This window comes from Dysgonomonas sp. Marseille-P4677 (assembly GCF_016652235.1).
Taxonomy (GTDB): domain Bacteria; phylum Bacteroidota; class Bacteroidia; order Bacteroidales; family Dysgonomonadaceae; genus Dysgonomonas.
Window position 1 is genome coordinate 1 of the sequence record NZ_JAEPKU010000023.1, and the last position, 40,877, is coordinate 40,877.

The following is a 40,877-nucleotide window of genomic DNA, read 5'->3' on the forward strand; positions in this document are numbered from 1 at the left end:
CATAAAATACTATGTCTTCTCTTTTTATGAAAATAAGACAGTTTTATTCTTATAGACTAACACTCTACGGGTAAGATGATATTCTATAGCATGAGATAATACGATCTTTTCCAAGTCCTGCCCTTTTCTCACTAAATTTTCTATACTATCACGATGCGTTATCCGGGTAATATCTTGCTCGATAATAGGCCCTGCATCAAGCTCTGCTGTTACGTAATGGCTGGTTGCTCCAATAATCTTCACCCCTCGTTCATAAGCGGCATGATATGGCTTCGCTCCCACAAAAGCGGGCAAAAACGAATGATGTATATTAATTATTCTATTGGGATATGATTCTATAAATTCATCTGTTAGAATTTGCATATAGCGGGCCAGAACTATAAAATCTATATTGTTTTCTTTCAGGAGAGCAATTTGTTTAGTTTCAATCTCTTCCTTATTATCCTTATTCAGTTTCAACACATGATAGTCAATTCCAAATTTTTCGGCAACCCACCTTAAATCTTCATGGTTACTAATAATCAGAGGAATCTCAACCTTCCATTCACCCGCTGTGTAACGCGCCAATATATCGAATAAACAATGTGACATTTTAGACACAAAAACGGCCATACGTGGTGTATAGTCGTTAAAATAAAGTCGAAAAGTCATCCCATATTTATTTGCATACATTGTCTGAAAGTAGTCTGCTATTTTTTCTCTTGGGATAATAAAATTAGTCAGATCCCACTCGACACGCATAAAAAAAGTATTCTCCTGCTTATCTACATGTTGCTCAAGATTAATTATATTACCACCATTCACATTTATAAAATCAGTAACAGCCGCCACCAAACCAGGGCGATCTGGAGACGATATGAGGATAATTGCGTGAGCGTTATTCATTGTTATATTTGTTAATCTCCCGGAGACTGTTCCGGAAATATCTTTACTTTGGTTATTTTATTTTCTTTAAAGAACACACCAATTCCAGCCCCATAATTGACTTTCGGGAAATCTGCATCAGCAAATCGAATTAACCATGTCTTATCGGGAAAGAAAATAATATTAGGAAATTCAACGGGAAAATCAGACAATGATAATTCCTGATATTTACCAATTTCATCATCAGTTATACCAAAACTAAAAGGATCAACCTCCAGTTCGGCTTTTATAGATGCAGTAGCTTCTAATAAGTATTTATCTATATTACTTATGATTGATTCTATAAATAGGAGGTCAAACTGATTCAGATCATCTTTTCGAATAGTATCTCGAGATACTAGTTCGACCCGAATAGGCTCCGCATATGTTATTGTAGTCTTTAGTTCATCTTCTCGAATCCAATACCAAACACCTGTAGGGATACCTTCTTTTACTTCTTTCCAACCCATTATAAACCTAATCCTCTTCAACTACAAGATTATCAATAATAAACTCTTGTCTTTCAGGTGTATTTTTCCCCATATAAAAATTGAGCATATTATTGACAAGGTCTTCTTTTTTCATCGTTACACGATCCAAGCGTATATCTTTACCAATAAAATGGACAAACTCATCCGGTGAAATTTCTCCCAACCCTTTAAATCGGGTTATCTCAGGATTTGCTCCCAGTTTACTAATCGCATCCAATCGCTCTTCTTCTGTATAACAATAAATAGTTTCTTTCTTATTACGAACACGGAAAAGTGGGGTTTGTAATATATATACATGATTCTTCTTTATCAGATCGGGAAAGAACTGAAGGAAGAAAGTAAGTATTAACAAACGAATGTGCATACCATCGGTATCGGCATCAGTTGCTACTATTATTTTATTATAACGTAGTCCATCTAATCCATCTTCTATATTCAATGCAGCCTGTAGAAGATTGAATTCTTCATTTTCGTATACAATTTTCTTGGTCAAACCAAAACTATTCAAAGGTTTACCCCGAAGACTAAACACTGCCTGTAAGTTAGGATTACGACTTTTTGTAATAGATCCACTAGCAGAATCCCCTTCTGTGATAAAAATACAGGTTTCATCCAGATTATCTCCTTTTGTATCATTGTAGTGAATCCGGCAATCACGTAATTTCTTATTATGCAGGTTCGCTTTTTTTGCACGCTCACGGGCTAATTTTGTCACTCCTGCAATAGCTTTACGTTCTTTCTCCGACTCTAAAATCTTTTTAAGTAAAGCTTCCGATGTCTCTGCATTTTTATGCAAAAAATTGTCCAGCTCTTTCTTAAGAAAATCTCCTATAAACTTTTGTACAGAAGGACCTTTTGGTCCCATATCTTTTGATCCCAGTTTTGTTTTTGTCTGGGATTCGAAAACAGGTTCTTCAACCTTTATACTTATAGCAGCTACTATTCCACTACGAATATCGGCATAGTCAAAATTCTTATTATAAAATTCCTTTACCACACGTGATAAAGATTCCCTGAAGGCAGATTGATGTGTTCCTCCCTGCGTTGTATGCTGTCCGTTGACGAAAGAATAATATTCTTCCCCATACTGATCGGTGTGAGTAATAACCACTTCGATATCTTCATCTTTCAGATGAATGATCGGATAAAGTGGTTCGGAAGTCATATTCTCATTTAAAAGGTCTACCAGACCATTTTTTGAATAAAACTTTTTACCATTATATATTATTGTCAAACCTGTATTGAGGAATACATAGTTCTTCAGGAGACTCTCTACATAATTATCTCTAAAGTTATAGTTAGTAAAGATTGTATTATCTGGTATAAATTCGATAAGAGTTCCGTTTTCTTCACCTGATGATTGAATCTTATCTTCTTTAGTTACGATAGCCTTGCTATATTCGACCGACATAGTTTGTCCTTCACGAAAACTTTGTATATGAAAGAACGATGAAAGCGCATTTACGGCTTTAATACCGACACCATTCAATCCTACTGATTTTTTAAATGCTTTAGAATCGTACTTTGCACCTGTGTTCATTTTTGAAGACACATCTTTCACTTTCCCTAGGGGGACTCCACGTCCGTGGTCACGTACTTTTACTACACCCTCTTCGATAGTAACATCTATCGTTTTACCAAACCCCATCATATATTCATCGATAGAGTTATCCAGTACCTCTTTCAAAAGTACATAAATACCATCATCGGCTGATGTTCCATCACCCAATTTACCGATATACATACCCGGACGGCGACGAATATGTTCCTGCCAATCGAGGGTTTTTATATCATCATCGGAATAATTTACTTCTGGTAGCTTGATCTCTTCTTCCATAAACGTCTAAAATCTCTTTTAATAAAAATGCATTGTAAAATTATAAAAAATTCTTCGGAAGAAAAAGTCCTCAACTTAGCGTGTCTTTTTATCGAAGCTGTTTTATATATGCTCTACGCTTCTTATGATTTTCGGCATTAAAACCATCCCATAATGAAGCGACTTTATTATTCATTTCCAATTCAGGGTTAGATTCTGCAAACTGAAATCCACATTTATAAGCCGATGGAATAAAATCATTAAATATGATTGCATTTACACCTTTCCCCTGATATTCAGGTGCTATACCTATCAGAAGAAGATCTATAACAGGATTTTTCTTGCTTTTCAAATCCTTAAGTAAAGGAAGCCATCCAAATGGGAACAATTTACCTCGCGATTTGATCAATCCACGTGATAAACTGGGCATTCCGATTCCAAAACCTATAACTTCATCTGTTTCTTCTTTTATAATGATGGATACAATATCCCAACGTAAAAGAGGAACATACATCTTGACATAATGATCGATTTGCCTTTGTGTCAAAGGCGCAAAGCCATAAAGTGGTTTATAAGCTTCATTCATCAGTTTGAATAAGCGAGCTACATACGGGCTGATTTGCTTCAAACTTTTGAATTTCAAAACCTTTAATCCATAACGTGTCGCTATCATGTTGGCAATACGCTGATGTCTTTCGGGCACTGCGCTAGGCACAGGAATCCTATATTCATTCCAATCAGCTTCTTTTTCAAAACCCAGGCGCTCAATTTGAGTTACGTAATATGGATAACTATATTTAGTCGCCATTGTACTTACCTGATCAAAACCATGTATAAGCAATCCTTCCGGGTCAAGATCGGTAAATCCCATAGGCCCTACTATGGCATCCATTCCTTTCTCTTTTACCCATTTTATAGCTGCAGCGAATAAAGAATCGACAACCTCATTGTCGTCTATAAAATCGACAAAGCTAAAACGAGCATGCTTCTCGTTCCAAACTTCATTAGCTTTACGATTTATTATAGCAGCTATTCGACCTACGATCTTATCATCTTTGTAGGCTAAAAACATTTGCATTTCACAAAAGTCAAATGCCGGATTCTTCTTTGTGTCCAATGTATCCATCTCATCCAGAATAAGGGATGGTACATAATAAGGACAATCTTGATATAACTTAATAGGGAATTTGACAAAAGCTTTTTTCAGAGCTTTATCATTTTCATCAACTTCTTTTATTAATACAGACATACTCTTATACAGGTGTTTCTATTTTGGGCGTAAAGATAATATTTTTAGTTATAACTTATAAGTTATTAAATACAGGCGGGATCTTGTTTTTATAAATTTTAGAACAATTTATTACCATATCAGTTCATTTTCCGACACAATATAATCCATCTTTACATCGTTAGCTTCTACCGGAATCTTATCTAATAATTGAAAATCGAAACATATCCCTAGCTTAGGTGCTTTCAGTTTTGTAAGAAAACGATCATAGTATCCTTTTCCTCTTCCTAAGCGATTCATATATCTATCGAAAGCAACACCGGGAATAATAATTAAGTCAACTAGCCTATAATCGGTAAAATTATCCCCTATCGGCTCCATAATCCCAAAAGATGATTGCAAAAAGCCTGTAGTCTCAGCATAAGGTCTAAAAACAAGATTATCAGACTCGACTACCGGAAGGTAAAAATTCTTCTCAGAAGACCATTTGCTGATAAATTCAAGAGTTTGCACCTCGTCATCAAAATTATTATAAATAAAAACATTCTTTGCATCCTGAAATACCCCAGTCAATTCTAATACTGACAAAACTTCATTCGATCGATTATATAACTCGTTCGAACTATAACCTTTTTTGATAGAAGATATTTCTTTCCGTAACTTACTCTTTTCCTGTTGTATGTTATTCATTATTTTTGATATTGAGGTTAAAAACACCCCTTTACTCATTTAAACGTAAATAGAAATAATTGACAAAAATACACTAGTTAGACAATATTATCCTATTTTTGAAGCTTAAAATAAAAAGGCTTAAAACAATTTTAAGAAAACTACCCCTATGACTACCTTTTCTAGATTCTTTCAGAAACCTATTTTTTACGACAAACGACTTATTTTTACTCTATGGATAGGAGCTGCACTATTTGCAGGAATAAGTCATATAAGCAAAGACAATAATTATCAAATATTCAAACATGTATTCTATAACACAATAGAACAGATAAATCTTTATGCCGAATACCCTGAAAAATATTGGGATACAAATCATTACGGGCCTTTCTTCAGTATCATCATAGCACCATTTGCCTTGCTACCTGATTATCTGGGCATTCCCTTATGGGAGATGTTTATAGCTGCGACCTTATTGTTAGCAATATATAAACTACCAATTCAGTGGAAAGGAAAAGTTATTATCTACTGGATAGTAATACATGAGTTATACGTAAATGCAACCAATAGCCAGACAAATACACTGATTGCAGCTCTAATTATAGGCACATTTATTTGTATCCGTTCAGAGAAAGACTTTTGGGCTGCATGTTTTATTATGCTAGGCCTATTTATAAAACTCTATGGTATAGTTGGTCTAGCCTTCTTTTTCTTTTCCAAAAAGAAAATAAAATTCATAGGCTATCTACTCCTGTGGGGTACTATATTTTTTATATTGCCTATGTTGCTATCTTCGCCTCAATTTATTATACAAAGCTACTTGGACTGGTACGAATCACTCGCCCTCAAGAATGTCTTAAATACAGCCTCTGCATACCAGGATATATCAGCTATGGGTATGATAAGGCGAATATCGGGCATATTAGAATTATCTAACATGATAATGCTCATACCGGCGATTATTCTTTTCGCACTACAATATATACAAATTAAAGCTTATAATAATCCGATCTATCAATTTGGGCTATTGGCGTCTACATTAATGTTTGTAGTTCTATTTAGCAGCGGATCTGAAAATAGCACTTATGTAATAGCCACATCAGGCCTAGCCTTTTGGTTCATTCTTCAAAATAAACCATATAGTAAATATATAATCATCCTTTTTATCATCACTTTATTTATCACAATTGGAGCAGGATCTGACATAATGCCGTCATATGTAAGAAAAGAAATAATAAGACCTTATGCACTGAAAGCATTACCATATCTTATAGTTTGGTTAACACTTGTATACCAACTTATAACATTTAAAAGAACAACTAAAGAAACTCTCTCTAACAAATATTTAATCGAAGAGTAAAATAAAAAAAGCCGCTTTTTTAGCGGCTTTTTGTTATTTAATAATTACAATAATTTATTTATACCTCTCTTCTTTAATAGCGTCAACTGTCGCTTTATTTGCCTTTATCAAATTAAGTGCCTCCTTTAGAATAGAATCGTCTTTTTGAAATATCGAATAAAATCCCTCTTCTCCATACAAATTCCGTATTATAAATGATGCTATCTGAGTTTGCAGAAGTTTTCTCGACTCTTGAATAAGATATGGTTGACGGCGTATTCCTTTGCCATAAGCATACTCTACTAAATTATCTACAAGTGGCTGGGTTGCTAAAAACCTTTCTGCTTCCTGCCATGTTTTATATTTTTTGAACAACTCTCTATTTTGTTCAGTATAAGAGAATGCATATTCGCGCAAAGCTCCACTATTAGCCACCCGAAGATAATAAGAGTTGATGCCTATGGTATCTCGAGGTACAAATACATCAGCAAGAATACCATCATCACCGTATACAGGGCGACCTGAAAGCGTTTGGAATTTAGGAAGATTATCTAATTTTATACTATCGCGATTATCAAATTCACCACGATTATATCTATTCACCAAATCCAAATCATAATCTGTGCGATCACCTTTTTTATAAGCTTTCTGTATACATCTTCCTGATGGTGTATGATAACGGGCTATTGTCAATTGCAGGGCCGATCCATCCCTGAATACATGTCTGCTTTGAACTAATCCTTTACCAAAAGAACGACGACCTACAATCAGTCCTCTATCATTGTCTTGCATAGCACCCGAAAATATCTCACTTGCAGAAGCACTTCCTTCATCAATTAATACCACCAATTGGTTTTCTTTGCAAGTTCCGGAACCGTCAGCAAAAACATTTTCCCTCGGATATGCACGACCTTCGGTATAAACAATCATATTTCCACTAGGTAAGAATTCATTAGTCATCATTATTGCTGCACCCATATAACCGCCTGTATTCCCCTGAAGGTCTACAATAAATGATTCACACCCCTGACTCTTCAATTTTGCAATTGCGGTAATAAATTCGTTATATGTAGTACTACCAAACTTGGTAACCTTTATATATCCTACTTTATCATCTATAATATAAGATACCGGTACTGTTTTTACAGGTACATCAGCACGTGTAACTTCAAATGAAATCAGATCTTTGCTTGTACCTCTTTTTATATCTAGTTTTACTTTTGTATCTTTTTTACCTCTTAGGTTGCGAAAGACTTTTTCTTCATTGAGACCTTTTCCGACAAAAAGACTGTCATTAACATATACCAATCTATCGCCAGGAATTATACCAACTGCCTCTGATGGGCCACCAGGCACAATGTTTACAATAACAACCGTATCGCTTTGAAGCATAAACTCGACCCCAATCCCGCTGAAATGACCTTCTAGCTCATCCCCTGTCAATTCCATATTTTCGGCCGAAATATAAGTTGAATGAGGATCTAGTCCCGCGATAATGGTAGGGATAGCACTTTCCATCAAATCATCTACATTTACGGTATCTACGTATGACTTATTAATATAATCAAATATGGTCTCCAATTTATTACTTCCCGAATTACCTATCCAACCTCGAATAGGACTGAATACAGAGAAAACATTTCCAATAAAAATACCAGCTGCGATACTCAATGCTATGCATAAAGGCAACCAAACATAAATTCCCTTATTACTTTTCATTTTATTTCCCGTCTCACTTATTATTCATTATATATTACATCAATATCTAAATACACAACCTCAATGCCAGCTCTTTCAAGTAAAGAAGCTCCATCACTCCGCCGATATTTCTGACAGTATACAACCCTCTTTATACCCGCTTGTATAATTAGCTTCGCACACTCGATACACGGAGAAGAAGTTACATACATTGTAGCTCCCATACTACTATTGTGCGAACAGGCAACCTTTGTAATGGCATTAGCCTCGGCATGTAAAACGTATGGCTTAGTTTCATTGTTTTCGTCTTCACAAATATTTTCAAAACCGGAAGGAGTTCCATTATATCCGTCAGATATAATCATTTTATCTTTAACAATAAGAGCTCCCACCTTCCGACGTACACAATAAGAATTTTCGGCCCAAATAACAGCCATTCTCATATAACGCTCATCCAAGAGTCGTTGTTTATCCTTTTCCATATGTAATTAAAAAACTAAACCTAATTTATAACCGATAACCCAAACCTAATTGAAACAGACATTTACAGATAAAAGGAGGAGACAAAAAATAGTCTTCTATCCGTTTCTTTTGGCAGGACAAAGATAATCAAAAGTTAATGATATGTTATTATAAGTCTGTTTTTTATCAAGAATACTCACACCCTTATTTAAGCCAAAATAATCTTTTCTACTCCGCTAGATTTGCGATTCAACGCAATTAGAGTAAATTTGCAGACAGAATCATTAATACAAACTGATAAAAAAGAATCGACATATGAAAGATCATAGATTTAAGGCACATCCTTGGCACGGAATCAGTATAGGCGAAAATGCACCTGAGGTTGTAACTTGCTTTATTGAAATAGTACCTACAGATACTGTAAAATATGAGGTGGACAAGGAAACAGGATATCTGAGTATAGACAGACCCCAGAAATATTCAAATATAATACCGGCTCTCTATGGATTTATACCTCAAACATATAGCGCAGACCGAGTAGCAGAGGTTACTAATATCCAACTAAAAAGAAATGATATAGAGGGCGATAACGACCCCGTTGACATATGCGTATTGACAGAAAAAGACATAACACACGGCGATATAATCGTTAAAGCACGTCCGATTGGAGGTTTTAGATTATTAGATCACAACAAGGCTGATGATAAACTCATAGCTGTATTGGAAAATGACGCAATATATGGTTCGTTCCGGGATATATCTGACGTGCCTACGATGGTAATAGACCGATTGAAACATTATTTTACAACCTATAAAGACCTACCTGGAGATAAATCTCCACGTTGTATATTAACTGACATATACGATGTAACAACCGCATACGATGTAATCCGTCGCTCGATAGAAGACTACAACAACGAATTCAGAAATGAAAAGTAAGAACGTCAGGAAAATAATTATACTAACTATTTTTATACTTACACCTTGTTTATGTGTATTGTATGGTTATTTTGAAGCTCGACATATCGTTATTAAAAAAATAACTTTTTCTCACAATGATATTCCTGAGTCCTTTAATGGGAAGAAAATCATTTTTATATCCGATATTCATTGTGACAACTATTTTCCTGTTAAAAAAGTGGCAGATCTTGTTGATATAATCAATGAGCGAAATCCTGATATAATTATCATAGGAGGTGACAATGTTCGTAAAGACACAACATACTTTACTCCCTTCTTTAAAGAAATCAGTAATTTGAAAAGTAAATATGGTGTATATACGGTCTTGGGTAATCACGATCATTGGGAAGACCCACAACTTATACAACAGGGCTTTAGAGATTGTAAATTTTATATTTGTGACAATCAAGGCTATTGGATAAAGGAAGACAATGACAGCATTCGAATTGGCGGAGTCGGAGATTTTTGGGAAGATAAACAGCTTTTAGAAAATACGACACAAGATGTCAAAAAATCAGATTTCTGCATTCTTCTATCTCACAACCCTGATTACATGGAAAATCTAAATAGCAATCTGGTCGACCTTGTTTTGTCTGGACACACACATGGAGGACAAATTACCCTTTTGGGGCTATGGGCTCCTATAATGCCAAGTTCGATGCATCCCGAATATCTTCAAACGGGTCAAAAGTATAGATATGGCTGGAAAGAGAAAGATAATATCAGGGTGTATATTACCTCTGGAATTGGAATGGGAGGTTTTCCTTTTCGTTTTTTTGCACCTCCGGAGATTGTAGAGTTTACATTGAGTAATAAATAAAATAAGAGACTAATAAACGGTCTCTTATTTTATTTATTTGTATAATTGATTATTTTCATCCATCCGTAAAAACGTCTTATTCTTACCGAAATAGCATTTTAATGTATCACTTATGTTGAAAATCCGATAACTATCTTGATATGCCCATGTCCCTTTTACATATACTTTGAACAGATAAACTTCATCCGGATTACTCCTTTCATTATCAGCTGTTTTTTCGTAGGAGATAGGTTCTATATATTCGATCTTAGTAATCGTGCTGTTTTCGGCATCTCTATATTTCAAATGACTTTTTACTGCTTCACCCATCTTATCCAAATCATACTGATAAGAACTGCAAGAAATTAATCCAAGGCCTATGACTATTAAAAATATATACTTCTTCATATCCGACAAAATATTAATGTTTTTCAAATTTAAATTAATAATTCGAGATAATCATTTAATAAAGTCACAAAGAACTTAATTATTCGCGTTTTCTTTTAATCCATTACTTTCTTTAATAAACACATTATAGTTATCAGATCCTGAAGACTCTTCATAGATTACCAAATCAAAAAATTTAACAACACTAATCAGATGACTCATAACTTCAGCTAAAATTATTTCATACTCTGCCCAAACTGTTGTATTTGTAAATGTGTATATTTCAATAGGTAAACCTTGTGTTGTAGGAGATAATTGACGTACCAACAATGTCATCTCATTACTTATATGAGGATGATTTTTAAGATATCCAATACCATATTGCATAAACAGTTCACAATTTGTAATTACATGCTTGTCTAAAGACAGATCGTTCTCAATCCCGTTATTTAATTTAGCAAATGCTTTTTGTTTTGTTTTTATATACCCAGCAAGACTCTCTACTCTTTTAAATTTTTCTAATTCTTCGTCGGTTAACGGACGAATACACTCATATTTAAGATTAATGGCCCGTTTAAATCTTCTACCCCCCGACTCTTGCATTCCCCTCCAATTTTGAAACGAATCAGAGATAAGGGCATAAGTTGGGATTGTAGTGATCGTTTTATCAAAATTTCGCACTTTAACGGTTGTCAAATTTATTTCCTCTATTGTACCATCAGCACCGTATTTGTTCATAGTAATCCAGTCCCCTATCTGCACCATATTATTTGTCGAAATCTGAATACTACCTACAAAACCCATAATAGAGTCCTTAAACATCAACATTAAGATAGCTGATGCAGCCCCCATCGCAGCAAAAAAGGCTGTTGCCGATTTCCCTGTCAGAATAGAATATATAACTACTGCTGCAAAGATGAAAAGCACAATTTGTATTACCTGAAAATAGCTTTTCATCGGTTTATTCTTGAATGCAGGTTTTTCCTGTAAAACATCACCACATGATTTCACTAAAGCCATTATTGTCCAGATAATCATAAATACCAAATAAATATCTGTAACCTTTATTAATGGAGAGATGAGACCTTTAAAATCATAGAAAACAATAGGAATAGTTCCTCTTACAAAGGAATAAGGTATAACTAAAGCCAGATAATGAGGAAGCTTATTATTAATTGTATAGCGAAAAAAGGTAAGCTTTGTGATCCTCTCTACCCGATAAAAAACGAATGTCAATAATTTTCTCACAACAAACTGCAAGACATAGACTGTTATCGCCAAAATAGCTAACAACACTATCAATTTAACATATATAATCCATTGCTCGGAAACTCCCGCCTCGGAAAGTACTTTTTGCATCCAACGGGCTATAACGATTGTTATTGATTCGTAATCTGATTGTAATTCTTCTATGTCCATAATCTCTTTCTTTATGTAAAATATAATGTTTTGCTACAAATAAATTCAGGCATTTACAGCTTTTACTTTCAATAATTGTTTGATAGTTTCTCAAAGCTAGATATTTTAAAGTTTAGCCACAAACCCTATTTAATCTATAGCCGATAAATATTATAAAAAAAGCTAAATTAGCCTTCATTACGATAAGTGGACTTCTATTTATGTGAGTTTATGCTCATCTCATTCTATCATCTTTTCTATAAAAGATGATAGAATGTTTAAATTAATTATGATACATTAAACTTTTTACATCTTATTTTCTTACTTTAGCGTATCTTTATGAAGCGCAGATGAAGAAGAATAATGGAAAAGGGCAAAAGAAATTTTCTATAAAAGACAGATTATTAACATTTAAGCATATATCTAATGGATTCAGGGTATTATGGAAAGAAGAACATAATGCACGCATTCATATTATCACGTCTATTGTTGTAATAATACTTAGTTTTGTTTTGAAGTTATCATTTATGGAATGGCTAATAATCTTAGTATTAATTACATTAGTGTTATCCCTTGAGATTATCAATTCTGCTATTGAAAATATATGTGATTATATTTCACCCGAATGGCATCAATCTATAAAAAAGATCAAAGACCTTTCAGCCTCTGCCGTTTTTTTAGCAGCAATAGTATCTGTTATCTGCGGTATTATTATTTTTCTCCCCAAACTATGTGATTTTATAAAATAAAATTAGACTAATTATAGTTAGATAAATTAAAGACATATTAAATAATGAAAAAAATATTCTATTTACTTGCAATCTCTTTATTAATGATCTCTTGTGTCGAAAAACCATTAAAATTGAATGTAATGAGTTTCAATATTCGCCTCGATCATGCAGGAGATAGCCTTAACAGTTGGCAATATAGAAAAGATGTAGCAGGTAAAATAATAAAAGATAATGATATAGATGTATTAGGTACACAAGAGGTGTTACTTAATCAGTTGAACGATCTAAAAGAAAGACTACCTGAATACACAGCAATAGGTGTAGGTAGAGATGATGGAAAAGAAGCTGGAGAATTTTCTGCTATATTTTATAAAAAGGATAAATTCACAGAAGTAAAATCAGGAAATTTTTGGTTGAGTGAAACTCCTGACATAGCTGGTTCTAAAGGCTGGGACGCTTCTTATGTACGCGTTGCAACATGGGCAATACTAAAAGATAAAGAATCGACGAACAAATTTCTAATAATAAATACACATCTGGATAACGATGGACTCTTAGCTCGTATAGAAGGTGGAAACCTACTATTAGAAAAGGCTAAAGAGTTGGGTAAAGATATACCTGTTATACTCACAGGAGACTTTAATGACACGCCCGATTCTGAAACGATAAAAAACATCACTAATACAAATAGCTCTAAATACTTTAAAAATAGTAGAACTATTGCAGCAGAAGTATCCGGTACAGACTGGACATTCCATGATTTTGGTCGTCTTGCGGAGGATGAACGTCCTTGTCTTGATTACATATTTGTTAGTAACAGAGCATCAGTCTCAAACTTTCAAGTGCTTGCAGACTCTATCAATGGCATATATATATCTGATCATAAAGCAATAATGGCTACAATACAGTATTTTCCATTCGAGTTTTCTTTTGAAATAAATTAAATGTCTTTTCACATTCACCAAATACAATTTAATATGAGGAAATCATTCATTTTATTAGCTTTAATAGCCGTAGTAGGTATAATTAAAGCACAAGGACCTCAAAAGTTACCAATCGATCCACAAGTGAGATTTGGAAAACTTGAAAACGGTCTTACATATTATATCAGGCACAATGCTTATCCTGAAAAAAGAGCTGATTTTTATATTGCTCAGAAAGTAGGATCGATGCAAGAAGAAGACAATCAGGCCGGGCTGGCTCACTTTCTTGAGCATATGGCTTTTAACGGAACAAAGAACTACCCAGGAAAGAAAACTATGCTCAATTATCTGGAAACTATCGGCGTTAAATTTGGAGCAAATGTAAATGCTTATACATCATTTGACGAAACAGTTTACAACCTTTCAGATGTTCCGGTAGTTCGCCAAAGTATTATCGATTCATGCCTACTAGTCCTACATGACTGGTCTGGATTTATCGCCCTGGAGGATAAGCAAATAGATGAAGAACGTGCTGTTATAAAAGAAGAATGGCGCACACGTAGCGGAGCACAATACCGAATTTGGGACAAGCAATTACCTGTAATATTCGAAGGAAGTAAATATGCAGATCGAATGCCTATCGGTAAAATGGAAATAGTAGAAAATTTTCCCTACCAAACACTTAAAGATTATTACAACAAATGGTATAGACCTGATTTGCAAGCAATAGTTATTGTTGGAGACATTGATGTGGATGCTGTAGAAGCACAAATAAAAAAGATGTTTGCCGATATATCTAAACCTGTAAATCCTGCTGAAAGAATATACTTTCCTGTGCCAGACAATGAAGAACCGATTGTTTCAATTGCAACCGATCCTGAAGCTGTAAATACACAAGTAACTTTATTTATAAAGCATGATATTATACCAGCCGAAGTAAAAGAAACTCAAGCCGGATTAGTAGTCAGCTTTATGAAAGGTATGGCTTCGAGGATGCTTTCTGACAGATTAAAAGAAATATCTCAAAAGGCTGATGCTCCTTTTGCCGGCTCATACGCATACGATGGTAATTTCTTTGTTTCTAAGACCAAAGATGCCTGGACTACAATCGCTTTGAGTAAAGAAGGTAAAGTAGACCTAAGTCTTGCCAGCCTTATCAGAGAAAATGAGCGTATCAGAAGATTTGGTTTTACTGATACTGAAGTGGAAAGAGCTAAAGCTACTTTCTTACAAGAATACGAAAGAATGTACAACAACAGAAGTAAAGAGCGTAATGATCGTTATGTACAAGAATATGTACGCAGCTTTATCGATGGAGAAGGTATTCCGGGAATCGAATATGAATACAATTTCGTAAAACAATTCGCTCCTATGATCAATGCTCAGGCTGTAAATGCAATGGTTCAACAGATCATTAACAATAAAAATATTATTATTACTGTTACCGGACCAGAAAAAGACGGACTAAAATATCCAACAAAGGAAGAGCTGATAGCTGTATTCAAAGCTACGGAAGCGGAAGAAATCACACCTTATGCTGAAACAGTATCAAACGAACCTCTTGTTGCAAACCTTCCGGCTTCGGGAAAAGTGGTAAATACCGAAACTGACGCCAAACTCGGAACAACGATATGGACCTTATCTAATGGGATGAAAGTAGTCATAAAAAAGACAGACTATAAAGATGACCAAATTCTTATGTCGGCACATGGATATGGTGGAACATCAATAGTTCCCGATGCAGATATTAATAATGCAAATATGGCATCGATGGTACCATATGTAGGAGGTATAGGCAATTTTAGCTCTACTGATCTTAAAAAAGTTCTTGCTGGAAAATCTGCATCTGTGAATGCAAATATATCATCTTACACGCAAGGATTTAATGGTTCGTCTACAATCAAGGACATCGAAACTTTGCTGCAATTAACCTATCTGTACTTTACTTCTCCACGAAAAGATGAAGGGGCTTATTCTACTATTATGGATATGGTAAAGAACCAATTGAAAAACTTGAGTGCAGACCCTTCTTTTGTTATGGGATTAGAAATATCAAAAACAATGTATGGAGATAATCCTCGTATGAAAGAGATGACTCTTGAAGATGCTGAAAAACTTAATTATGATCGTATTATAGAAATTTATAAAGAAGTATTTGCAAATCCGGGATCATTTACCCTAAATTTTGTAGGAACCGTAGATGAAGCGACTCTTAAACCTCTTGTAGAACAATATCTAGCCTCACTCCCATCAGGAAACAAAGATGCTAAATATAAAGAATTCAATGCTACAATCTTAAAAGGGGATAAAAAAAATGTATTCGAACAAGAAATGAAGACTCCGAAATCTTCTGTATTCGAACTATATAGCGGAACATTAAAACGCAATCAGAAAACTCAGATATCTTTATCTGCATTAAAACAAATACTAGATATAGTCTATATGCGCACTATAAGAGATGAAGCCGGTGGTACATACGGAGTTCGCTCACAAGCTTCGATAAGTCGTATACCTGACGGTCAAACTAAATTGCAGCTGACTTTCGATACTGATCCCGATAGAGTACACACAATTTCACCTATTATCGACCGTGAAGTGAAAAACATAGCCGAAAATGGGCCGGAGGATGCCGACTTCCAGAAAGTAAAAGAGTATATGATTAAGAAATTTCAGGAAGATGAAAAGACAAATGGATATTGGGTGGGAATACTTGGCAGTAAATATTTCTATAACGAAGATAATCACTCTAATTATTTGTCATTAGTAAGCGCATTGACAAAAGATGATATAAAAACACTTACGAAAGAACTTATCTCACAAGGTAACTTTATTGAAGTGATTATGAATCCGAAAAAATAATTATGTAAAATAAACTCTAAGAAAAGCCGTTTAAGCATAGAATTAAACGGCTTTTTATAGCATAACAGACAAGAAACACAATCTTAACTAAACCTTAATTATAATACAAAGCTGTTTTAAAATGTTTACGCTTTACTTTGCAGAAAAAAGAATATGAAACAACTTTATCTCATTATTTGTATACTCTTTCTTCAAGCTATGGATATGTGTTTCGCACAAGATACTATAGCATTTAAACCTTCCGGTAAAGTTATCGCCAGAGGATTTCTCGATTACAGCACAGGATTTGGACATGTAAATCATCAAAAGGGGTTTGATATTACCAGAGCATTTGTGGGCTACAATTATAAGTTTACCCATACTATCCAAGGGCAGGTTATCATTGACGGTGCAGCCGGAAAAACTTCTTCCAATGGTCTGGAAGTATATCTCCGCAATGCTTTTATTAATTGGAACGACAAAGGCTTCAACATAAATATTGGGCAAATAAGCCTAATGCAGTTCAGTATACAGGAGAAATACTGGACACACCGTTATATACAAAAGTCTTTTCAAGACTTGAATAAAATGGCTCCAAGTGTAGACTTAGGATTTAGTGTAGAGTATGATTTCAATCCATATATTTCAGCAGATATTAGTTTAACAAATGGTGAAGGATATAAAAAAGTAAAAAAAGACAACTCCATGCGTTATGCTGCCGGTATAAGCTTACACCCGATAAAGAACACTATTTTCAGAGTATATGCAGACTATTACAATAAAGACGAAGCTCAATACGACAAACTACCAGAAGGTATTACCGATGCAAAATACAAAGATCAATATACGTTATCCTTATTTGCAGGGTATCAGAACAAGAATATTTCAGGTGGTGTCGAATACAATAAGGTCTATAACAAAGGCTTTATTGAGAAAAAGAATTACTATGGGTATTCTATCTATGCATCAGGAAAAATAGCATCTAAATGGAGAGCTTTTGCCCGCTATGATTTGATGGATTCTTCTAATCCGGTTAATTTTACTTCTCCATGGAATAGTCTAGACGGGCAATTGATGATGGCCGGTGTAGAATTCCAACCTGCAAAGCAGCTAAAAATAGCCCCTAATTTTCGTAATATAAATCCGAGTAGATCTAAGGCTGAGCAATATTTCTTTATTAACCTTGAGTTCAACTTATAATATTAATTTCTATACAAAACAACAAAAAGCAGTATGGCGTTTGATCACCATACTGCTTTTTATTTTATATATAATAATTATCAATTACTCTGACTCATTCTAGAATGAGAAGGCTGTTCTAGCTTGTAATACATGAAAGTTCTTATCCATCGAATAATATACATTATCTAATTTATTATATGTATAGTCAAGCATGATTTTAGCGTTTTTATTGAAAGCAAAGTTTAGACCTACCGTTACAGAGTGCATTTTACCTCCACCAATACTTGTTGAAACAGGAGGATAGTCTACATATTTGCCATTAGGATAAAATTGTTGCCTACCTTCAAGAAATACATCGCCTTCTGTAATATCATTCAGATTAGTATAGTTATAACGCGCTACAACCTCAAGTGCCCGACCATTATGCCCATTCAACATACCTTCTTCTTTTGAATATGTATAGCCAGATCCGAATATTTGATATCCCAGCTCGGCATAGGCTCCATCAAAAGAATTACTTCTTATAGGATTTCCTTTTTGCCATGATGCCAATGTAGTCCAACTCCATACTCCACCCAATTGATTAGTAAACAAAAGTTCATCCGGACGCTCTTTAGTGACCTTCTTATATAGATATTCACCTCGAGCAAAGAATTTCGAATTGTGGTATAGAATTTCGGCTCCAAGATTTAGAACCCCTTTAGCCCATGGTAATTCAGCTTGAAGCAAGTTTTTATCATCGACCAAAGAATGAAGGTTTGTCTGAAGTGTAACTGATGTTTTGTTTACACCGTCAACCATTTCGCCGGTATGAACATCTGCATAACGAGCTGAAAACCCGACATGTAATGTTTGATTATCCGTACTAACTGGTCTTACCAACCATCGCCCACTAACACTTACTCCCTGGAAACCTGACAATTGATCATTATATTTATTCTCAGCAAAAACACCTTGAGTAGCAGTAAACATATTGTTGTAGAACTTATATGAAATTCCTAACGACCTTTTTATACCTAAGGCTTCGGCTGCACCTGCGCGAGTCATAAACCGATAGCTATACAGGCTTGTAAGTAAACTCATACTATTGGGTTCAGCATAGTATCCGGCTTTAATACTATGATTTGCGGTTCCACTTACATTCGGTAGAGTGTACTTCAGGAATATATTCTTTTGTTTAAAATCGCCTCTCGAGAAGTCAAAATCTGCATAAAAATACCAATTCTCATAACTCAACCCTGCCCTGATACGTGCATCAACAATTGCAGCACCTGATTTTAACGACGTATAGTCTGTATTGTAATACGCTGCATCTGCCATGAAACGACCACCTATCTTCATATTAACATCATCTTTTGTTAATTGCAGAACAGGGTCTGTATCAAAGTCCTGAGCTTTTGCTTTAGTAGAACAAATAAGTAAGCTACAAACAGCTACTAATAGATATATATTTTTTTTCATGTCTATTCAATATTTATTTAGTATAACCCAATTTATCTAATAATTCTTCCGAATCAGGTACTGTTTGCGGAGCATTTTGATCACGAACACCTTTATCTATAAAGAAGTCAAGTGTCATTTCGGAACGATTGGTAAACATCGCATCGAGATATGGAGGTTCAAACAAGTTACTTCCTGAATTGCTAAAGTTATAATCACCATAATATTTAGCCATTTGATCCCGAGTATCGAAAGAATATGGATGATTCAGCATACCCGCCCTTTTTATCAAATAATCTTGCCATGGTGCATTCAGTTCCGGATAATTATTAGGAGCTCCGGCTATACACGGACCTATAATATGGGCCAAATATTTTACACCTAAATTAATAAACGATGCATATCCAACCGGACTATCGTCCTTAATATCTGTAGCACCATTACCCTTCCACAATAAGAAACACATAGGAACTTGTCCTTTATATACATCGGCTACTCTGACTAAGCTTTCTAAAGAGAAAGTTTGTAATATCACTTTACCATTAGTATTCCCTACATTAACTTTTCCATCTTTATAAAAAGGTGTATTTGAATTTTCCGGTTTAGTAATAATATTCATATCTAATCGGTCTAATTCATCATATACCCTCTTTTCGAAATCGGATGGATTTAGCCAAGACTCTTTAAATTCAAGATAAATACCAGGAACATTACCACTTCCACCTTCAACATCATCCTCAAATTCAAACTCATATTTTACTACATCAGCAGTTCCCCCAAGTGTGCTTACAGATCCGCCTGTTTTTCCGATTATGCGATATATCCTGTTTCCGTTAGCATCTCTTTTCAATTTTTTACCTTTGGAATACTGAACCAAATCTTCTAAAGTAGAAATATATTGTTTTTGAGTACTAAAACCACTACGAGCCTGTTCGATACTAGTTTCATTAAACCATGTACCGGCATCGAGCTGTAGTAGTTCTTCATATGTATAATAGCTTGTTAAATTAGGGACGAAACCGGCCTTATCTTGTTTCACTTTCGCCTCAGCTTCTGCTTCTGTGTATCCAAGTTTCATATAATAATTTTTCCTACCCTTAGGAAGGGTTTCACCAAACACATTTTCGATATTCGTCGTTCTCTTTAGGTTATCATCATGTAATGCCAGGATAACCCCATCTTTAGATATCTGCAAATCGGCTTCAAGATAATCAACTCCCATTTCCCTAGCCCAACGATATGAAGCTTCCGTTTCTTCAGGAGTCCAAAACGTCGATCCACGATGTGCTATTACAGAAAATTGAGGAACATAATCTCTTACCTTTTCCATTTCGGGTGATAGCCTGTCTATATGTACATCATAGGCGTCTTCCCGAACTTTATTCGTCTCATTATCTTCACAAGACAACAAGAAAAACATGAGCATACAAAATACTCCGAATTGTAAGATCTGTTTAATCATAGTTTTTAATTTTTAATTATAATAATAAGGCTTAATGTTTTATTAAATATTTTTCTTCTTTATAGGTCAGTCCAACAAAGAAAATAGATAGAACACATGCTAATAGCAGCATAATAAATCCTGAATCCCAACCTAAATGATCGACAATAAAACCCATTGCAATATTTGCTAAAATTGCTGTTCCAAAGAAATAGCCAAAGAATCCCGTTAAACCGGCAGCAGTTCCAGCGGCTTTTTTGGGTGCAAGATCCAGCGCATGTACGCCAATCAACATAACAGGCCCATAGATTAAGAAACCTATACCAATAAGTGCAATACTATCTAAAAGAATACTTCCCGTATTCTTCCAATAAATAAATACGAATACCGCCACTAAAACCATATAGATCATGGTTGTAATCGCTCGTCTTCCTTTAAAGACTTTATCACTTAAAATTCCACAAATAATAGTACCCGGTATTGCAGCAAACTCATATGCTGAATATGCCCATCCTGTCTCTTTGATATCGTAACCTTTCACCTCTTGTAGATAAGTAGGTGCCCAGTCTAAAACTCCATACCTAACTAAATAGATAAAAGCATTAGCTATAGCAATAAACCAGAGAGTTTTATTTTTTAACACATATTGAAAAAATATTTCTTTTGTTGACAATTCTATTTCTGACTGTTCATTATAGCTTTTAGGATAATCATTCCTGTATTTCTCAATAGGGGGCAAGCCGCACGATTGAGGAGTATCCCTTATCATTATTAATGCAACAAAGGCAATAACTATAGCTATAACAGCAGGAAAAACGAATGTTCCGGTTTGCCAGGAAGCAAACCAAATTGTTCCATATGCTGCTATCGGCCCAATAAGACCTCCTCCAACATTGTGTGCTACATTCCAAATAGACATCTTTGTACCGCGCTCCTTTATTGAAAACCAGTGAGTCATGACTCTTCCACATGGAGGCCACCCCATTCCCTGAAACCATCCGATCAAGAATTGTAAGATAAACATCATGATAATGGATGATACACCTGCCGTTGTTCCCATAAACATAGTAACAACTGCAGATAGAATAAGACCTAATGGCAGAAAGTAACGGGCGTTACTTCTATCAGAAACTCCTCCCATAATAAATTTAGAAAGACCATAAGCTATTGCATTCGCTGAAAGAACAACGCCTAATGCTCCTCTATCGAAGCCCGCATCAATAAGATGAGGCATAGCTAAACTAAAGTTTTTACGTACCAAATAATAACCTGCATATCCAATAAAAATTCCGATAAAAACTTGCAAACGCAATTTCTTATATTCAGAATCGACCTTTGAAGGCTCTAGCATAGGCTTATGCTCTGCTGGTTTTAAGAAAATCCACATAATTTAATAGGTATTAAGATTAGGTTCTATATATAGATTAAAAACATTTCATAACTTTTCGAAACTTATACAGAAAGTAAACGTATAAAAAAAGAATAATATCTCAATAGCATCAATATATAAAAAAGTGCATATATGTTATAAAACATACAAATATTACATCAAAATAAAGAGAGCATAAACACCTCAAATGCTTTATAATAAAAGAACAAGAGAAATAAAGGAAAGTTAACCAGAGTAAAATTCTTAAGTAATTGAACACAAAAGGAATCGAAACAATAATAAAAATAAATATACAAACGAAACAATCAATCAAACGAAACAAACGGAAAAAGAAAAATACAGTAGTGTCATCAATGTTAATAGTGAAGATCTAAATATGATTAAGGTGTTATAATACATAAGACACAAATAGATACATAGATATCTAATATTAAATATATTAAAACAAATAAAAACAGACTAAGAACTACCTATATTCAGGAAATAAATATTATAGAATGGTATTTACACATAAAATAATAATTACAGGTTATAATATTCGATAAACATTCGAAACTATTTACTTTCGAAAACCAAAGAGAATATAAAAAAGCTCTTGTCTTATAATATACACTTAGAACAATCCATAATTATGGTATATTGATATTCCTTGTCTTTTTATGAAATCTCCAAAACATTAATATCGCAGCACAGCTAAGCCCTGTAGGGAAAGTCATCCATACACCCGGAACTCCCCAACCCAAAATAAATCCACAAATATAACCTATAGGCAGAGCAACTATAAAATAAGATATAAAAGCAATAATCATCATCACCTTAACATCGGCAATACCTCGCAATGCATTGGCAAAAGCAATCTGCATGCCATCGCTAAATTGATAAATCAACATAGGAAACACCAAAGTAATAACGACCATATTTACTTCATATTCATCAGTAAACCACCCACCAATATAATTCCTTAATAAAAAGATTAATGAAGATGTTATAATTGCCATCAGTATAATAATATGTGCTCCTGCAAAGGCTGAATTTCGGATATTTAATACATCATCCCTCCCTTTAAAATTACTGACTCTTACTGCAATCGCCGCCCCCATACCATAAAACATCATAAAACTTACGGTAGAAACCGTTACCATAATCTGATGTGCGGCCAATGCAACTGCACCCAACCATCCGATCATTACAGCACTCAGACTAAACGAAGCTGCCTCCATACCCATCTGAAAAGCCACAGGCCATCCTATTTTGTTGAGTTTATTAAAATCAAATTTATTTATACTAGATCGGGAGAAGCCTCCACGATACAAGGCGTATCTTTTCGTAAAAAAGAAAATAACTACAAATGCAACCAACATTATTATCCGTACAAAGAGGGTACTAATACCCGCACCCAAAAGACCCAATTCAGGCATTCCCAATTTACCATGAATAAGTATATAATTACTGACAATATGTATCACATTGCCCCCAAGTAATATCCACATCGCTGTACGTGTATCCGTTATACCATCAGCGAACTGCTTAAATGCATTAAATAACATAATGAAGATAATTGAGATAAGTAATACTATAAAATAAGATTTTATTAAAGGAATTAATTCTTTTGGCTGACCTATCTTTTCAACATTAAAATAAAGGATAGTCATTACTATCGTAAGTAGGATGGCAACCAAAACATTAGCAAACAAACTATTCTTCAATATTCTACCAGCTGCCGGTAGTTCTTTATTACCGAATAAGCTGCCTACAATAGGTGTAAGGCCATAGGCGAAACCTGTTCCGAAAATTATAGCCAAATTGAACACATTATTTACAAAGGATGCAGCAGCCAATCCTTCCATACTATAATGCCCGACCATAAGAGTATCCGCAAAGCCGACTATAATAACGCCTATCTGCCCTATGACTATAGGAAGTCCTAAATATAATAATGCTATATAATGAGATTTATATTTCTTGAAAAATTTCATATCTATATATCTAAGTGTAGCCTACTATTGAAAATACAATAAGCGGGTGCAAAAGTAGTAATTATAATTTCTGATTGGAAACAAATCCACGAATAAGCATTCGCCTAATCTTAACAGTTTCGTAACAAATCCTTAGTTTGTTTGTTATAATTACTAAATAATATTGCATAAAAATTATAATATATAAGATTATGAAAAAGACTTTATTATTTACAGCAATAACATTTATAATAGCACTTTACTCGTGTGGAAAGAAAGAGTCTGCTTTATCCGGGGCAGGTGCTACATTCCCGGCTCCATATTATAACATCGTATTCAAAGAATATGCAAAGATAGGAAGTAATGTTACATACGGTGCTATAGGTAGCGGAGGTGGAATCCGTAGCCTTAAGGATCAAACTGTTGATTTCGGAGCTACCGACGTGTTCTTATCCGATGCCGAACTCAAAGATATGGGAACAGAAATAGTACATATCCCAACTAGCCTTGGAGCCGTTGTACTATCATACAATCTGAAAGGTGTAAAAGAATTGAAACTTACTGCAGATATTATTTCAGATATCTACAGAGGTAAAATAACAAAATGGAACGATACGAAAATAAAAGATCTTAATCCCAGATTAGATTTACCAAACAAAGGAATAACCGCTGTATATCGCTCCGACGGCAGTGGAACAACATCCGTATTCTCTGAATATATGTCGAAAGTGAATGAAGCATGGAAGATCGAAATAGGAGAAGGTAAATCTTTAAAATTTCCGGTTGGCATAGCAGCTAAAGGAAATCCGGGTGTTGCTGGCATTGTTGCCGAAACAGAAGGTGCAATAGGATATATCGGTTCTGAATACGCTTTAGCTCTAAATATGCCTTCAGCATTATTACAAAATAGCGCGGGCAATTTTATCGCAGCCGATACTAAGAGTATTTCAGCATCAGCTAATGTAGATATACCAAATGATACACGTGTTGTTATCACCAACTCTCCTAATCCCGAAGCTTATCCAATCAGCACATTTACATGGATTATAGCTTACAAGGAACAAAACTATAACGCAAGAAGTGAAGTTCAGGCAAAATCTTTAGTAGGTCTTCTAAATTATATAATAAGCGAAGAGGGACAAGCAATAGCAAACAAAACGCATTATGCGCCACTTCCTCCTGTAGCTCTTGAAAAGACTAAGGCTATTATAGAATCTATGACTTTTGAGGGAAAAAGAATAGAAACTTATCAGTTATCTGTAGCAAAAGGAACAAGACATTAAATACAGAAGGCAAATAGCTAAACAAAAGCTAATTTACATGAAAGATAAAATATTCAAAGCCGCATTATTCATTGCAGCCTGCCTGATTATCCTCCTCACAGCAGGAGTTATCTACGGGCTTGTGAGTAAAAGTATCGGAGCTTTCTCCGAGTTTGGGATAGGCTTTATTACTTCCTCCGAGTGGGATTCAAGAAACGATATATATGGAGCGCTACCTTTTATTGCAGGTACAATGATGACGTCCATATTAGCCTTGCTCTTTTGTATTCCCTTCTCTCTATCCGTTGCTCTTTTTAACGGAGAATATTTCAGAAATAAAAAAATATCGACATTTGTTAGTTCAATCGTAGATTTGCTGGCAGGAATACCATCAATAGTATACGGGTTGTGGGGGTTTTATACCCTACGCCCTATACTTATCGACATGGGTATTAGTGATCAAGGTTTCGGGATACTGCTATCTTCTATTGTTCTGGGAATTATGATTATACCTTATGCATCCTCTCTCAGTGCCGAATTCATAGCAATGGTTCCAAACGAGCTAAAAGAAGGAGCATATAGTCTTGGCGCGACCAATCTGGAGGTTATTACTTCTGTAAATCTACCTGTAGCCGGCTCAGGAATATTTGCATCTTATGTGCTAGCTTTCGGGCGCGCATTGGGAGAAACAATGGCTGTAACAATGCTGATAGGAAATACCAATAATATACCTACTAGTATTTCCGACACAGGAAACTCCATGGCCAGTATCATCGCCAATCAGTTTGGTGAATCGAGCGGACTTAAATTAAGTTCACTTATGGCTATCGGTTTATTACTATTCCTGATCACAGCATCGATCAATTATGTAGCCAAGTACATCATGAAAATGGTAAATAAATGAAAAAGAGACTTACATCTACAGCTAAATACAGATTAACAAAAAGTAAAATATTTTTCTTTGCTGTCTGTGCTTTGTCCGGAATTACGATGATCCCTCTTTTCCTTATTCTTTGGGAATTAGTAAAAAAAGGATACAAGCAATTTAATATCAGCCTCTTTACAGAAGTGGCTCCGACCTCGATGGAAGCCATGCTTGCCCGTATTAGCGATAGCCCCATTCCGGGAGGTATATTAAATGGTATTACAGGAACCTTGCTTATTTTGGCATTAGCTATTCTTATAGCCATTCCTATAGGGATAATGACTGGAATCTATCTTGCCGAGAATCAAAAGAAGCGTATTGCAAACATAGTCCGCAGTTTAAGTGATTTACTACAGGGGATACCCTCTATTGTTATTGGTGTAGTAGTATATATTTGGGTGGTAATTCCCATGTCGGGGTATTCAGCAATGGCCGGTAGTGTAGCACTCGCTATAATGATGCTACCAATGATAATACGCTCGACCGAAGAAAGTATAAAGATGTTGCCTACATCTCTAAAAGAAGCCGGGTTGGCTCTAGGCGGTTCATATACAACAGTAGTATTGCGAGTACTCCTACCCTCTGCTTTTAGCGGACTGTTTACAGGATCTCTACTTGCTATTTCGCGTGTAATGGGAGAAACAGCACCTCTTCTGGTTACAGCCCTAGGTGCATCTACTATAAATTGGGATATAACCCATCCCACAAGTGCCATATCACTTTTGATATGGGAGTTTTATAACGACCCGAACTTGGCAAATCTGGTATGGTCTTCATCCTTACTTCTTTTACTATTTGTTTTGGGTATTAATCTTTTTGCAAAAAGTATAGCTAAAAAATGGAAAATACAGTAAATTTGAATCAACAAGAACAATATATACTCGAACTCAAGGATGTATCGGTATCTTATACTCCGGGCAAGAATGCAGTAAACAAAGTAAATGCCAATATAAAAGAGAATACAGTTACCGCCATTATGGGGCCCTCGGGCTGTGGTAAAAGTACATTATTACGTGCGATTAACCGCATGCATGAATTATATCCCGATATTGAAACGACAGGTGAAATACTTCTCAAAGGGAAAAATATCTTTGAAATGAACCCGATGAAAGTACGCCGGCTTGCAGGCATGGTATTCCAGCGTCCTAATCCCTTCCCTACTATGAGCATTTATGAGAATGTTATTGCAGGATACAGGTTAAACAACATCAAATTAAGCAAATCCGAAAGAGACGAAATAGTTGAAAATAGCCTGCGCAGCGTGGCACTTTGGGATGAAGTGAAAGATTCGATGACCAAGAAAGGTACTTTTCTTTCGGGAGGACAACAACAACGTCTCTGTATTGCTCGAGCATTAGCCTTAAAGCCGGAATTACTTCTTATGGATGAGCCGACTTCGGCGCTTGATCCTATTTCGACTAACAGAGTAGAAGAATTGATTTTTGAACTGAAGAAACAATACACAATTGTAATTGTTACGCATAATATGTCACAGGCTGCAAGGCTATCAGACAATTCTATGTTTATGTATATGGGAGAACTTGTTGAATATGGGACTACAAAACAAATGTTTACTAAACCAAAAGATAAACGTACTGAAGATTATCTGACTGGTGTATTCAGTTAATATACCCATTTGAAATTAAATTTGCTAATCTGTTAACTTACAAATATAAAAATGACAACGAATATAAAAGCCAAACAACTGGAGCTTCTTCTTAACGATTTTGAACTGCTATCAAAGACTGCAATGATACAAATGCAAATAGCAACAAAATTGCTTAATGACAACACCATAGAGTCATTATATGAAGAAGCCGAATCGAACGAAATAATAATGGACAGATTGGAGATAAAAGTACGAGAAGAAGTCGTATTTACTATTTTCCGGTTCAACCCTATTGCCGCTGACCTACGCAAGATCATAACTTATCAGGATTTAACTACAAATCTGGAACGGATCGGCGATATGCTTTTGAATATTATCCATTTCCTCAAAAGAACAGATCTTGCAAATCCCCAATTTGATGGCATAAAGAAAATAATTGTAAAGATGGTACAATATACAAGCGAAATGCTTCGCAATGCTATTTTTTCGTTTTCGAATGAAGATGGACATATTGCTTATCAGGTAATTAAAGATGACGACAAAGTAGATGAATTATATCACCAAATAGGTTTATCTTTACAAGAGGCTTTTGCTGATAAAAAACTCAGCAAACAGGAAATACAGAATCTGATAAATATAAATTCTATATCTCATAATCTGGAGCGAATAGGTGATAGTGCAACAAATATTGCTGAAGCTACAATTTATTTAACTGAAGGAAAAGATATCAGGCATGGAAACAAACAATAGAAATATATCAATACTGATAGTAGACGACGAACCGGATATACGGGAAATCCTACAATTCAATCTACAAAATGAAGGTTATGACATCGACCTTGCTGAATCGGCAGAACAAGCAGCCCAATTATTAACTCCCGAACACCGTCTTATTTTATTAGATGTGATGATGGGTGGAATATCAGGGTTTAAATTTGCAGATCAACTTAGAAAGGAAGGCAATAACATACCTATCATTTTTCTGACAGCAAAAGATACCGAAAACGATATGTTAACAGGATTCTCGATTGGAGGAGATGACTATATAGCTAAGCCGTTTTCTATCAAAGAAGTTGTAGCTCGAGTAAGAAGCGTTCTAAAGAGAACAGATAGCCATAAAGGCAAAACAAATCATAAAAATGTATTAACAGTAAATAATCTGGAAATAGACTTCGATACTAAAACTGTTACAATCGACAATACAATCATCGAGCTTACCAAAACAGAATTTAATATACTGGTATTACTAGTTGAAAATACAGGCCGTATTTTTTCCCGTGCCGACATTCTGGATAAAGCTTGGAAAGATGATGGGATTGTATTAGAAAGAACTGTAGATGTACATATTGCAAGGTTAAGGAAAAAGATAGGCAGCTATGGAGATTGCATCGTAAACCGAACAGGATATGGATATACATTTAACCTACAAAATAAATAACCAACCTAAAGGTATATAAAGATGAAAATGACATATAAGCAACGGGTCTTCGCTTACTTTCTAATCATATTTGCACTATTTACTTTGTGCATAATCATATTTGAACAGAAAGAGGAAAAAGCCCAACGTACAAAAGCTTTGGAAGAACAGTTGGACAAGTATGCTGAAATGCTACATTCGTATATAGAAGTGAACAGATTATCTGACAGCAATATTATAAAACTCCAACACTTGGTAGCCGTACTTCCTTTAGAAATACGCATAAGTATAATCAACGAAGAAGGAAAAGTAACTTTTGACAAAGATGTCAAAGATATAAATACATTGGACAATCACCTCGATCGTCCGGAAATACGTAATGCCCTATATCAGAATATAGGTTCAAATATACGTATGTCAGCTTCTACCAAGCATGAATACTTATATTATGCTAAACATTACAATGGTTACTATGTACGTGTAGCTTTACCTTACACGATCAAGACCAAAAGCATGCTTAAGGCTGACAATTTCTTTATATACATAGTTATAGGTATGTTTATCATTGTCCTGATACTTTTAAATTATGTAGCAGGACGTTTCGGCAAATCGATATCGCAACTGCAAGCATTAACAACTAAAATAAAGGATGACAAACCCCTCTCGGAAAAGATAGAATTTCCTGACGATGAATTGGGCGAAATAGGAAAACAGCTTGTAGAAATACTGAAGCAGAAGGAACGGAGCAAACATGAAATAGAACGAGAAAGGGAAAAACTTATTCAGCATTTCCAATATTCACAAGAAGGTATTTGTATTTTCGACAAAGATTTCAAAAAGATATATGCTAATACACATTTCTTCCAATATTTCAATTTCTTGGTCGACCAGCCGGTTTTCGATCTGAAAGCTATTATAAAAGAGCAAATGTTTAGTCCTGTTATTGAATTTCTCAATAAACGAAAAGTTGAAGAGAACTATCATACGTTCCTATTAAATAAGAATGGAAAAATATTCTCTATCCAGACAATCGTATTTGAAGACGCCAGTTTCGAAATAACGATAAAAGATACTACTCGTATTGAAAAAACAAGACTCCTAAAACAGGAAATGACAAATAATATCGCTCATGAACTTAGGACTCCGGTTACAAGTCTACGTGGATATTTGGAAACACTCGATTCTCAAAAACTGGATAGTGAAAAACAAGCTCAATTTATTCATCGAGCTTATCAGCAAACTATACGGCTATCGAATCTTTTGGAAGATGTAAGCCTGATAAGTAAAATTGAAGAAGCCCCCTCTCATTTCCAATTAGAAAAAGTCAATCTGTCTCAGCTTGTAGATGAAGTAAGAATAGATCTGACAGAAAAGCTAAAAGCCAACGATATTAAACTCAATGTTTCGATAGACAGTGATCTCTCTATAAATGGCAACTATACCCTACTCTACTCTATTTTCCGCAATTTGATGGATAATACCATCAATTACGCAGGACAACATATAGATATAAATATCAAAAACTATATGGAAGATAGTGAATACGTATATTTTAGCTTTTGCGATACGGGGAAAGGAGTGGAAGAACAATATCTAGCACGGCTATTTGAGCGCTTCTATCGTGTAAATGAAGGGCGTACACGCGACACTGGTGGCTCGGGTCTTGGTTTATCTATTGTTAAGAATGCAATTTTGCTGCATAAAGGAGAAATTCAAGTTAAAAACCGAGTTGGAGGAGGGCTGGAGTTTTTCTTCACATTGAAAAAATAGAAGTATTTGTAGAAACTGATAACAACTTACATGTTATACTTGGGGCACGGACATATTCTGTCCGTGCTTTTTATATACTTCCACTTATAATAATATATTTATATTAATCGTCTTGCTCATTTTTCATATCGTCATATTGGTACATTCATTTTAAATATTATAACTTTGCCGTCGCATTTCAAATTTGTTATGTGATTTCATGGATTGGTTAACAAACGCCATTTTCGAACCGTCATCGGTTCAGTCAATTATAATCATTTCAGTTGTTTCAGCCATCGGTTTACAACTAGGCAAACTGAAAATACTCAACATCTCGCTGGGCATTACCTTTGTTTTCTTTGTAGGTATTATTTTAGGTCATTTCAATCTTGATCTGAATAAAGATATGCTCAATTTTGCTCAAAACTTTGGGCTTATTATGTTTGTTTATGCACTTGGATTGCAGGTTGGACCAGGCTTTTTCTCTTCTCTGCGAAAAGGTGGATTACAACTTAATATGCTAGCTCTCGGAGTAGTATTTATAGGACTTTTCCTTGCTCTTATATTCAGTATTATAAGCAGGATCTCTTTACCCAATATGGTGGGTATACTTTGTGGTGCTACAACTAATACTCCTGCTTTGGGAGCGGCGCAACAAGCCCTAAAACAAATAACAAACGGTGATATGAAAGCTATTGCCGATATGGCTTTGGCCACAGCTATTACCTACCCACTGGGAGTAGTAGGGGTTATCCTTGCTATCATTGTTCTGCGTAAATTTCTTGTTCCCAAAGAAGCTTATAATACTCCGGGAGAAAAGAAGGATCATGATACTTATGTTGGCGAGTTTTGTATCATAAACCCGGCGATTGAAGGTAAAAGTATCCGTGAGATAATGAAATTATCACCAAAGCGATTCGTTATCTCTCGTATATGGCGCGATGGTAAAGTTACGATTCCAACATCTGAGAGCATATTACAACATGGCGACCACTTGCTGATCATCTCCATCAAATCGGATGTAGAACATATCAAGGTATTGTTTGGTGAACAGGAGAATGTCGACTGGAACAAAGAAGACATAGATTGGAATCATATAGACAATAGTCAATTAGTATCTCGCCGCATAATTGTTACCCGTAGTAAAGTAAATGGAGTGAAACTTGGTGTACTGCGTTTAAGAAATAATTATGGAATCAATATCACACGTATAAACCGTGCCGGTATAGACTTATTACCTTCACCAGACTTATCTTTACAAATTGGAGACAAATTGACTGTAGTGGGTGAAAAGTTATCAATAGACAATGTTGCCAAAATACTTGGAGATGAAGAAAAGCGCCTCATTAGGCCAAATTTGATTGCAATCTTTTCCGGTATTGCTTTCGGGCTAATACTGGGAGCACTACCTCTCCCTTTCCCTGGTATGAGCTTTCCTGTAAAACTTGGTATAGCGGGAGGTCCTATTATTGTAGGAATACTAATGGGAGCATTTGGACCTCGCTTCCGCTTCTCAACATATACAACTCAGAGTGCAAACCTATTAATGCGTCAGTTTGGACTAACGGTATATCTCGCTTGTCTGGGTATCAGTGCTGGTGAACACTTTTTTGAAACTGTTTTTCAGACGGAGGGTCTTATATGGGTAGGCTTCGGATTTGTGCTTACAATAGTTCCTGTCATTATTGTTGCTTTTATTGCCATGAAAATGCTTAAGATCAGTTATGCAAAAAGTGTAGGTATGTTATGCGGAAGCATGGCTAACCCAATGGCACTTAACTATGTAAACTCAACAATAGACGACGATGAACCTTCAGTAGCTTATGCCACTGTCTATCCTGTATCTATGTTTGCGAGAATCATATTTACACAACTATTACTAATGCTATTTTATTAAAAGAATTTGAACGAAGTGAAGCTTTATTCGAAGCTGATATTATCCTCCACTCCGTTCAATAGAAGTAATTCTTATTATACATTAGGCAAAGTCCAAGGTGAACGATATTCTTTTATCAAATATTTATCTGCTTCAGCATCATTAAAGCTTCGACCATCCCAAGATAACTTCTTACCTGTTCGATAAGCTATATTTCCCAACTGCGAGAATTTTGCTATATGCGCGCCTATCTCAATACTAGCATTACAATTTCTATTCCTTGATTTTATACATTCCAAATGATTCTTCACATGCAGGTTCAAACCGCCTATACCATACTGTTTCTTTAAAGGAACTGCATCCATACGAGCCTTACCGTTTACACGTTCAGGTATAACTTCCCAACCACCACGATCCAGTACTAATGTTCCATTTTCACCAACAAATCCCAATCCGTGATTACGGCCATATGCACCATCATCTATTCCGATAGCATGATCCCACATTACAGTAAAGTCATTAAAGGTATAGATTGTTTGCAATAAATCAGGAGTTTCACAGGCATCATCCGGATAGCCGAATTTTCCACCCGAAGCCATAATCGAATTCGGTGCTGTTACGTTCATTCCATACAAGGCATAATCTAATAGATGCACACCCCAGTCTGTCATCAAACCTCCCGCATAATCCCAAAACCAGCGAAATGTAAAGTGAAAGCGATTTCTATTGAACGGCCTTTGGGGTGCAGGCCCTAACCACATATCATAATCTACCCCGGCAGGCACAGGTTCATTAGCTAATACAGGAATAGATGGACACCAACCCTGATATGAGAAAACCCGTACAGTACGAATTTTTCCTAATTGTCCACTATGTACAAAATTTATTGCATCCTGCCAATGTGGATCGCTACGCTGCCATTGTCCTACCTGAACCACTCTATTATATTTTTCGGCAGCACGTACCATGATATTACATTCTTCGATACTGTTACCTAACGGCTTTTCACAATAAACGTCCTTTCCTGCTTCACAAGCGGCAACCATTTGTAAACAATGCCAATGATCGGGCGTTCCGACAATAACAACATCGATATCTTTATTATCAATCAGCCTTCTCCAATCCTTATAAAGGTTTTTAACTTTTTTCCCTGTAATCTTTTCAGTATCAGCAGCTCTTTCGTTAAGTACTCCCTCATCAATATCACAGAGAGCAACACACTCTACTTCGGGATTACGAAGGAAAGCTTTAAGGTTTTCAAATCCCATTCCTTTACAGCCAATGAGGCCTACATTGATTTTATCATTAGCACTAACCGAATTTCCGGCTCTCATAAAAAATGGACTTACAACTAGTCCTGTACCCAACAAAGCTGCTTGTCGGATGAAGTCTCTTCGTGTTGTCATTTTGGGCAAAATATTAGTTAAAAGTTAATTTGATACTAATATAGGGCTTTAAATTAACAATACCTCATTTAAAAGAAAAAATAAGTGAATGATTTACACTAATTACAGAGATTCTGCATTATATTAAATTGGCTTTATCTCTATCTAAGATAAAATTAAAAGGAACAAATAGTGGAAAGATAGAAATCGTAAAAACGTGTCACTTTTGTCACTTTTTAGTTAAAATAGGTCTTTGACATATTAGCAATAAAAAAGGCATTCCTTACGAAATGCCTCTATAATATAATAAATTAAAACTTAAGTCTATTTCAGTTTAGCCAAAGTTTCTTTTACCCTTTTCATTGCTTCAATAATATTTTCATCAGAAGTAGCATAAGAGAAACGAATATAGTCCGGAGCTTCAAACGCAAGACCTCCAACTGATGCAACATGTCCCTCTTCGAGTAAAAACATAGCTAAATCAGCAGATGTATTTATCACTTTATCATTGTATGACTTACCGAAGTAATAACTACATTCAGGGAACAAATAAAAAGCACCTTCCGGTTTATTTACTTTAAACCCCTCTATCTCAGAAGCTAATTTCACAATCAAATCACGACGACGAGCGAATGCCTTACACATATCGGCCACACATTGTTGACTTCCTGTATAAGCAGCTTCTGCAGCTTTCTGTGCAATAGAAGATGGTCCTGAAGTATATTGCCCCTGCAATTTATTACAAGCCGATGCAATCCATTGTGGCGCGGCCATCCAGCCCAAACGCCAACCAGTCATAGCATAAGCTTTAGAAACCCCGTTGATAATAACAACACGTTCTCTAACATTTTCAAATTGAGCGATACTTTCATGTTTTCCCACATAATTTATATGCTCGTATATCTCATCTGAAATAATAATTATATTCGGATGCTTAGCTAATACATTAGCCAATGCCTCTAACTCGTTTTTTGAATAAATACTTCCTGTTGGATTTGAAGGAGAACAAAGAATAATTGCTTTTGTTTTAGGTGTGATAGCAGCCTCCAATTGCGCCGCATCAATCTTAAAGTCTTGTTCTATTCCTGTATGTATAACAATGCTCTTACCTTCCGCTAGCTTTACCATTTCGATGTAACTTACCCAACATGGAGCAGGAATAATTACTTCATCTCCTACATTTACTACACTTAGAACAGCATTACATACAGCTTGCTTCGCGCCATTAGAACAAATAATTTGCTCAGGTTTGAAGTTTAAGCCATTCTCTGTTTTTAGCTTTTCACAAATAGCCTGACGCAAAGGTAAATAACCCGGAACAGGCGAATAGAAAGAGAAGTTATCATCGATAGCCTTCTTTGCAGCCATTTTCACATGATCAGGCGTATTAAAATCCGGTTCTCCCACACTGAGGTTAATCACATTGATACCTTGTGCTTTCAATTCATTACTTTTTTGAGACATAGCTAACGTCTCTGATATTGCGAGACTGGCTATACGTTCAGATACTTGTGACATTTACTATAAAATTTGATGCTATATACTATTTAATTTCAATATTCTTAATCTACATTATGTAAATCGTGCCCCATACGCTCTTTCTTTGTATGCATATAGAAAGCATTGTATTTATTAGGAGCAATTTCGATGGGAACATTACCTACAACAGTAAGCCCGAATGATTCCAATCCTTTTCTTTTTACCGGATTATTAGTTAACAGGCGCATTTTAGTTACACTCAATTCTCGAAGGATTGCTGCCCCTACCCCATAATCGCGTTCATCGGCCCGATATCCTAAATGCAAATTAGCATCTACAGTATCATAACCTTCTTCCTGCAACTTATAAGCCTCCATCTTTGCCATCAATCCAATACCTCTCCCTTCTTGGTTGAGATAGACTATGACACCTTTACCTTCTTTCTCAATCATTTGCATAGACTTATGCAACTGTTCGCCGCATTCACAACGCATAGACCCGAATATATCACCTGTAATACAAGAAGAATGTACACGAACCAAAATAGGCTCATCTATATCCCATGTACCTTTTATCAGAGCCACATGTTCTAACCCTGTAGATTTTTGTTTAAATGGAATTAATCGAAAACCGCCATATTCAGTAGGCATATTCACCTCAGCACCTCTTTCTATCAACGATTCTCTCTCCAATCTGTACTTGATTAGGTCAGCAACAGAGATAAGTTTCATACCATGCTCATCAGCCATTCTTCTTAATTCCGGCAAACGAGCCATTTCTCCATCTTCCCTTTTTATCTCAATAAGTACTCCTGCCGGATATAAACCAGCTAAACGCGCCAAATCAACAGCGGCTTCCGTATGTCCTACACGACTCAAGACCCCTTTATCCTTTGCTCTCAGCGGGAATATATGTCCCGGGCGTCCAAAGTCTTCGGACTTTGTGTCTTTACGAGTCAAAGCTAATATAGTTTGTGCTCTATCATATGCTGAAATACCGGTGGTTACTCCGTTCTTAAGTAAATCTATAGAAACTGTAAATGGTGTGGCATGGGTTGCTGTATTGTGAGTTACCATCATTGGCAGATCAAGTTCTTCGCATCTTTCAGCTGTAATAGGGGTACAAATCAATCCCCTCGCATGCGTTTCCATAAAATTAACTTTCTCGGGGGTAATAGCTTCAGCTGCAATAATAAGATCACCTTCATTCTCGCGGTCTTCATCATCGACTACAATAACAAAATTACCTTTTCTTATTTCGTCTATAGCTTCTTCTACCGTATCTAGTTTTATATTATCCATAATTATATGATATCTATCTTTTATTCTTTTATATTATCTAAATCTTTATCCATTTGTTTCTTAAAATATCGGTAAAAAGCCCAGATACAAACAAATGAGAGAAACACAGCAATACCTATATTCTTTTTAGGTTTCTTATCGATACATCTGTAAAAATCGAAATAACAAATAAATGTTCTTATATAAAACACAATATAACCTAAAAGCGCTATAGTTCCAAAAAGCTCTGCATCGAGTTGTAGTATTTTTTGTATAACCAAATATAACATTCCGACTACGTAAAAGAGAGTTGCTAATTTAAAGCTATTTAAGAATGTCTTATAGATATTCTTAGCCTCTTCAAAGTCTAGGTTCCTTATTTTAACATCGAAAAAGCTAGCTCCTTTTTCTTTGAGTATACTAAGAACTACTTGTATAGTATCTGTACCATAACCGTATTCCTCGTGGTTTTTAACCACATCTTTCAGAGTCTCTACATTTCTCATTTTAAGAGTCGCTACCACTTCCGGATTGGCGTTTAATGTAGATAAAGCCGGGATTAAAGATTCGTCTACAGATTCATTCGTCTCATATATTTTCTTTTTGTTGAGGCCAAGAAGCCTTCGGAAAAAGTTACCATATGCTTCAGTATTAAATAGGGCCGAATCGTTCATAGCCTTATACGTAAGAAATACTCCTAGCGGAAATAATGCAAATGAGCTCAACCACATACCTTGCCAAGACTCCCAAACACCATCACGAGCCATTTTGTATCCTATATTATTTATAATATAGTACACAATAAACAGAGCTACAGAGACAACAACAGGCATACCTAAACCTCCTTTACGGATAATAGCACCTAAAGGAGCACCAATAAAAAAGAAAATGAGACAAGCGAAAGAAAGTACAAATTTCTGATGCCATTCTACTTTGTGAAATCGCAAATTCTTTTGCAGAGCTATTTTTTGAGTTGTCTCAAGAATATTAAATCTGCTATTTTCTGCTTCACTAGCCGCAGTACCCAAGTACTGTATCATTTCATCTTTACTAAAAGAGTGAACTAAGGAATCAAAGTTTATTCTTCCTATTTCTTCTTTAGTTACAATATCGGCATTATGCTTTATTGAATCCTTTTTCTGATAAGTGTCTGAATTTCGATAGGTAAGATATGTATGTTTCCCTATTATTTTACGATCTTGGGTATTTACACTATCTAGCCGAACACTCATAGAGTCGATAGAATGTCCCAGTTGCGTTATATTCTTCGATATTTGTGTTCCATCTAAATTGGATTCATCCATTCGGTCAAATCCTGTATTAAAAGGAATAATTACTTCCTTTCTATTAAAGTTCTCCCTACTATATGGAACAAATTCGTTATTTCTTCGACCTGGCGAAGTATTATTAATATCTGCCTGACGGAAGTTAGCAAACTGTTGTCCTTTCATCAAACTCAGCAACAAGAAGCTTTTATCTTCCGATACTTCCATCGTAGCCGAATCACATGTAATAACAGCCATATTATCAAATCCCTTCGATGTATCATATATTATCACATCGTGCAGCATCTTTGTATCCCGGTCTTTTCTCTTCACATAAAGACTATAATTGGGAATATCGCTATAAAAAGAACCTTCAGGTATATCCAGTTCAGGCGATTTTTGCTTAATAGAATACAATAATGCCCTCAATTTTACCTGAATGCGAGGCATCGCTTCATTCTGAAAGAAAAAAGCACCTATACAAACAAAAGCAACTAAGATTATCAATGGCCTCATCGCTTTCAGCAAAGAGACTCCTGATGCTTTAATAGCAAGAAGTTCCAACCGCTCGCCTAGGTTTCCAAAAGCCATTAGAGATGCTAACAATAAGGATAACGGCAGAGCCATCGGTATAAGCTGAAAGGCTGCATAAAGAAATAGTTCGGCCAAGACTGATATATCAAGCCCTTTACCAACTAAGTCCTCAACATAACGCCACAGGAATTGCATCAATACTATAAACAAACATATTGCAAATGTCATGGCAAAGACAGGCAAAAATGTCTGAATAACAAATGTATATAGTCGCTTTACTTTTAGCATTAATTATCTATACTGAAATTGAGTACAAAAGTAGTAAAAAGATGAATGTTAAGCTTAATATTATGAGGAAAGATGTTATTCTTAAATTTTATTAGAGTTTTTCTCATTGTATATGAGATATTTTGACCGTTCATTGAAATTATTTTCATTATTTTCTTCCCTGAAACTTGTATTATATAAAATAATCTTCTATTTTTGCACCCGCTAACATAAAGTTGGCGGGATAGCTCAGATGGTTAGAGCGCATGATTCATAATCATGAGGTCCGGGGTTCAATTCCCCGTCCCGCTACACTGAAAATGAGAGGTTTACAAGAAATTGTGAGCCTCTTTTTATTTAAGGTGTAAACATAGTGTAAACTAATCGGGTGTAAACACCGTTTTTACTGAGACTCTCTACCAATACGGTGTAAACGCATATCTCCTAAAACTTTCTCCATTCCACAAAAAACAGAAGTCTTTTATTGATACCTCATCTATGGGTGGGTGTACCCCCTAAATGAAACTTACATATTCGCCCCAATCCGATGAGAAAATATTTTTTTATTTTTTTTCTAAATAATTACTCACAATATCCCTAAACTCAGTATCTAAGCTAATTTTATCTTCGCATATAAGATTTACAAATATTTGGGTTTCAAAAATACCATTATTTACACGTTTCAGATATTTTTTCAAGTCTATTAATTCATTAAACAAGTATTCTTGTTTCTTTAGCATCCATTTACAAGAAAATAAGCAATTAGAATTATTACTACATGGCTTAAGTTCATCATCTAGAATTTCAATAGATATTCCATTGCTTGTGTTTTTAGCCAAATAACCTTTACACGTAGAAGGGGCATCTACTTTTGTAAATTGCTTCGTATTTAGATATATATCTATGTTAACGATTTCATCTATGGCATTTTTTTCTAAAGGACTATTAATCATCTTGGAATCCTTTAGTTTATAATCCAATTTGACATCACATTTATCCGTAACCAAATGTGATATCCAATGGAACTGGGATATATGTTCCATGTGCCTAATATTCTCTTTTAAAATATAATAGCTAACTCTATCCTTACACATATCTAAAAGGTCAGCTAACCTCAACAAAATCATTAAATACTTGACACTATAGATATCCGTAGACCCTTTGGATTTTCGTCCGTATACTTCATAAGAATAAAAACCATGAGCCTCAGAAACATCTGCAACAATTTGTAAATGTGTTTTCTCTAGAAAACTGAGATATGTATCTTTTATTTTAATTATAAACTGAGCACTTTGTTTAGGGTGCTTTCCTCTTACTTCATTCTCAAAAAAGGAGAATACCTTTTTGAAATATTTTAGTAGTAACGTTTTGGTGTCTATCTTCTTAGTTGAAGAATCTTCTAAGATATATTCTGTAAAAATAGTATCGCTAGCATTTTTTTCGGTTTTAAAATCATCTAAATTAGGATGAACAACCATGCTAATATCATGCAAATAACAAGCAAGGAATAATAAATAAAAGTCAATATCTTTCAATCTAAAATAATCTATTGCTCTAGTCAACTTTAATGTCTGTTGAATTAATTCAATAGCATGCTCTTCATTATGAAGAGTATAAAAGTGAAGAAACTTAGACCCATTTTTCCATAATCCGTTTACTAACTTGTGTACGATAATGAGTGAATCTACATAGTTAGGTTGTTTCACTCTTTTTATAAATATGTGGAGTACTTCAAATATCTTGGAATCTACCTTTTCTGGGGTTTTATCTTCTTTTGAT

General features: G+C 35.2%; 33 protein-coding genes and 1 tRNA gene. 16 read left to right on the plus strand and 18 right to left on the minus strand.

Annotated elements, in window-relative coordinates:
• Positions 1 to 24: 24 nt before the first annotated feature.
• The 5 genes from purU to JGH11_RS06510 all read right to left on the minus strand — a co-directional run bounded on the left by purU (position 25) and on the right by JGH11_RS06510 (position 5,128).
• Positions 25 to 885 (minus strand): formyltetrahydrofolate deformylase, encoded by an 861-nt coding sequence (gene purU, locus JGH11_RS06490; protein WP_201110761.1) that lies wholly within the window; start codon positions 883 to 885, stop codon positions 25 to 27.
• 11 nt (positions 886 to 896) lie between these two features.
• The gene (locus tag JGH11_RS06495; RefSeq protein ID WP_201110762.1) at positions 897 to 1,373 is read right to left on the minus strand and encodes a hypothetical protein; all 477 of its coding nucleotides are present in this window, start codon (positions 1,371 to 1,373) and stop codon (positions 897 to 899) included.
• 7 nt (positions 1,374 to 1,380) lie between these two features.
• Positions 1,381 to 3,231, minus strand: coding sequence for a DNA topoisomerase IV subunit B (locus JGH11_RS06500; protein ID WP_201110763.1), 1,851 nt, complete (start codon positions 3,229 to 3,231; stop codon positions 1,381 to 1,383).
• An 88-nt stretch (positions 3,232 to 3,319) separates the two neighbouring features.
• Positions 3,320 to 4,459, minus strand: coding sequence for a hypothetical protein (locus JGH11_RS06505; protein ID WP_201110764.1), 1,140 nt, complete (start codon positions 4,457 to 4,459; stop codon positions 3,320 to 3,322).
• Positions 4,460 to 4,570: 111 nt separating this feature from the next.
• Positions 4,571 to 5,128, minus strand: coding sequence for a 5-formyltetrahydrofolate cyclo-ligase (locus JGH11_RS06510; protein ID WP_201110765.1), 558 nt, complete (start codon positions 5,126 to 5,128; stop codon positions 4,571 to 4,573).
• Positions 5,129 to 5,276: 148 nt separating this feature from the next.
• Here JGH11_RS06510 and JGH11_RS06515 point away from each other — a divergent pair, with 148 nt between their 5' ends.
• On the plus strand, positions 5,277 to 6,467 hold the full coding sequence (locus tag JGH11_RS06515) for a glycosyltransferase family 87 protein (RefSeq protein WP_201110766.1): 1,191 nt from the start codon (positions 5,277 to 5,279) through the stop codon (positions 6,465 to 6,467).
• Positions 6,468 to 6,521: 54 nt separating this feature from the next.
• Here JGH11_RS06515 and JGH11_RS06520 read toward each other — a convergent pair whose 3' ends face one another.
• Both JGH11_RS06520 and JGH11_RS06525 read right to left on the minus strand, forming a co-directional pair.
• Positions 6,522 to 8,165: a S41 family peptidase gene (locus tag JGH11_RS06520; RefSeq protein WP_201110767.1), complete on the minus strand. Its 1,644-nt coding sequence runs from the start codon at positions 8,163 to 8,165 to the stop codon at positions 6,522 to 6,524.
• Between the two features lie 20 nt (positions 8,166 to 8,185).
• Entirely contained in the window at positions 8,186 to 8,626 is a 441-nt protein-coding gene (locus JGH11_RS06525) for a dCMP deaminase family protein (protein WP_201110768.1), read from the minus strand.
• 295 nt (positions 8,627 to 8,921) lie between these two features.
• On the opposite strand from JGH11_RS06525, the gene JGH11_RS06530 reads away from it, so the two are divergent.
• Entirely contained in the window at positions 8,922 to 9,545 is a 624-nt protein-coding gene (locus JGH11_RS06530) for an inorganic pyrophosphatase (protein ID WP_201110769.1), read from the plus strand.
• Positions 9,535 to 10,386 carry a metallophosphoesterase gene (locus JGH11_RS06535; protein WP_201110770.1) on the plus strand — a complete coding sequence of 284 codons (852 nt, stop codon included), beginning with the start codon at positions 9,535 to 9,537 and terminating at the stop codon, positions 10,384 to 10,386. Before JGH11_RS06530 ends, JGH11_RS06535 begins: the two co-directional genes overlap by 11 nt.
• A gap of 33 nt (positions 10,387 to 10,419) precedes the next feature.
• On the opposite strand, the gene JGH11_RS06540 is transcribed toward JGH11_RS06535, so the two are convergent.
• A complete protein-coding gene (locus JGH11_RS06540; protein ID WP_201110771.1) occupies positions 10,420 to 10,773 on the minus strand; it encodes a hypothetical protein in 354 nt (117 codons plus the stop codon).
• A 75-nt stretch (positions 10,774 to 10,848) separates the two neighbouring features.
• On the minus strand, positions 10,849 to 12,171 hold the full coding sequence (locus tag JGH11_RS06545; protein ID WP_201110772.1) for a mechanosensitive ion channel family protein: 1,323 nt from the start codon (positions 12,169 to 12,171) through the stop codon (positions 10,849 to 10,851).
• A gap of 329 nt (positions 12,172 to 12,500) precedes the next feature.
• Here JGH11_RS06545 and JGH11_RS06550 point away from each other — a divergent pair, with 329 nt between their 5' ends.
• The 4 genes from JGH11_RS06550 to JGH11_RS06565 all read left to right on the plus strand — a co-directional run bounded on the left by JGH11_RS06550 (position 12,501) and on the right by JGH11_RS06565 (position 17,842).
• A complete protein-coding gene (locus JGH11_RS06550) occupies positions 12,501 to 12,899 on the plus strand; it encodes a diacylglycerol kinase family protein (RefSeq protein WP_201110773.1) in 399 nt (132 codons plus the stop codon).
• A 44-nt stretch (positions 12,900 to 12,943) separates the two neighbouring features.
• Positions 12,944 to 13,825 (plus strand): endonuclease/exonuclease/phosphatase family protein, encoded by an 882-nt coding sequence (locus JGH11_RS06555; protein WP_201110774.1) that lies wholly within the window; start codon positions 12,944 to 12,946, stop codon positions 13,823 to 13,825.
• Between the two features lie 33 nt (positions 13,826 to 13,858).
• Complete coding sequence (locus tag JGH11_RS06560) at positions 13,859 to 16,663, plus strand: pitrilysin family protein (RefSeq protein WP_201110775.1); 2,805 nt, start codon at positions 13,859 to 13,861, stop codon at positions 16,661 to 16,663.
• 153 nt (positions 16,664 to 16,816) lie between these two features.
• Entirely contained in the window at positions 16,817 to 17,842 is a 1,026-nt protein-coding gene (locus tag JGH11_RS06565) for a hypothetical protein (RefSeq protein ID WP_201110776.1), read from the plus strand.
• A gap of 99 nt (positions 17,843 to 17,941) precedes the next feature.
• On the opposite strand, the gene JGH11_RS06570 is transcribed toward JGH11_RS06565, so the two are convergent.
• The 4 genes from JGH11_RS06570 to JGH11_RS06585 form a co-directional block, all read right to left on the minus strand.
• The gene (locus tag JGH11_RS06570; protein ID WP_201110777.1) at positions 17,942 to 19,285 is read right to left on the minus strand and encodes a porin; all 1,344 of its coding nucleotides are present in this window, start codon (positions 19,283 to 19,285) and stop codon (positions 17,942 to 17,944) included.
• 13 nt (positions 19,286 to 19,298) lie between these two features.
• On the minus strand, positions 19,299 to 20,726 hold the full coding sequence (locus JGH11_RS06575; RefSeq protein ID WP_201110778.1) for a glycerophosphodiester phosphodiesterase family protein: 1,428 nt from the start codon (positions 20,724 to 20,726) through the stop codon (positions 19,299 to 19,301).
• A 31-nt stretch (positions 20,727 to 20,757) separates the two neighbouring features.
• The gene (glpT, locus tag JGH11_RS06580) at positions 20,758 to 22,092 is read right to left on the minus strand and encodes a glycerol-3-phosphate transporter (protein ID WP_201110779.1); all 1,335 of its coding nucleotides are present in this window, start codon (positions 22,090 to 22,092) and stop codon (positions 20,758 to 20,760) included.
• Positions 22,093 to 22,724: 632 nt separating this feature from the next.
• Positions 22,725 to 24,071 carry an MATE family efflux transporter gene (locus tag JGH11_RS06585; protein ID WP_201110780.1) on the minus strand — a complete coding sequence of 449 codons (1,347 nt, stop codon included), beginning with the start codon at positions 24,069 to 24,071 and terminating at the stop codon, positions 22,725 to 22,727.
• A 191-nt stretch (positions 24,072 to 24,262) separates the two neighbouring features.
• On the opposite strand from JGH11_RS06585, the gene pstS reads away from it, so the two are divergent.
• The 8 genes from pstS to JGH11_RS06625 all read left to right on the plus strand — a co-directional run bounded on the left by pstS (position 24,263) and on the right by JGH11_RS06625 (position 32,909).
• Complete coding sequence (pstS, locus tag JGH11_RS06590) at positions 24,263 to 25,333, plus strand: phosphate ABC transporter substrate-binding protein PstS (RefSeq protein WP_201110781.1); 1,071 nt, start codon at positions 24,263 to 24,265, stop codon at positions 25,331 to 25,333.
• Between the two features lie 37 nt (positions 25,334 to 25,370).
• Positions 25,371 to 26,216 (plus strand): phosphate ABC transporter permease subunit PstC, encoded by an 846-nt coding sequence (gene pstC / locus JGH11_RS06595; protein WP_201110782.1) that lies wholly within the window; start codon positions 25,371 to 25,373, stop codon positions 26,214 to 26,216.
• Positions 26,213 to 27,091, plus strand: a complete 879-nt coding sequence (gene pstA / locus JGH11_RS06600) for a phosphate ABC transporter permease PstA (RefSeq protein WP_201110783.1) — start codon at positions 26,213 to 26,215, stop codon at positions 27,089 to 27,091. The genes pstC and pstA overlap by 4 nt, the downstream gene beginning before the upstream one ends.
• On the plus strand, positions 27,076 to 27,864 hold the full coding sequence (gene pstB / locus JGH11_RS06605; RefSeq protein WP_201110784.1) for a phosphate ABC transporter ATP-binding protein PstB: 789 nt from the start codon (positions 27,076 to 27,078) through the stop codon (positions 27,862 to 27,864). The genes pstA and pstB overlap by 16 nt, the downstream gene beginning before the upstream one ends.
• Positions 27,865 to 27,915: 51 nt before the next feature.
• On the plus strand, positions 27,916 to 28,596 hold the full coding sequence (gene phoU, locus JGH11_RS06610; protein ID WP_201110785.1) for a phosphate signaling complex protein PhoU: 681 nt from the start codon (positions 27,916 to 27,918) through the stop codon (positions 28,594 to 28,596).
• On the plus strand, positions 28,580 to 29,284 hold the full coding sequence (locus tag JGH11_RS06615; RefSeq protein ID WP_201110786.1) for a response regulator transcription factor: 705 nt from the start codon (positions 28,580 to 28,582) through the stop codon (positions 29,282 to 29,284). Before phoU ends, JGH11_RS06615 begins: the two co-directional genes overlap by 17 nt.
• A 21-nt stretch (positions 29,285 to 29,305) precedes the next feature.
• Entirely contained in the window at positions 29,306 to 31,033 is a 1,728-nt protein-coding gene (locus tag JGH11_RS06620) for an ATP-binding protein (protein WP_201110787.1), read from the plus strand.
• A gap of 199 nt (positions 31,034 to 31,232) precedes the next feature.
• On the plus strand, positions 31,233 to 32,909 hold the full coding sequence (locus tag JGH11_RS06625) for a putative transporter (RefSeq protein WP_201110788.1): 1,677 nt from the start codon (positions 31,233 to 31,235) through the stop codon (positions 32,907 to 32,909).
• 74 nt (positions 32,910 to 32,983) lie between these two features.
• Here the strand turns inward: JGH11_RS06625 and JGH11_RS06630 are convergent, their stop codons facing one another.
• The 4 genes from JGH11_RS06630 to JGH11_RS06645 all read right to left on the minus strand — a co-directional run bounded on the left by JGH11_RS06630 (position 32,984) and on the right by JGH11_RS06645 (position 39,119).
• A complete protein-coding gene (locus JGH11_RS06630) occupies positions 32,984 to 34,294 on the minus strand; it encodes a Gfo/Idh/MocA family protein (RefSeq protein WP_201110789.1) in 1,311 nt (436 codons plus the stop codon).
• Positions 34,295 to 34,597: 303 nt separating this feature from the next.
• Positions 34,598 to 35,791, minus strand: coding sequence for a pyridoxal phosphate-dependent aminotransferase (locus JGH11_RS06635; protein ID WP_201110790.1), 1,194 nt, complete (start codon positions 35,789 to 35,791; stop codon positions 34,598 to 34,600).
• A 44-nt stretch (positions 35,792 to 35,835) separates the two neighbouring features.
• Positions 35,836 to 37,053 carry a bifunctional 3,4-dihydroxy-2-butanone-4-phosphate synthase/GTP cyclohydrolase II gene (locus tag JGH11_RS06640; RefSeq protein ID WP_201110791.1) on the minus strand — a complete coding sequence of 406 codons (1,218 nt, stop codon included), beginning with the start codon at positions 37,051 to 37,053 and terminating at the stop codon, positions 35,836 to 35,838.
• Between the two features lie 20 nt (positions 37,054 to 37,073).
• Positions 37,074 to 39,119 carry an LptF/LptG family permease gene (locus tag JGH11_RS06645; RefSeq protein WP_201110792.1) on the minus strand — a complete coding sequence of 682 codons (2,046 nt, stop codon included), beginning with the start codon at positions 39,117 to 39,119 and terminating at the stop codon, positions 37,074 to 37,076.
• 217 nt (positions 39,120 to 39,336) lie between these two features.
• Here JGH11_RS06645 and JGH11_RS06650 point away from each other — a divergent pair.
• Positions 39,337 to 39,410: transfer RNA gene (locus tag JGH11_RS06650), tRNA-Met, on the plus strand.
• Positions 39,411 to 39,661: 251 nt separating this feature from the next.
• Here the strand turns inward: JGH11_RS06650 and JGH11_RS06655 are convergent.
• Positions 39,662 to 40,877: HD domain-containing protein (locus tag JGH11_RS06655; protein WP_201110793.1), on the minus strand; the 1,216-nt coding region annotated here is incomplete at its 5' end.

Excerpts from the sequence above, each read along its gene's own strand:
- purU (WP_201110761.1), bottom strand. The coding sequence starts at position 885 with ATGAATAACGCTCACGCAATTATCCTCATATCGTCTCCAGATCGCCCT.
- JGH11_RS06495 (WP_201110762.1), bottom strand. The coding sequence starts at position 1,373 with ATGGGTTGGAAAGAAGTAAAAGAAGGTATCCCTACAGGTGTTTGGTAT.
- JGH11_RS06500 (WP_201110763.1), bottom strand. The coding sequence starts at position 3,231 with ATGGAAGAAGAGATCAAGCTACCAGAAGTAAATTATTCCGATGATGAT.
- JGH11_RS06505 (WP_201110764.1), bottom strand. The coding sequence starts at position 4,459 with ATGTCTGTATTAATAAAAGAAGTTGATGAAAATGATAAAGCTCTGAAA.
- JGH11_RS06510 (WP_201110765.1), bottom strand. The coding sequence starts at position 5,128 with ATGAATAACATACAACAGGAAAAGAGTAAGTTACGGAAAGAAATATCT.
- JGH11_RS06515 (WP_201110766.1), top strand. The coding sequence starts at position 5,277 with ATGACTACCTTTTCTAGATTCTTTCAGAAACCTATTTTTTACGACAAA.
- JGH11_RS06520 (WP_201110767.1), bottom strand. The coding sequence starts at position 8,165 with ATGAAAAGTAATAAGGGAATTTATGTTTGGTTGCCTTTATGCATAGCA.
- JGH11_RS06525 (WP_201110768.1), bottom strand. The coding sequence starts at position 8,626 with ATGGAAAAGGATAAACAACGACTCTTGGATGAGCGTTATATGAGAATG.
- JGH11_RS06530 (WP_201110769.1), top strand. The coding sequence starts at position 8,922 with ATGAAAGATCATAGATTTAAGGCACATCCTTGGCACGGAATCAGTATA.
- JGH11_RS06535 (WP_201110770.1), top strand. The coding sequence starts at position 9,535 with ATGAAAAGTAAGAACGTCAGGAAAATAATTATACTAACTATTTTTATA.
- JGH11_RS06540 (WP_201110771.1), bottom strand. The coding sequence starts at position 10,773 with ATGAAGAAGTATATATTTTTAATAGTCATAGGCCTTGGATTAATTTCT.
- JGH11_RS06545 (WP_201110772.1), bottom strand. The coding sequence starts at position 12,171 with ATGGACATAGAAGAATTACAATCAGATTACGAATCAATAACAATCGTT.
- JGH11_RS06550 (WP_201110773.1), top strand. The coding sequence starts at position 12,501 with ATGAAGAAGAATAATGGAAAAGGGCAAAAGAAATTTTCTATAAAAGAC.
- JGH11_RS06555 (WP_201110774.1), top strand. The coding sequence starts at position 12,944 with ATGAAAAAAATATTCTATTTACTTGCAATCTCTTTATTAATGATCTCT.
- JGH11_RS06560 (WP_201110775.1), top strand. The coding sequence starts at position 13,859 with ATGAGGAAATCATTCATTTTATTAGCTTTAATAGCCGTAGTAGGTATA.
- JGH11_RS06565 (WP_201110776.1), top strand. The coding sequence starts at position 16,817 with ATGAAACAACTTTATCTCATTATTTGTATACTCTTTCTTCAAGCTATG.
- JGH11_RS06570 (WP_201110777.1), bottom strand. The coding sequence starts at position 19,285 with ATGAAAAAAAATATATATCTATTAGTAGCTGTTTGTAGCTTACTTATT.
- JGH11_RS06575 (WP_201110778.1), bottom strand. The coding sequence starts at position 20,726 with ATGATTAAACAGATCTTACAATTCGGAGTATTTTGTATGCTCATGTTT.
- glpT (WP_201110779.1), bottom strand. The coding sequence starts at position 22,092 with ATGTGGATTTTCTTAAAACCAGCAGAGCATAAGCCTATGCTAGAGCCT.
- JGH11_RS06585 (WP_201110780.1), bottom strand. The coding sequence starts at position 24,071 with ATGAAATTTTTCAAGAAATATAAATCTCATTATATAGCATTATTATAT.
- pstS (WP_201110781.1), top strand. The coding sequence starts at position 24,263 with ATGAAAAAGACTTTATTATTTACAGCAATAACATTTATAATAGCACTT.
- pstC (WP_201110782.1), top strand. The coding sequence starts at position 25,371 with ATGAAAGATAAAATATTCAAAGCCGCATTATTCATTGCAGCCTGCCTG.
- pstA (WP_201110783.1), top strand. The coding sequence starts at position 26,213 with ATGAAAAAGAGACTTACATCTACAGCTAAATACAGATTAACAAAAAGT.
- pstB (WP_201110784.1), top strand. The coding sequence starts at position 27,076 with ATGGAAAATACAGTAAATTTGAATCAACAAGAACAATATATACTCGAA.
- phoU (WP_201110785.1), top strand. The coding sequence starts at position 27,916 with ATGACAACGAATATAAAAGCCAAACAACTGGAGCTTCTTCTTAACGAT.
- JGH11_RS06615 (WP_201110786.1), top strand. The coding sequence starts at position 28,580 with ATGGAAACAAACAATAGAAATATATCAATACTGATAGTAGACGACGAA.
- JGH11_RS06620 (WP_201110787.1), top strand. The coding sequence starts at position 29,306 with ATGAAAATGACATATAAGCAACGGGTCTTCGCTTACTTTCTAATCATA.
- JGH11_RS06625 (WP_201110788.1), top strand. The coding sequence starts at position 31,233 with ATGGATTGGTTAACAAACGCCATTTTCGAACCGTCATCGGTTCAGTCA.
- JGH11_RS06630 (WP_201110789.1), bottom strand. The coding sequence starts at position 34,294 with ATGACAACACGAAGAGACTTCATCCGACAAGCAGCTTTGTTGGGTACA.
- JGH11_RS06635 (WP_201110790.1), bottom strand. The coding sequence starts at position 35,791 with ATGTCACAAGTATCTGAACGTATAGCCAGTCTCGCAATATCAGAGACG.
- JGH11_RS06640 (WP_201110791.1), bottom strand. The coding sequence starts at position 37,053 with ATGGATAATATAAAACTAGATACGGTAGAAGAAGCTATAGACGAAATA.
- JGH11_RS06645 (WP_201110792.1), bottom strand. The coding sequence starts at position 39,119 with ATGCTAAAAGTAAAGCGACTATATACATTTGTTATTCAGACATTTTTG.